This is a genomic window from Pseudomonas sp. R38(2017) (genome assembly GCF_002112395.1).
Lineage (GTDB): Bacteria > Pseudomonadota > Gammaproteobacteria > Pseudomonadales > Pseudomonadaceae > Aquipseudomonas.
Genome location: NZ_NEHN01000003.1, coordinates 460,824 through 518,026, shown reverse-complemented (window position 1 = coordinate 518,026; position 57,203 = coordinate 460,824). Strand labels below are relative to the sequence as shown.

Here is a 57,203-nt window from a genome sequence, read left to right as displayed (position 1 = left end):
GGTTACGTCTCCAGAGAAAGTCATTTCCACGCGCCCGTCAGGGCCGGGGTGTTTCAGGTTGGGGTCGGCCGGATCGATCGCATCGACCCGCACGGTGACCCCGGTAAAGGACGACAAACCGTCCAGTTCGCGTTCGTGCCAACTCTCCGCAGGCTGACTTGGCAGATTGCGGCCCAGCTGGAACTCGGCAAAAAAACGCAGCCGGTAGAAAGCGCGGCTGCTGTCGATCGAGACCGTTTCGCCGCCGTCATAAACGATGGCGCTGTAGTCCGAACCGGGCTTGAAACCCACCAGCGCCCGCCACAGTTCGGCGCGCAGGTCGTGCAACAGATCCAGCGCTTTTGTGGCGTCCGTGGCGTCGAGCACCAGGATGATTTCGAAGCGGTCGCGGATCGGCTGGCTGGCGGAGTTCTGTGCGGTGCTGGCGCTGGCCAGGTCGGCCAGGGGTAAAACATGAGCCGACGGGGTCGGCAAATTCGGGTTGCCTTGCAGCAGCGCCAGGTCGACACCTGTCGCGATATGGCCGGCAAGGCTTGGGCATTGCGCACGCAGCTGCGTGAGGATCGGGGAGATCTTCATGGGGAGCGTTCCAGGTTTTGTGAGTGACCACAGAGGTGTGTGGCGGTGAGGCCGGATGGATCAGTCCTTGGCTTTTGCCTCGGGATCCCGGCCGGTCGCTTCGATCAGGCAGCGATAGCTTTCTTCGCGCTTGCCACTGGCGGTGATTTTTTCAATCGACCAGCGACCGCGCATGAAGTCCGGCCAGGTGTCATCGAGCACCAACAAGCCCTCGGCGACCAGCAGCGGATCACCCGGGCAGGTGATCTTCAGCTTGTATTTCTCGCGCAGCATCTTGCGCACTTCGGCTTCGCCGATGGCTTTGGCTTCTTCCACACTGGCCTGTTTCTGACGAACGACCTTGTAGGGTGCCGAGCCGGTTTTCACCTCCACCTGTTTGCCGGCGTTGGCGTCCCAACAGCAGACTTTGCAACCCTGATTCTGGGTGCGGGCGGTCTCCTCCAGCGTGGCGCTGATGAAGGCGTGATCGCCCGGCCGATTGTTGTGGGTCACCGACAGCCTCACGTCCGGTATCACCTGACCCGACAGGTTTTTGAGCTGCGCCGGTTTCGCCAGTACGTAGAGGTCGTTGAACGGTTTGGCCACCGCGTCGTACTTCTTCGCCAGTCGCGTGATGAAGCCCATGTCGGTTTCATTCGACTGGTCGACATGGGCAATCCTGATCAGCGCCAGTTCGGGATCGACGCGCGGCGAGAAACCGTGCGGCTCGACCAGTTTGCGAAACAGCCCGCCAAGCGTCGTGGGGCCATGACTGGCCGTGCGCCGTTCCTTGAATCCGGTTTCGTCCTTGCCGCTGAAAGGCGCGGCTGTCGCGACCAGCGTCAGGCGCAGCGGGAACAGCGTCGGTGTCAATCGAGTCACCCGGAACTGGCCTTTTTCGACCAGCCCGGTCTCCAGATACCCCACCCGCAGGCCGATGATGCCGCCCAGGGTCGGCAAGCCTTCAAGGCCTTCCAGGTCGAGCACCAGCGTCAGTTGATCGGACTCCATCCCGGCGGCATCGATGTGCTCCCAACTGATCAGGCGCTGGTTCAGCAGGTCCTTGTTGGCGCCGTAGATTTCGATCGCCGGCGTAAATCCCTGTGCCATGCAGCCTCCTTAATCCCAGGCCAGAACCGGTTTGATCGCGGCGGGTCTGCTATCGAGTTCCGGGAGTGTCACCCAGACACCTGCCGGCAGAATCGGGCCGTACTCGGCCAGGGTCGGGTTGAGTGTCCACAGGGCTTCCTCGGCGCTGTCATCGCTGCGACCGGTTTCGCGGTACAGCAGCAGATTCACCGAATCACCGGCCACGCTTCGTACCTTACGCATTGTTGAACTCCGTCAATACGATCACCCACTTGACCACCATCGCGGTGCCGTCATCGATGACCTCGCTCTGGTTTTCGTCGATGCTGGTGATCCGCCACAAACCCCAGTTGCGGCCAATGCCGTCAATCAACGGCAGCGGCGCTCTCAACGCTTGCAGCGCCCGCAGCTCATCGAGCCGGTCCATCGCCACGGCATACATCGAGGTGCCGCCGATGGTCAGGGTTTCGGGCTTCTGCCCTATCTGATGGGCTTTGGGCTTGCTGTTGAGGATCTGCAGCTCGGTCCAGCCGCCATCGGACTTTCGCGCCAGCGTGCTGTACGCAAAATCCCGGGACAGGCCGAAGATGAAACTGCCCAGTGCCATTTGTTGTTTCATGTACCGGCTCCGTCAGTCAGGGCGGCGTCGCGGCGCGTCCCGAGTGGGTTACCCGTCAGCATCGGCATGAATTGGCCGTGGAACTGGCCGGACAGCTGTTGCTCGATAATCGATTGAATCTGTTGGGCAGTGTCGGGTGCAGGACAAGAGACCTGGATGGTCGGAGCGAAGGAAACCTGCTGGTTCTGCGTCTGTGCACCAGAGAGGTCTTTGGCGACTTCGGCGGGAGGGGCGAGTTTGTCCGGCGCGGTGGACATGAGTTTCTCACCTAAAAAGCCTCCTCCTTCAGCGCCCAGCCATCCCCCAACCAGTCCACCGATCAGACCGCCAAGTGCAATACCTGGCGCCAACCCTACACTTCCAATGGCGGCGCCGATCGAGCTACCGGCGACTGCGCCGGCCCAGGCACCACCGGCTTCACCGAGCCCCTTGCCGATCTGCTGTTTGTCACCGCTGGCAATACCTGCGGCGACAGCCGAAGCACCCATCACCGCCTTCGCCTGCCAAGGCATCCAGCGCGAGGCCGGCTGCACCGATGCGAGCGCAGGCTCCAGCCGCGGAGCGCCAACCCTTGCAGTCTGTTCGAGTATTTTCAGACCGTTGCCAGCGCTGGCACTGCGACTGGCCAGAGCCAGGCCCTGAGTTTCAGCCACGGCCGTCGCAGAGGTTGCTGCAGACAAGCCGAGCTTTGAACGACCGGGAAGGTAACTGGCAGCTTTATCAACGATCCATTTGCCTCCCCGGTCTTTCAGCTCACCGACCACCGCATCGGTCACGGCGTCGAACACCGGTTTGATCCAGGCCGTCGCCGTCAGAACGGCACCCGTGGTTTTCGGGTAGGTTTCGGCCAGATCGCTCATCGTGTCTATCGAATGGCTCTCACCGTTTTTTTCGATATCCGGCGCCAGTGCATTACCTTTAGCGACCGACAAACGTTCCTCACGAGCATTCTTGATGTTCCACTGCCCCTGCTGAGTTTCGGCAAGTGCCAGTGCGGACTGCCTCACCGAGCTTTTATCACCCAGCTTCGATGTCGCATATTGGCTTTTGTCGCTCACGAGGTAAAAGGCTTCATTCACCTTGCCCAGGTCCTGGGACAGCGACAACGCGGCCTCTCCACTATCCGCGAACAAGGTCCGGGCCAATGTCGAGCGCTGTTCCACCGGTCTGGCATTCAGCGCCGCAAACACCGATAGCACGGCGCCTTGGGCATTCTGCTTGTCAGGATCACGCATGGCTTCGGCCACTGCCTTGGGATCCAGACCCAACTGCTTCCAGGCACCTTTTTCGGCCATGGATGCTTGATCGCCCTTGCCCAGCGCACTGGAAATGTTCTTCAGCGCATTGCCGGCATCGTCTTTTTTCGCGCCGCTGTTGAGCAACGCTGCCGTCAACGCTGCAGCCTGTTCAGGTTGCAAGCCTGCGCTGATTGCCGCTTCGCCCGACTGCTGCAAGACAGTACCGATATCCGCTGTCTGCACATCTCCGGGCATTTTGCCGAGATGGTTGGCCGCATCCGCCAGATCAAGGGCTTGATCGCGCGAGAGCTTCATCGAGGTGCGCCAGACCTTCAACATTTCGCCGGCTTCCAGCCCCGAAACCTTGAATGCCGATGCAGTGATGGCCGCATCGCTGGCAAAGGTCAGCAACTCGTGCTTCCTGCCTTCCTCGTTTACCGCTTCGCTGCCGATTCCCGCCTTGGCTGCCAGGGTTTCAATCCTGACCAGATCGACCCCGGTCGTACCTCCGGCAGCCACCAGGGTGGCACTGGCCATTTTCAGGCTCGTGAGCGCCATGTCTTTCCCGCCATCGCGGGAAAGCTGCGCCACACTGACAAGAGTGGCCGCCGCCGAATCCATGGCCATCGCGGCCTTGCGCATCTCGGGAAGCTCAGCTCCCCCGGAGGATTTTTCCGGTGCTTTCTGTCCGCCGGACGACTCACTCCTGGCTCCGGCACTCACTGCCTGCGGCAACGCACGCAAGGCGGACAGTGTCACGCTCAATGCATCGATTGCCGTCGTCAGCAGCTCGATTCTACCGCTGGCCGTCAGCAGTGCCTGGCGCAGGCCGCCGGTCTGTTCCACGGCAAACTGCCCGGTTCCTGCGTTCAGCGCGGCAGTGCTCAGGGTGATACTGCCGAATCCTGCGCTTGTGCTGTCACCGGCATTCATGAGCGTATTTTTGCTCTCTGCCATGCCGCTCTACTCCTTTTTCACGCCAAGGCGAGTGATCGCTATGTCGTAGCGGCGCAACGCCTTTTCGGCGTCCCACTCCAGAATTTCCGCCTCACTTACCGGGTAAATGAGCGGCACGATATCGAGGATTACTTCGATGTCGCGTTCTGAAAGAAGGCCGCCGGCTGGTTTAAAAAATCGTCGATGCGCACCTGCAATTGCGTCCAGTCCGGGACGGTCATCAGGGCCAGATCGGGGATCATCAGGCCGGTGCAATGGGCGGTGATGAACTCGGCGCGTTCCTTGGCCGTTTTCAGTTTCTTCATCACTTTGGTGGCCCGCAGCGCCGGCATTTCCAGGCTCAGCGAGGTCACGGTGCGGCCGGTGACGGCGAGCGGTTGCAGCAGTTGCACCTGGTCGGGATCGTCGGACTTTTCCGCGTCTTCGACCTGGTCGAGAAAGTACGACGCCGGACGGGTCGACATCTCGTGCACGTACTGCGCGATGCTCACGTAGTCCGGGCGCTTGAGCTGGTCGAGTTCCTTGACCGACAACCCGGTGGCCAGCAGCGCCAGTTCGAAGAACTGATCGTCTTCGTCATCACCGGCGCGCTCCAGCGCTTCTTTCTGGGCGGCGTAGAACAGGGGCTTGAGCTGGATCGATTCGATCTGCGAGCCGTCGTCACCGGTGATCGGCGACAACAGGTCATGCTTGGGTGGCATCCACGACATGAATGAATTCCTTGGTGATTCTTGAGGGGTGTTGCAGTCCCTTGTGGAGGCGGCGCACCGCCGCTCCCACAGGGTTTTGTGATTGCCCTTAGCCGAGGCTTACGGCATCAGCACCGCACGACGGGCATCACCGAGGATGTCGACGCCGTTGAGTACGAACTTCTGGGTACGTACATCGATGTCGATCACCGGAATGCCGTTTTCCAGGCGGTTGTAGGTGCGGCAGGAGAACTCAAGAGTCGTCAGGGCTTTGCTACCCATTTTGATTGCTTCTTCACCCAGGGTTTTGAGCTTGCCGCCGATGGTGTGATAGGTGAACCAGGTGTTGCCGTCCTGATCCTGACCGGCTTCACGCACGTTCAGCAGAATGTCGTCGCCCAGTTTCACGCCCATCGCCAGCAACACTTCAGCACCGGTGCCTTGCAGCTTGAGTGTGGCATTCAGCGCCTTCGCACTCTTGGCCATTTCCTCAACGATGAAGCGCCCGCCCGTCATGCTTTCCATGTCGAAGTCGATCTTCGGCGGAGTGAATTCCTCCACGGTCGCCGACAGCGGCAGGCCTTGCAGGGTGGCCGCGATGGCCTGTCTTACGCGGTTGGTAAACATTAGAGAACGTCCTCCAGGAACTGCTCGATGATTTCATCGCGGGCGTTGAGTTGATAAACCATGTGTTCGTTCGGCGCGTAGCGGCCGTAGTCGATGACCACGTACCAGGTGCCGTTCTTGTACTTCTCGACGCTGTTGAGTTCCGGGTGCAGATAAACGCTGCCGCCAGGAATGGTTTCGTCGGCGACCAGAGTCTGCAGCCAGTCGTTGATGCGTTTGACTTCCTGATCCATGAACGACTTGGTCAGGTTCTTGGCCATGGCTTTCTGGCCGGCCTTCACCAGCTTGCGGCTAATGGCATCTTCCAGACCGACGTAGCTGATGAACTTGCCGGTGATCGAGCGGTTGCCCAGCAGCGAGAAGCCGCCCAGCACGGTGCGGGCGTAGTAGCTGACACCGTAGCGATTGAGCAGATCGCCTTCGGTGGAGGTGTCGAGGATGTTGTATTCAACGACCCGGGACACGTCTTCGGCGTAGGTCACCTGGTTGCCCGGGCTTTCCCATTGCTTGACCTTGGCCAGCGCGGCGATTGCCAGACTGGATGGCGCGAGGAAGACGTTTTTCTTCGCCGCTTTCGAGTACACGGCGGGCATGTTGTGCACCACCAGGCAACGGTCGAAACCCAGATCCGCACCGCCCAGTTCCTGGCTGTACAGCACCTGATCGGCGACCGAGGCGTCCTTGCCGTCCAGCACCACACGGGCCTTGATGCGCTTGCCGAACGAGGCGAACTCGCTGGCCACAGCCTTGGTGCCGGTGAAGCCCGGCGCGCCGATGATGGTCAGGTCTTCCGGAACGCTGCCCAGTGCAGCCAGACCAAGCTTGCGGCCGGTCACCGGCTCAACGCCGCCGATCACCGCGTTGACGGTGTCGGCCGGGGTCGCGCCCGCCTCGACGATCACCACGTACACCGGCACCTTGACCACTTTGAGGATCTGGTAAACCGCGTGGTACAGGGTGCCCTCTTCCGAGCCGGTCGGATCGAGCAGCGCGTGGGTGGTGAAGCTGTTGATGCGAAACGGTGCGTTACGCGGAATCAGCGGATCGGCTTTCGGCGCGGTGCCGACCAGACCGATGACGTTGTCACCCAGGCCACCCATGGCCTCGGGGGATTCGGTGGCATTGACGGTAATGCCGTTGTGCTCGAAGTTCAGAACCTCAGCCATAGTCAGTCAGCCTTCTTGGCAGTGGCCTTCACGGCCTTGGTGGTAGGTGTTTTCAACTCCAGTCGACCGGCGCTGTGCAGGGCACTGGCCTCGACATCGAGCAGATCGAGTTCCTGGCCGACGCTCGACCAGTGCCCACCGCCGGTGGGGAATGGAACGAGCACGGTGTAGGTTTGGCGGGTTGCCATTTTTCGTTTCTCCATAAACGGGAAAGCCCCTCGTTGGGAGGGGCTTGGCGGGTGTTGAGTTTTTTAGGGGGGAAAGAAAACGCCCCGGGGTGCGGGGCGCTCAATGGGTCTGCAACGCAATCCAGTCAGGTTGTTTGGGGCGAGCCTGTTCGTCGGGAAAACGCTCTGACTGCGGCCAGTCGCGCAGGCTCTTTAGATAAGCCAGCAGCGCTTGATACTGATCGACGGTCAATGTCGTCTGGCTGGACATTTCGAGTTCATCGCGATGACGCTCGCGCAGCCATTTGACGCTGTCGATTTCGCCGTCGCGCCAAAGGCGCTCGCGGTTGGCCTTCGCTTCGGCATCCATCTCCGGCCGTTTGAGCACAGGGTTTCCGTCGGCATCCGCAACGATCACCTGTGACTGCGCTTGGCCGGCGAGCAGTTGCGAACGCATCGGCGCAGTGATCTTCACTGCGTCCTGCGGAATGACACCGTGAACGGTGTCATCGTAGAAACCGCCAGTGGAGGCGGCATAAAAAAGTGACATAACCTGTTCTCCTGATTACCAGCCTATCGAAATCCACGGGCCATTCGGCTGGCCACTGCTGCCGAGAGCTGAAACCGCGAATTTCGTTGCGCCTCCATACATGACGCAGAGGGTAGACGTGATACTGACAGAGCCGATCGAGCTGCTGTTGCCGACCAATGTCATGACAGAAACGTTCGGGAACGCAATCGGATAGGTCACTGTCATTTGGGCACCGGCCGCAATGGCTCCCGTGGTTCCCCATTGAATGACCAAACCGCCCAGCCAGCTCGGCAATATCAGATATCCGTTTGCCGCCTTGAGCGCCGAGAATCCCCACCGCAGTTTCTTCGGCGTGACGATCGTTTGATCGTCGTTGCCAGCGTCTGTCTGGGCCTGAGTGGCGGTCTTCGCAGTGCCCTGATTGAGTTCGGTGGCTTGCTGCGCCAGAACGGCCAACGCGGCAACGTCGATGTTTCCCTGATTGACCTGGGCGCCCCAGGCTTTGATGCACCACATGACAGCGATGTTGCGCGGACGCGCCTCTGAACCGCCCGCCGAGGAAGTAGTGACATTGGAACTCTGAAAGTCACGCCCTGGGCCAGCCGCCAAATGACCATACGAGTAAATCGTACCAGCGGCTGTATGTGTATGTGCCTTGTTGTCATCAGCCTGCCAACTGCCAATGCCACGCCCGGCATCCACCCCTCGCCCATGATCCCAACCGCGCAAAAATTCCCCACGCGCTTCCGGCAAACGGAAGTTACCGACGCCCTCATCACCCTTGTTGAACTTGCCACCCAGATAGGCGCTCAAGTCCGGGTAAGTCGCGCTGCTCTTGACGCTGTTGTCCAGTTCCAGAAAACCCGGCGGTGGCGAGTCAACCGGGAACGCGACAATCGACCCCACCGGCAATGCCGAGGCCTTGGCAATCAGTGCTTCGACTTCTGCCTTGGTGTAGGAGTCCTTGATGCCGAAGCCGGCCAGCGTGTCGGGATTCGAGCCGGCCGTTGCGCGGCCATATTCGTCTACGCTCAGACTTTTGTAGGTACCGGCAGCAATCCCGGTGCGACCTGCCAGCATCTTGAAGGTCAGCGCGGTAGTGCCGAGAGTGATCGGCGCGTTGGTGGTCAGGTGCCACAGCGAATCACCGTTGAGCGTGCCCTCTTCCACCATCACCGTCAGGCCCGGTGTGACCTTGGCGCTGACGTTGGCATCGTTGGCCCGAACCCAGTCACCGTTGGCGACAATCCACAGACCGTTGTCCTTGGCCAGGGTCTGGTTCGGCAGCAACACGCGGTCACCGGCGATCACCGCCACATCGTCGATCTGCTGCGCACCGTTCAACACCACGTTGGCGGTGGCGGCGACGCGCACCGATTGTTTGCCATCGAGTTTGCCGAGTTCTTCGGCGAGGTAACTCATGACCCACGCACGAGTGGCCTTGACCACGGTGTCGTCGATCAGCAGCGTCACCAGCGAGGCATTGCTGGTTTCGAAAATCGAGCGGATGTAGAACTCTTTGCCCGAGCCGGATGTGGCCAGCACCGGTTTGAACGACTCCGGGTATTTGACGATGGCGTAAAGAATGCCGGTGTCGGTCCACAGCCCGGCTTCACGCACGTACCAGCCGCCGACGTCCGGCGGAATGGTGACTTCGGCGAGCAGCCAGCTCGGATTTTTCTCGTCCTGGAACAGCGCGTTGAGCGGTCCGCGCCAGACTTCGCGTTTCAGCGCAGTAGCTGTCGCGGCCGGGTTGTAGACCGCGCCGCCGCCATCGCCGACGGAAATCTGCGTCAGCTTGATCGGCACGCCCGCTGCCTTGCAGGCGGTTTCGTAGGCAATCCCTGCGTTGGTGAGCAGGGTGTAATAGTCAGCCATTCAGGCCCCCTGAGGATAAATAGTGGATGTTTCGACGGTGTAGAGACCGGCCGCCATGAAGGCTTCACCGGAGGTTTCGAGGGCTTCGAGGAACACCGGATAGACCGTGGTCAGCTCGCCGCAAAAGGTCGCGGCGCCGATCACATGAGAGCCGAAGGCGCTAAGGCCGACCGACACCGACAGCACGTCCCGTTCACTCTTGGCATCGGCCAGGCGTCGGTCGAGACGGGCGTCGATTTCTTCGCTGTAGGGTTGTTCGGTGAAGGCTCGCACGGAGAAGCTGTAAGGCGCGCCCGGCGGAGTCTGTTCATACCAGGCGCGGACTTCCGGCCTCAGTTGCAAGCCCTTGGCGGCGTTTTCCAGAGCCTTGCGAGTGCCGGCCTGGCGCGCGGTGGGCCAGGCCAGTTCGACGGTCAGGCGTTTTTCCGCTTCCGGCGCATCGGTGCTCCATTCGGCCACGCCACGATCCGCGGCCAGATACGGCAGAAACGCGACGGGAGTTGAAGCCGGATTCATCAGTTCGGGAAACGGCGGCGCAATGCGGTCAAGCAAGGTGCCGAAGCCGATATCGAGTGCCCGTTCCAGCGCCGAGCTGTTGGCCGGCAGCAGGGTCGGACGAGGCGTCTGGTCCGTCATAGCGTCTGCACCTCGACTTCGACCGCCGTGCAGTACGGCGCTTGAAACGCGGTGCACACGATGGGTGTCAGCGGTTCAAGAATCTGCAATTGCACGGCACCGGCGCTGTGCAGCGTGTAGTCGATCCAGCTCGGATCGACCCGGCCTTCCAGACGATGGCAACTGTCGGCGTAGGCTTGCAGATGTTGCTCGGCGGCGACTTTGGTCAGGCCCGAATCCGGGCCGGAATTGATCTTCGCCACCACGCGGATCTTGTAGCGCTGAATCTCGGCGCCCCTGACCGTAACCTTGTCGGTTTCCGGGCAGACATCGGGCCGCGCAAAGTGTTGGCGCACGCCGTCGAGCAGTGTGGCGGACGGTGTGCCGTCGGCGTCGCGGGACAGCACAGTCACCTGCACTTCACCGGGGGCCGTGCGACGACCATTGCCATCCTTGACCTGCGCGGCGAGGCCGTCCGGGGCGAAGGTGTAGGTGACGTTCACCACACCGGCATCGGTGGATTCGACTTTCACCGCCGGCCGTTCGCCGAGGGTGAACACCTCGCGGCGGTATTGCATCCGCGAACCCGCCGCCGGCGCATGGGGCGCCAGGTAGTAGCGCAACCGGGCGTCATCGTCGCTTTCGTAAATCGCTGGCACCGGCGGGAATGCCGCCGGGTCGCCCGGGTCGAGCAGCTGTCGCTCCAGGCCCATGTCCGCCAGCCGCGCATCGAGGTTGCTGCCGGTCGCCCACCACGCCAGCATCTGCTTGATGCGGGCGTTGTATTTGCGTTCGTGGGTTTGCAAGCGAACGCAGAAAGCTTCCAGCGCCATGGTCAGCAGTTCGCTTTCGTTTTCCAGGCTGGTCTTGAGTTTTGCCGCGCTGTCCGGCGAACGGCTGCCGACGTACTCGAGGACGAAGGTCTTGAACTCGGCGAGCAGATCCTCGAAGGCCTCGACCTTGATCAGTGAAGGTTCGGCCAACTGGTTCTGGCCAGGGATCAACATGCTCATGTCACGACCTCGAAAGTCTGTTGGCGGTTTTTCCAGGTGCCGGCAAACCGCAGCAACAACCCGGCGCCCTGACGGCTGGCGACGATCACTTGCGGCTGGAAGTCGCCGATACCGTTCTGTGTGTTGTAGAACGCTTGCGCGGCGTGGCTTTGCGCCAGAAGCAGAACGTCGTCACCGAGGTTCTGTCCCAGCAACGTGGGGATCAGCGACCCGTACAAGGGCCGCTTCTGCCGTGTGCCCAACGGCGTGGTCAGGGCCCGGGTCGCGCGCTGCACGAATTGCAGCCAGTCGTCGACCGTGGCCCCGGTGTCTCTATCGATTCCGATCATGGGAGGCTCTTGATTCAGGGGCTGATGACGCGACCCTGGTGATCCACCAGCGGGCCGCTGAAGTGAACGCCCGAGGCGTCGATCGTCAGGCCGACGGCGCCCAGTTGCAGGTTGATCGCTTGCGGCGTCATCGCCAGCCGCGCAGGGCCGATGCTCAGTTCAAGCGCTTCGCGAGAGCCGCTGAAAGCTGCAGGACCGTTTTGCCAGTGCAGCGTGTGAGAGGCATCGTCGTAGCCACTTTCGCTGCCATCGACATGCACCCGCCGCGTCAACGTGGGGATGGTGGCGGCGGGTGGAAAGCGGTCACTGTTCAGACCGAACAACGCCACGCTTTGCGCACCGCTTTCGCCACTGCCGTAGTTGAACAGCAGACACTGTTCGCCCACGCTCGGAATCCGCGACTCGCTTTGCGCACCGGCACTCGGGTTGAAGAACTTGATGGCCGGGGTGAGCAGTCCACCGTGGCTGACCTTGCAGGTGTTGCTCGCCGCATCGACTTCCTGACAGATGCCAATGCGGCAATAGCTTTCAGCGCGTCGGTGCAGGTCTTCGATCTCCGCTTCCATTTCCGCCAGGCGCTCGATGATCGGACCCAGTTGCATTCGCAGTAATGCGTCGAACATCGGTCAGGCCTCCAGCGAGGTGTATTGGTCGGGGTCGTCGATATCGCTGACTTCCCAGGTGCGGGCGAATTTCGGTGTGCCGAGCGGGTCGTCGAGCAAGGTCGGACCCAGGTAGAGGGTCTGGTTGAATGTCAGGGTCCACGCCTTGTTGGGCTGATCGGCGCGAATCGCCAGCGACGGCAAGCCATCGATGTTCATCGGCAGATCGCATTGATCGCCTGGCAGGCCCCAGCGGTTGTCGGTGATCAGGTTTTTCAGGGCGGCGATCAGATCACACGCGGCAAACGCGGTGGCGGAAATGGCCGGAATAACCTGAAGGGACAGCGTCAATGCGTGGGCAATGCGCCCATTGGCGGCGCGCTCTCCCGGTGCATTTCGTTCGATGTCGATCAACACCCAGGCCTTGTCGCCGGGGGTCGTGAAGTCGTCGTGATTGCCGACTTGTACGTTCAGGTCGGCGTTATTGCGCAAGGCTGCCGCCATTGCCGTGAACAGCTGCGACGGCTGCAAAATCGGTGTGGGCATACATGACCTCCTTTTCGAATGTCCACGCGCAGTCCCGCCGCACGTGTGCAGCGAGACAGGAAAGTGAAAGGGTTATTGCGGGTCGCGTGGGGTAACGTCGCTGACGCCGATGCGCTTGGCGGCCCAGCGTTCGTACAGACCGATGGCCACGTCGGCGCCGGCCATTGCGGTAAGGCAGCCGAAGGCGCCGGCGGCCCAGATCGACATGCCGGCGGCGTACAGCAGCATGATCGCCGAAACGCCGCAGATCATGCAGGCGCCGGAGCGCAGGGCCAGGCGCCGCAGCAACGGCCAGCCGCGGGCGCCGTCCTTGTCGGCGCGCCACATTTCGCCGGACACCCCGCCTGCAACGGCAAGGAGGATGACCAGCCAGATTGGCATGTCTGCCAATGCTTGTTGCTCGGTTGTCATGTCACGCCTCCTGGTGTGATGGATGAATGGTGTGTGTTGGGTTCAAACGATTTCTCTTGAGGTAGGCATTCCAAAAATCCCGGCACGAGGTCGGGATTTTCAGCAATGCGCTCCTGACGATTCGAAGCGTTGGTTACGGAAGGTCTGGCCAGACAATGGTGGTGGGAAAGGCTGGCTGCTTGTTCACCTGGGTGAAGGCAACGCAGTACTGCTTGAAAGCCACCAGATAAGCCTGCTCTGCCGTTGTCGCCAGGCCCAGATCGACTTTGTTTTGTAGCCCCGCGGACACCACACGAGTGATTAGGTTGTCGAACCGACGCGTTTTTTCGTTACGCAGTTGTTCACCCAATACCGACTGGCTCCAAGGGAACTCAGGAGCGAAAGACCAAACGCCGTCGGTGTTGACCGCGTTGTGGCCGTAGTCAACCTGGCCAACTGCGGTGGCGGTGATGTCAACCCACACTTGCTCGATGGGAAACTCTTCGCTGATCGGATTAACCGTTTCGAAAATGTTGTCGACTTTGCCATTCACTACACGTGCATATTTTTTCAAATTCATTGCTCACTTCCTTATTCGCTCACCGGTATCCCGGCATACGTTGAATTGCCTGCATCGGGCAGGCATTCCAAAAAGCCCGGCAACTCGCCGGGCTTTTCAGTAATGCACTCCTTTGCCTTCCTTCAATCCTGTGTACGTGAAGGAAGCTGACTTTTCGGCGCTACTGGCGCGGTACGAGTCCATTCAAATTGTTTTTCCGACCGCGGTCCCTGCCCGCCGGATAACTGCTTCTGGTGCTTTACGCTGCACACCCGGGTCAGTTGCCAACCCTCTGAACCGTTGAGGCCGGTTCATCGCTGCCTGTTCTTGTGGAACTAAAGAGCTGTTGTTGCCAGCCGCTTTGTCGAGCGGCTTGGTGGTAAGAATATGCATGGATGCATATACAGTCAATGCATAAATGCATTTATTTATGCGCAGGAATTGCGCAGATGCATGGAAGCCCCGCCAAACAAGGGTTGCCCGGTTTTCTACAGGCGAAAAAAAACCCGCTGTGGGCAGGTTTTATCTGAGAGAGGGAGCGTTATCGGGCGTACATGCCCCACCAGAAGACGTGACCAAGGATGACAATCTGCTCCTCCTGGATTTCCTGAAAGCTGTAGTCCTCGTCCGGATGCTCATCGCGATTGAAGCTGCGCAGGCGGATACCGGTAGGCAGGCGATAGAGCTGCTTCACCCGCAATTGGCCATTGTGGTTGATCGCATATAGGTCGCCATCGACGATGTCGCCAATCCCGCACTTGCCCGCATTGACGCCGACAGTGGCGCCGTCGCGCAGCACCGGCAACATGCTGTTGCCCCGTACGGTCACGCATTTGGCCTGGTCGAACTGCACGCCGTTATGGCGCAGGCTGCGCTTGCCGAAGCGCAGGCTAGAGCGTTCGCTCTCTTCGATGACGAATCTTCCTGATCCAGCAGCCAATTCAACCTCGCGAAGAAAGGGCACCGACACCTCGTCGTCATCGACGGGCGTGTCATCGTCCCACAGGCTTATGTCCTTGAGTTCGGAATGCAACTCCTCGCGCCCGCCGCCGGCGACCGGCGCAACATCCGCGCGCCCGCGCAACTGATCGGTGCTCACGGCGAAGTACTCGGCAATCTTCGAGATGTGTTTATCCGAAGGATCGACGATCTTCCCGCTGAGAATCCGCGAGAGAGTGGATTGAGGCACGCCGGTGCGACGGTGGAGCTCCGTGGGGGAGATCCCGTGCTGATCGAGCAGTGCTCTTAAGACGGAGGATACGTTGCGTTTTTGCATAACGCGCATAGTGCTTGAAGTTTTTCGCGAAGACAAATGCTGATTTGCATAAATCGTGCATAGTCGACCTTTTTTGCGCCAGATAGATGTCACCCGGCCGCGATGCCTGCGTCCGACAGACCGCCCATGGTAACCTTGCGCCCATCGCGGAAAAGCCCGGCGACTGCCTCGCTTTTGCCCCACACCTTCCAACGAGTTACCTGACAATCCGATGAATAAAGCCGTCTCCGACCTGTCCTCCCACACCCCGATGATGCAGCAGTACTGGCGCCTGAAGAATCAGCACCCGGACCAGCTGATGTTCTACCGCATGGGCGACTTCTACGAGATCTTCTACGAAGACGCGAAGAAAGCGGCCAAATTGCTGGACATCACCCTGACCGCCCGCGGACAGTCGGCGGGGCAGGCGATTCCGATGTGCGGGATTCCTTACCACGCGGCGGAAGGCTACCTGGCGAAACTGGTCAAGCTTGGCGAGTCGGTGGTGATCTGCGAGCAGGTCGGCGACCCGGCCACCAGCAAAGGACCGGTGGAACGTCAGGTGGTGCGGATCATCACCCCGGGCACGGTCAGCGATGAAGCGCTGCTCGATGAGCGCCGCGACAACCTGATCGCGGCGGTGCTGGGTGACGAGCGTCTGTTCGGTCTGGCGGTGCTGGACATCACCAGCGGCAACTTCACGGTGCTTGAGATCAAGGGCTGGGAAAACCTGCTGGCGGAGCTGGAGCGAGTCAACCCGGTCGAGCTGTTGATCCCGGATGACTGGCCGAAGGATCTGCCGGCGGAAAAACGTCGTGGCGTTCGTCGCCGTGCGCCGTGGGATTTCGAGCGTGATTCGGCGCTTAAGAGTCTCTGCCAGCAATTCTCCACCCAAGATTTGAAAGGCTTTGGTTGCGAAACCCTGACCCTGGCCATCGGTGCCGCCGGTTGCCTGCTGGCGTATGCCAAGGAAACCCAACGCACCGCCCTGCCCCATCTGCGCAGCCTGCGCCATGAGCGGCTGGACGACACCGTGGTGCTGGACGGCGCCAGCCGTCGTAACCTCGAACTCGATACCAACCTGGCCGGTGGCCGCGACAACACCCTGCAATCGGTGGTCGACCGTTGCCAGACCGCCATGGGCAGCCGTTTGCTCACCCGCTGGCTCAATCGCCCGCTGCGCGACCTGACCGTGTTGCTGGCTCGCCAGAGCTCGATCACTTGCCTGCTCGACCGCTACCGCTTTGAAAACCTGCAACCGCAGCTCAAGGAAATCGGCGACATTGAGCGGATTCTGGCGCGGATCGGCCTGCGCAATGCCCGCCCTCGTGACCTCGCCCGTCTGCGTGACGCGCTCGGCGCACTGCCTGAACTGCAAGCGGCGATGACCGATCTTGAGGCGCCGCACCTGCAACGTCTGGCGACCACCACCAGCACTTACCCGGAACTGGCGGCGCTGCTGGAAAAAGCCATTATCGACAACCCGCCAGCCGTGATCCGTGACGGCGGCGTGCTGAAAACCGGTTACGACAGCGAGCTCGACGAACTGCAATCGCTGAGCGAAAACGCCGGTCAGTTCCTGATCGATCTGGAAGCCCGGGAAAAGGCCCGCACCGGCCTGGCCAACCTGAAAGTCGGCTACAACCGTATCCACGGCTACTTCATCGAGCTGCCGAGCAAGCAGGCGGAATCGGCACCGGCAGACTACATTCGCCGTCAGACCCTCAAGGGCGCCGAGCGCTTCATCACGCCAGAGCTGAAAGAGTTCGAAGACAAGGCACTGTCGGCCAAGAGCCGTGCCCTGGCTCGCGAGAAGATGCTTTACGAAGCGCTGCTGGAAGATCTGATCAGTCAGTTGCCGCCGCTGCAGGACACTGCTGGTGCACTGGCTGAACTGGATGTGCTGAGCAACCTTGCCGAGCGTGCATTGAATCTGGATCTGAACTGCCCGACTTTCGTCAGCGAACCGTGCATGCGCATCACCCGGGGCCGTCACCCGGTAGTCGAGCAGGTGCTGACCACGCCATTCGTGGCCAACGACCTGAGCCTGGACGACAACACGCGGATGCTGGTGATCACGGGCCCGAACATGGGCGGTAAATCCACCTATATGCGCCAGACTGCACTGATTGTGTTGCTGGCGCATATCGGCAGCTTCGTGCCGGCGGCCAGCTGCGAACTGTCGCTGGTAGACCGAATCTTCACCCGGATCGGGTCCAGCGACGACCTGGCCGGCGGGCGCTCGACCTTCATGGTGGAAATGAGCGAAACCGCCAATATCCTGCACAACGCCACCGAGCGCAGTCTGGTGCTGATGGACGAGGTCGGCCGCGGCACCAGCACCTTTGACGGTTTGTCCCTGGCCTGGGCGGCGGCTGAGCGACTGGCACATTTGCGTGCCTATACTTTATTTGCAACGCACTATTTCGAACTGACCGTGTTGCCGGAAGCCGAGCCTCTGGTAGCCAACGTGCATCTCAACGCTACCGAGCACAACGAACGCATCGTGTTCCTGCACCATGTGTTGCCGGGGCCGGCCAGTCAGAGCTATGGCCTGGCGGTAGCACAACTGGCCGGTGTACCGAGCGAAGTGATCGTGCGCGCACGCGAGCATTTGAGTCGCCTGGAGGACACCGCACTGCCCCATGAGGCGCCAAAGCCTGCCGCCAAAGGCAAACCGGCTACGCCGCAGCAAAGCGACATGTTTGCCAGCCTGCCGCACCCGGTACTGGACGAACTGGCCAAACTGGATCTCGATGAAGTGACGCCGCGCCGGGCGCTCGAAATGTTATATGCACTTAAGAACCGGATCTAAGCACCGAAGAACCGGATATAACGCAAACGGCTTCAAGCTGTTAGAATCTCGCGCGGTTCGGGATGCTGCTGGCTAATAGCCTGGCTGGCAGACATCGCTCCCGAACCTGGCGACCCCAACCGTGAAGGGGCAACGCTGCCGCCGCCTGAGGAGAAAATTAGAAATGACCTTCGTCGTCACCGACAACTGCATCAAGTGCAAGTACACCGACTGCGTAGAAGTCTGTCCGGTGGACTGCTTTTACGAAGGCCCGAACTTCCTGGTGATTCACCCGGATGAGTGCATCGACTGCGCCCTGTGCGAACCGGAATGCCCGGCCGTCGCCATTTTCTCCGAGGACGAAGTTCCGGAAGAAATGCAGGAGTTCATTCAACTGAACGTGGAACTGGCCGAGATCTGGCCAAACATCACCGAGAAGAAAGAATCGCTGCCGGACGCCGAAGAGTGGGATGGCGTCAAAGGCAAGATCAAAGACCTCGAACGCTGATCTGTCCCGCGTTTGAAGAAAAGGCCCCCTGCGGGCCTTTTTGTTTTTTCGAGTTCTGCTTTTCTTCGGGCAAAAAAAAAGGGGCGGTTTGACCCGCCCACATTTTTTCCCTATTCCCTGTGTTCCTTTTCATCGTCCTGATGAATCGCGTCCTGCGATGTCCATTCCCCTCTTCCATGAAGGGCGTGTCTGTCCGTCGACACAACCCAGATACTAAAGAGTTCCTTGTTTCGGGCAACCGCTCCGTTCCGGTAAAACTTCGTGTCATAAGCATTTAATATTTATAAATATTCATATAAATCAATATCTTATAAGAGGCCCTACAACCCAATGGATGTCTTCCGCAGTGTAAAAATAACGAACACTTACGAAAGAGTAAGCTAGGGCTTACACCGCGAAACTACAAACCCCGGAAACGACGACCGGTCGTCAGGTTCCAGACCGCTCGCCGAGCCAGACAACAAAAAGCCCCGAACCAGTCGGGGCTTTTTTCGGGCAGTCATGCAGGACGCTTACTGAAACAGCGATTCGCTCGACAAGCCGTTTTTCTCGAGGATCTCACGCAGGCGCTTGAGGCCTTCCACCTGGATCTGTCTCACCCGTTCCCGGGTCAGGCCGATCTCCAGGCCTACATCTTCCAGCGTGCTGCTCTCGTGACCGCGCAGGCCGAAGCGGCGGACCACCACCTCGCGTTGCTTGTCGGTCAGCTCCGAGAGCCATTGATCGATGCTCTGCGACAGATCGTCGTCCTGCAGCAGTTCGCATGGATCGGTCGGACGGTCATCCGTGAGGGTGTCCAGCAGGGTTTTATCCGAATCCGGACCCAGCGAGACGTCGACCGAAGAAACCCGCTCGTTCAGGCCCAGCATGCGCTTAACCTCGCCCACCGGTTTTTCCAGCAGGTTGGCGATTTCTTCGGGTGAAGGTTCGTGATCGAGCTTTTGCGTAAGCTCCCGTGCAGCCCGCAGGTACACGTTGAGCTCCTTGACCACATGGATCGGCAGCCGGATGGTCCGGGTCTGATTCATGATCGCGCGTTCGATGGTCTGACGAATCCACCAGGTCGCGTAGGTCGAGAAGCGGAAGCCGCGCTCGGGATCGAACTTTTCCACCGCGCGGATCAGTCCGAGGTTGCCCTCTTCGATCAGATCCAGCAGCGACAGCCCCCGATTGACGTAACGCCGGGCGATTTTGACCACCAGCCGCAGGTTACTTTCAATCATGCGCTTGCGCCCGGCAGGGTCGCCACTTTGCGACAAGCGCGCAAAATGAACTTCTTCTTCCGGGGAGAGCAGTGGGGAAAAGCCGATTTCGTTGAGGTACAGCTGCGTGGCATCGAGTGCCCGAGTGTAATCGATGTACTTGTGTTGTTTAAGTGAAGCGGAGTGTTTGGATTTGGCACGAACGGAAGGTGGAGCAGCCCCTTCATCATTCGACATCGAATCCGAATCGATGCCGGTCTCCATCAGGAGAACCTCATCGTCGATGTCAAACTCCGGCACTTCTTTACTGAGAGCCATTGTTATAGTCCTTTGGTGAGTTCGACCCCAAGCTCAAGCGGCGCCTTTATCCTTGGCAACGCTGGAGCCTGTCCCCTCTACGTGAAGGAACAGGCTGGTCTGCAAATCAACGTCTTGGCAGGAACTGCAGCGGATCCACAGGTTTACCTTGTCGGCGAATCTCAAAATGCAGTTTCACCCGGTCTGTACCCGTTGACCCCATTTCGGCAATTGTCTGTCCGACCTTGACCTGCTGCCCCTCCCGTACCAACAGCCGACGGTTGTGTCCGTAAGCACTGACGTAGGTTTCGCTGTGTTTGATGATGACCAATTCGCCGTAGCCCCTTAAGCCACTCCCGGCGTAAACCACCGTCCCATCAGACGCAGCTAAAACAGGCTGTCCCAAATCTCCGGCGATATCAATTCCTTTATTCAAACTACCGTTTGAAGAGAATTTACCAATCAGAATGCCATTAGATGGCCATCCCCAGCCGGTCGGGGCCGGGCCCGGTGGAGGCAATGGAGCCGGCGCCGGCTTGTTGGCGACGGACGGTACAACAGCCGCAGAAGCCGCCCCGGAACCGGTGGTTGTGGTGGTCGTCGTACCATTCGCCTGGCGCCGGATTATCGTGGTTTTGCTCGACGAAGACGGTGCAGATCCGCTGTTGCTCGCCTCGGCAGTCGACGTTGAACCAGGACGCCCGTCGAAGCGAATTGTCTGACCCGGGTGGATCGTATACGGCGTAGGAATATTGTTCCGGGCAGCGAGGGCTTTGTAGTCCCAACCGTAGCGAAACGCGATGGAAAACATCGTGTCGCCCGGACGGACTACATACTGCCCGGTCGTCACTGTAGGACGCTGGGCCACCGCATTGTTGCGATCGACGACCCGCACGTTGCTCGATTTGGTGCTGGAGCAACCGACCAGCAAGGTGCTCAAGACAAGGCCAGTCACCAGGCGCTGAAAGCTCGTGTTACCCATACGCTGCGCAATGACTGTGAGACTCACCCGCCGCTCCCTTTGTGGTGGCTGAAAAAATGTGGAATGCCGATTTCGGCACGTAGCTTCGCAAGTATAACGGGCGAAACAGGGTTTACCTTTAATGAAGCTATATCGCTCGACGCACACGTTTGCTCATCGACGATAAATCCTGTTGAAACAATCGGTGCCGCTGTAAGACAGGCGCTCTGGCAAGGAATTCAGCGTGAGCAAATAAATGCTCAGGCCAGCGGCCCGTTGAGCAATGGCACGAAACGAACAGCCCCGAGCACGTGTCGGGAGAAGCCGTTTTCTTCGCGCACGATCAGCATCAATTGCTGGACTTCACCCGAGCCGACCGGGATTACCATCCGCCCGCCCGGTGCCAGTTGATCAAGCAAAGCCTGAGGAACATCGGTCGCCACCGCAGTGACAATGATGCCGTTGTACGGCGCCAGCGCCGGCCAGCCTTCCCAGCCATCGCCCCAGCGGAACACCACGTTGCGCAAGTTGAGTTCGACCAGGCGTTCCTTGGCCCGATCCTGCAGTACCTTGATCCGCTCTACAGAGAACACGCGCTCGACCAGTTGCGACAACACCGCCGTCTGGTAACCGGAACCGGTGCCGATCTCCAGCACCTTGTCCAGCGGTCCCGCCTCGAGCAGCAGCTCGCTCATGCGCGCCACCATATAAGGCTGGGAAATGGTCTGGTTGTTGCCGATCGGCAGTGCGGTGTCCTCATAGGCACGGTGCGCCAGCGCTTCATCGACGAAAAGGTGTCGCGGGGTCCGACGGATCACTTCCAGCACGCTGGCGTTGGAAACACCCTCTTCGTATAGACGCTGGATCAGGCGCTCTCGGGTTCGCTGGGACGTCATCCCGATGCCGCTGCGCAGCCTGTCGTCTTGTTCACGAGCCATTAATTGAGCCCCTCCAGCCAGCGGTCGAGACTTCTGAAGGCATCATTGAAGGTGCGATCGAGCTGCAACGGAGTGATGGATACGTAACCCTGCATTACCGCATGGAAATCGGTACCCGGCCCGCCGTCTTCCGCGTCACCTGCCGCCGCAATCCAGTAACCGGCCTTGCCACGCGGGTCCACGACTTTCATCGGTGCCGCCGCACGGGCGCGATGGCCGAGACGGGTCAGTTGAATGCCGCGAATGCGATCGATCGGCAGATTAGGAATGTTCACGTTCAACACCGTGCGCGGTGGCAGATCGAGCCCGGCGTGGGCTTCGACCAGTTTGCGCGCAAAGTAGGCCGCCGTAGGCAGGTTGTCGACCAGCCGCGAAACCAGCGAGAAGGCAAACGACGGGCGCTCAAGAAAGCGGCCCTCGAGGGCGGCTGCCACCGTTCCGGAATACAGCACGTCATCACCCAGGTTGGCGCCGAGGTTGATGCCCGAAACCACCATGTCCGGCTCGCGTTCCAGCAAACCGTTGAGCCCCAGATGGACGCAGTCGGTCGGCGTGCCATTGAGGCTGATAAAACCGTTGTCCAGGTATTGCGGATGCAACGGACGGTCGAGTGTCAGCGAACTGCTGGCACCGCTCTTGTCCTGTTCCGGGGCGATAGCCACGCACTCGGTGTAATCCGCCAGCGCAGCATAAAGCGCGGCAAGACCGGGCGCAGTCACCCCATCGTCGTTAGAAATCAGAATACGCATGGGCTGTCCGTCTGCCCCACCGGTACCAGATCAACGAGTTCGCGCACCAATACGGTGGCGAAGCATCCGGCCGGGAGGACGAATTCCAGTTGCAGAATGTCAGGCTCGGGATAATGCCACGTCAACCCGTCAATGGGCAGCCGCAGGATACGACGTTCGTGGCTCATACCGGCATTAATCAACCAATCGCGCAGATCCGCCTCGCGTGCGGCAATTGCCTGCTCCAGATCATGGACAGCGCCGGCGGCCGGTGAGTCACCTTCGCCCCACTGCGGTCCTGTCGGGTGCAGATCGAGAATCGCCAGACGCGGGTCGCTGCACTCGGCAACACCTGCCGGAAAAAAGCTGCGGCTGTCGGTGAACGCCAGCAGATCGCCGACCTGGGCACGTTGCCAGGTGCCATCGGCCACCCGCGCCGCGAGTACCTGATTGAACAGAAAACTGCGCGCAGTCGACAGCAGGCGCGAACGCACATTGCGCTGCTCCGGCAGTGCCTTGCGCGCCGCCCACGAACGGGCATCGACGACGTTGCCGCCATCATGGCCGAAACGCTGGGCGCCGAAGTAGTTCGGGATACCTTGTTTGGCGATCAGCTGCAGACGCTCATCGATGGCGGCTTTATCGCCGTTGAACTGGGTCAGGCGCAAGGTGAAACCGTTGGCCGAATGCGCGCCGCGTTGCAGCTTGCGCTTGTGTCGAGTGGTCTTGAGGATTTTCAGCGTATCGTTTTCCGCCGCCGACAGATCCGGATCAGCCTTGCCCGGCAGTTGCACGCTGAACCACTGGCGGGTCAGCGCCTGACGATCCTTCAGGCCGGCATAGCTGACCGTGCGCAATGGCACGCCGGCAGCCTTGGCGATGCGTCGTGCCGCTTCTTCGGTGTTCAGACCGCGCTTTTCCACCCAGATCCACAGGTGCTCGCCGTCACCGCTGAACGGGATGTCGAGCACTTCATCGACCTGGAAATCTTCGGCGATGGCTTTCAGTACCGCGGTGCCGAGGGCGTCGCCATAGGCCCGCGGGCCGAGCAGTTGCACTTCGTTCATGCGCGCAGCAACAAGGCAACGGAATGAACGGCAATGCCCTCTTCGCGACCGACGAAACCGAGCTTCTCGGTGGTGGTGGCTTTCACGTTCACTTGATCCAGTTCTACTTGCAGATCCGCGGCAATCAGCGCGCGCATCGATTCGATATGGGGGGCCATTTTTGGCGCCTGAGCAACGATGGTGTTGTCGACGTTGCCGACCTTCCAGCCTTTGGCGTGGATCAGGCTGACCACATGACGCAGCAGCACACGACTGTCGGCGCCCTTGAATTGCGGGTCGGTGTCCGGGAAATGCTTGCCGATATCACCCAGCGCCGCCGCGCCGAGCAAGGCATCGCTCAAGGCATGCAGCAGGACGTCACCGTCGGAGTGAGCGAGCAGCCCGAAGCCGTGTGCGATTCGCACGCCGCCCAGAGTAATGAAATCGCCTTCAGCGAAACGGTGCACATCATAGCCGTGGCCAATACGCATAAAAAAACGCCCCGAATTTTGTCAGGGCGTGATTCTACCTGCATTAGCACTTTAGAGCGCGTGCGTGATGCTGCAAGTGGTCGTCAATGAAGCTGGCGATGAAGAAATAGCTGTGGTCGTAGCCCGGTTGCAGGCGCAACGTCAGCGGATGCCCCGCCTGTTTGGCCGCTTGCTGCAGCGCTTCCGGCTTGAGCTGGGTGGCCAGGAAGTCGTCGCGGTCACCCTGATCGACCAGCAACGGCAGTTTCTCGTCCGCCTCGGCAATCAGCGCACAGGCATCCCACTCGCGCCATTTCGAACGGTCTTCGCCCAGATAACGGGAGAATGCCTTCTGACCCCATGGACAATCCATCGGGTTGTTGATTGGCGAAAATGCTGACACCGATTGGTAACGTCCAGGATTGCGCAATGCACAGACCAATGCACCGTGACCGCCCATGGAGTGGCCGCTGATGCTGCGCTTATTCGACGCCGGGAAATGCGCTTCAACCAGTGAAGGCAATTCCTGCACGACGTAGTCATGCATCCGATAGTGCCGCGACCACGGTTCCTGCGTGGCATTCAGATAGAACCCGGCACCCAGGCCAAAATCCCACGCACCATCCGGATCACCCGGTACATCGGCGCCACGGGGACTGGTGTCCGGCGCCACGATGATTAACCCCAGTTCAGCCGCCATGCGCATGGCGCCGGCCTTCTGCATGAAGTTTTCATCCGTGCAGGTCAGGCCCGACAGCCAGTACAGCACCGGCAACTTGCCGCCCTGCTCTGCCTGCGGCGGCAGGTACACGGCGAACACCATGTCGCACCCCAGCACTTCGGAGCGATGGCGATAGCGCTTGTGCCAGCCGCCGAAACTCTTCTGACAGGAGATATTTTCCAGACTCATGTAGGACTCCTACGCAACCACGGTTGCACATTCGCAACCGTGGCATCGCGATTGATCAGAAATGAATGACGGTGCGGATGCTCTTGCCTTCGTGCATCAAGTCGAAGGCTTTGTTGATGTCTTCCAGACCCATGGTGTGGGTGATGAAAGTATCCAGCGGGATTTCGCCGCTTTGCGCCATGTCGACGTAGCTTGGCAACTCGGTACGGCCACGCACGCCACCGAACGCCGAACCACGCCAGACGCGACCGGTCACCAGCTGGAACGGACGGGTGGCGATTTCCTGGCCGGCACCGGCAACGCCGATAATAACCGACTCGCCCCAGCCTTTATGGCAGCACTCCAGAGCTGCGCGCATCAATTGCACGTTGCCGATGCATTCGAAGGAGAAGTCGACACCACCATCGGTCATGTCGACGATCACTTCCTGGATCGGACGATCGAAGTCTTTCGGATTCACGCAGTCAGTGGCACCCAGTTGTTTGGCGATTTCGAACTTGGCCGGATTGATGTCGATGGCGATGATGCGCGAGGCCTTGGCCTTTACCGCGCCAATCACGGCCGACAGACCGATGCCGCCGAGACCGAAGATGGCCACGGTGTCACCCGGTTTGACCTTGGCGGTGTTGATCACTGCACCGATACCGGTGGTCACGCCGCAACCGAGCAGGCAGACCTTTTCCAGCGGTGCATCCTTGGAGATCTTGGCCACGGAGATTTCCGGCAGCACGGTGTACTCGGAAAACGTCGAGGTACCCATGTAGTGGAAAATCGTTTGGCCCTTGTAGGAAAAGCGCGAGGTGCCATCCGGCATCAGGCCCTTGCCCTGGGTGGCGCGAATCGCCTGACACAGGTTGGTCTTGCCCGATTTGCAGAACTTGCACTGGCCGCATTCCGGGGTGTACAGCGGAATGACGTGGTCGCCGACGGCCACGGAAGTTACGCCTTCGCCGATCGCTTCAACGATGGCACCACCCTCGTGGCCGAGGATCGACGGGAAGATACCTTCCGGGTCAGCACCGGACAGGGTGTAGGCATCGGTGTGGCAAACCCCGGAAGCCACCACGCGCAGCAACACTTCACCGGCCTTGGGCATGGCGACATCGACTTCTACGATTTCCAGCGGCTTCTTGGCCTCGAAGGCAACGGCGGCGCGCGACTTGATCATGCTGACTCTCCAGTGAATCCATTGAATAAAAACCAGACAAGGAGTGTAGTCCAGCGCTGCTTGATGAATAATCCGGACAAAAGCAAAACATTATTGCCACACAGGGATAATCCCGATGTCCGAAAACCGCTGGGAAGGTATCGACGAGTTCGTTGCCGTTGCCGAATGCAGCCAGTTCACCGCTGCTGCCGAACGCCTGGGCGTTTCTTCCTCGCACATCAGTCGACAAATCGTACGACTGGAAGAACGTTTGCAGACGCGTCTGCTCTACCGCAGCACCCGGCGCGTCACCCTGACCGAAGCCGGCCAGACCTTCCTGCAACATTGTCAGCGGTTGCAGGACGGTCGCGAAGAGGCATTGCGTGCGGTCGGTGATCTGACCAGCGAACCCAAAGGCATGTTGCGCATGACCTGCGCCGTGGCCTACGGCGAGCGCTTTATCGTGCCGCTGGTGACCCGGTTCATGGGGCACTACCCACAACTGCGCATCGATATCGAACTGACCAACCGGCAACTTGATCTGGTGCATGAAGGCCTGGACCTGGCGATTCGCCTCGGGCGTCTTCAGGATTCTCGGTTGGTGGCGACCCGCCTGGCGCCACGGCGGATGTACCTCTGCGCGTCGCCGTCCTACCTCGAACGGTACGGTCGGCCACACAGTTTGTCGGAACTGAGCCGGCACAATTGCCTGATCGGCAGCTCGGATATCTGGCAGCTGGAACAGAACGGGCGGGAATTTTCCCAGCGAGTACAGGGAAACTGGCGCTGCAACAGTGGGCAAGCGGTGCTGGATGCGGCGCTACAAGGCGTTGGTTTGTGTCAGCTGCCGGACTATTACGTGCTTGAACATCTGCACAGCGGTGCGTTGATTTCTTTGCTGGAGGCGCATCAACCGCCGAATACAGCGGTATGGGCGTTGTACCCACAGCAAAGGCACCTTTCGCCGAAGGTGCGCAAACTGGTGGATTTTCTCAAGGAGGGCTTGGCCGAACGGCCGGAATACCGGATTTAACGACGGTTCGCCCAGCGCTGGCGCAACCATTCGAGGTCTTCCGGGCGGGTAACTTTCAGATTATCCGCACGGCCCTCGATCAGACGCGGCGCCATGCCGGCCCACTCCATCGCCGAGGCTTCGTCGGTAATCAGCGCATCGGCCACCAGACTGTCCGCCAGTGCGCGGTGCAATGCTCCGAGGCGGAACATCTGCGGGGTGTAGGCCTGCCAGATCACGCTGCGATCCACGGTTTCGATCACACGACCGTGCTTGTCGACCCGCTTGAGAGTATCGCGCGCCGGCACGGCCAGCAGACCGCCCACTGAGTCGTCGGCAAGTTCTGAAAGTAATTTATCGAGATCGTCACGGCTCAGATTGGGCCGTGCCGCATCGTGTACCAGCACCCAATCCTCATCGTCGGCACCTTGCGCGTGCAAATGCAGCAAGGCGTTGAGCACCGAACCGGAACGCTCGGCGCCACCATCGACCCGTTGAATTCGCGGATCGCTGGCGCTGGCCAGGTTCGGCCAATAAGGATCATCGACAGCAAGACTGACCACCAGCCCCTTGAGGCTCGGATGATCGAGGAAACAGCCGAGACTGTGTTCGAGAATTGTACGCCCGCCCAGTTGCAGATATTGCTTGGGACGGTCCGCGGCCATACGGGCACCGACGCCCGCGGCAGGGATCACGGCCCAGAAGGCCGGCAGGGAATCGATCATTGGGCCAACTGGTAAAGGGTTTCACCGTCCTTGACCATGCCCAGTTCGTGACGAGCCCGTTCTTCAACGGTCTCCATGCCTTTCTTCAACTCGCTGACTTCAGCGTCCATCACCCGGTTGCGCTCCAGCAGGGCTTCGTTCTCGGCGTGTTGATCAGCGATCTGCTGATTCAGTTCGGCAACCTGCGCCAGACTGCCATTACCCACCCACAGGCGGTACTGCAGACCGGCCAGCAGCAAGAGCAAGACGAGAAACAACCAGTAAGGACTGCGCATCGAATATCAGGTATCCAGTGAAAAAAGACAGCCACGCAAAAACTTGAAGCATCTGATAGCACGAAGCCTGGAATATCCAGGCTTGTGCATATAAGGCATCAGATTAGTGGCAAATCCATCGCTGTCACGACTTTTCCGACACAATCCGGTGTCTTTTTACCATCTACAACTTAACCGCGAAACTCGGAGCGACCGTTGTACTTGGCTTTGCCATTCAACTGCTCTTCGATACGCAGCAGTTGGTTGTACTTGGAAACGCGGTCGGAACGGCACAGCGAACCGGTCTTGATCTGGCCAGCCGAAGTACCCACGGCCAGGTCGGCAATAGTCGAATCTTCGGTTTCGCCCGAACGGTGCGAGATCACGGCAGTGTAACCGGCAGCCTTGGCCATCTGGATGGCTTCCAGGGTTTCGGTCAGGGTGCCGATCTGGTTGAACTTGATCAGGATCGAGTTGGCGATCTTTTTATCGATGCCTTCTTTCAGGATCTTGGTGTTGGTCACGAACAGGTCGTCACCAACCAGTTGGGTCTTGGCGCCGATCTTGTCGGTGAGGATCTTCCAGCCAGCCCAGTCGGACTCGTCCAGACCGTCTTCGATCGAGATGATCGGATAACGCTCGGTCAGGCCTTTGAGGTAGTCGGCGAAACCTTCAGCGGTGAACACCTGGCCTTCGCCAGACAGGTTGTACTTGCCGTCTTCGAAGAACTCGCTGGCCGCGCAGTCCAGAGCCAGAGTCACGTCGGTGCCCAGCTTGTAACCAGCGTTGGCAACGGCTTCGGAGATCACTTTCAGCGCGTCTTCGTTGGAAGCCAGGTTCGGCGCGAAACCGCCTTCGTCACCGACAGCAGTGCTCAGGCCACGGGCCTTCAGCACAGCTTTCAGGTGATGGAAAATCTCGGTGCCCATGCGCAGACCTTCCGAGAAAGACTTGGCGCCAACCGGCTGCACCATGAATTCCTGGATGTCGACGTTGTTGTCGGCATGCTCGCCACCGTTGATGATGTTCATCATCGGAACCGGCATCGAGTAGACACCCGGGGTGCCGTTCAGGTTGGCGATGTGTGCGTACAGCGGCAGGTCCTGATCCTGTGCTGCAGCCTTGGCCGCAGCCAGGGAGACGGCGAGAATGGCGTTGGCGCCCAGGGTCGCTTTGTTTTCAGTACCGTCCAGCTTGATCATCGCGTGATCCAGAGCTTTCTGGTCGCTTGGGTCGGTGCCCAGCAGCAGATCGCGGATCGGACCGTTGATGTTGGCTACCGCCTTGAGCACGCCCTTGCCCAGGTAACGGCTCTTGTCGCCATCACGCAGCTCGAGCGCTTCACGCGAGCCAGTGGATGCACCGGACGGCGCGCAAGCGCTGCCGATGATGCCGTTGTCGAGAAGCACGTCCGCTTCCACGGTGGGATTGCCACGGGAGTCGAGAACTTCACGACCTTTGATGTCGACGATTTTTGCCATTGTTGTAAACACTCCAAAGTTGACGAAAACGACGCAGCTAGAGGAAATCTTTTTACCGTCGGCAAGTGTTGTGCAACGGGCAGCTTGCAGACGACAACGCTCATACCCGAGGGCATGAGCGACAAATCGTGCGGTACTTTACCGGAGAATTGAGGTTTACGCGGTTTCTACCGTCGGAAAACTCTTCACCAGTTCGTCCAGGGCTTTGAGCTGGGCCAGGAATGGCTCCAGTTTGTCCAGACGCAAGGCACAAGGGCCGTCGCATTTGGCGTTGTCCGGATCCGGGTGGGCTTCGAGGAACAGGCCCGCCAGCGACTGGCTCATGCCAGCCTTGGCCAGGTCGGTGACCTGGGCGCGGCGACCGCCGGCGGAGTCGGAACGACCGCCAGGCATTTGCAGCGAATGGGTCACATCGAAGAATACCGGGTACTCGAACTGCTTCATGATGCCGAAGCCGAGCATGTCGACCACGAGGTTGTTGTAGCCGAAGCTCGAACCGCGCTCGCAGAGGATCAATTGATCGTTACCCGCTTCCACGCACTTGTTCAGGATGTGTTTCATTTCCTGAGGCGCGAGGAACTGGGCTTTTTTGATATTGATGACGGCATTGGTCTTGGCCATAGCGACCACGAGGTCGGTCTGGCGCGACAGGAAGGCCGGCAACTGGATGATGTCGCAGACCTCAGCGACGACCGCGGCCTGTTCAGGCTCGTGGACGTCGGTGATGATCGGTACGCCGAAGGCTTGTTTGATGTCCTGGAAGATGCGCATACCCTCTTCCAGGCCAGGACCGCGATAGGAGGTCACAGAAGAACGGTTGGCCTTGTCGAAGCTGGCCTTGAACACGTAAGGGATACCGAGTTTTTCGGTGACCCTCACATACTCTTCGCAAACCTGCATGGCCATGTCACGGCTTTCCAGCACGTTCATGCCACCGAACAGCACCATGGGTTTGTCGTTGGCAATCTCGATGTCGCCGACGCGGATGATCTTCTGTGCCATCGGGGTTACGCCTTCTTCTGGTGTTGAGCCAATGCTGCTTTGACGAAGCCGCTGAACAGCGGATGGCCATCGCGTGGCGTCGAGGTGAACTCTGGGTGGAACTGGCAAGCGACGAACCAAGGATGATCCGGTGCTTCGACCACTTCAACCAGCGCGGCATCGGAAGAGCGACCGGAGATCTTCAGGCCGGCCTCGATGATCTGCGGCAGCAGGTTGTTGTTCACTTCGTAACGGTGACGGTGACGCTCGACAATCACGTCCTTGCCGTAGCAATCGTGCACCTTGGAGCCGGCTTCGAGCAGGCACTCCTGAGCGCCGAGGCGCATGGTGCCGCCCAAATCGGACGCTTCGGTACGCACTTCAACGGCGCCGGTGGCGTCTTCCCACTCGGTGATCAGACCAACAACCGGATGGCCGCTGGCACGATCGAACTCGGTGGAGTTGGCGTCTTTCCAGCCCAGCACGTTACGGGCGAACTCGATGACCGCCACTTGCATGCCCAGGCAGATACCCAGGTACGGAACCTTGTTTTCGCGAGCGTATTGAACGGCAGTGATCTTGCCTTCCACGCCACGCAGACCGAAGCCGCCCGGTACGAGGATCGCGTCAACGCCTTCCAGCAGCGCGGTGCCCTGGTTCTCGATATCTTCGGAATCGATATAGCGCAGGTTGACCTTGGTACGGTTGGTGATGCCGGCGTGACTCATCGCTTCGATCAGCGACTTGTAGGCGTCCAGCAGCTCCATGTACTTGCCGACCATCGCGATGGTGACTTCGTGCTCTGGATTGAGCTTGGCATCGACGACCTTTTCCCACTCGGACAGGTCGGCGCCATTGCATTGCAGGCCGAAACGCTCTACGACGAAATCGTCCAGACCCTGGGCGTGCAGCACGGCCGGGATCTTGTAGATGGTGTCGACGTCTTCCAGGGAAATCACCGCACGCTCTTCAACGTTGGTGAACAGCGCGATCTTGCGACGCGACGACACATCCACTGGATGGTCGGAGCGGCAGATCAGCACGTCTGGTTGCAGACCAATCGAACGCAGCTCTTTTACGGAGTGCTGGGTTGGCTTGGTCTTGGTCTCGCCGGCGGTGGCGATGTACGGAACCAGGGTCAGGTGCATCAGCATCGCGCGCTTGGAACCGACTTCCACACGCAACTGGCGGATGGCTTCGAGGAACGGTTGCGATTCGATGTCGCCAACGGTACCGCCGATTTCCACCAGGGCCACGTCGGCATCGCCGGCGCCCTTGATGATGCGACGCTTGATTTCGTCGGTGATGTGCGGAATCACCTGGATGGTTGCACCCAGGTAGTCACCACGGCGCTCTTTGCGCAGCACGTGCTCGTAGACACGGCCAGTGGTGAAGTTGTTGTTCTGGGTCATGGTCGTGCGGATGAACCGCTCGTAGTGGCCCAGATCCAGGTCGGTCTCGGCGCCGTCGTGGGTGACGAACACTTCACCGTGCTGGAACGGGCTCATGGTGCCCGGGTCGACGTTGATGTACGGATCCAGCTTCAGCATGGTGACCTTAAGCCCCCGCGCCTCCAGGATGGCCGCCAATGAAGCCGATGCAATGCCTTTCCCCAAAGAAGAAACAACACCGCCCGTGACGAATATGTAGCGCGTCATGAAAAACCCTAGAAGTCTGCGTTAAAGCGGTCCGAGCCGCCGGGGAAAGCGAAGGAAGGCCGAAGCCCCCGATCACCTGCATTAATCACAGTGCACCTTTCAAAAAAACCGCCGCGTTGGGACAGACCGGAAGTGAAAACACCGGTACGTTGCTCGCTACACATTTTTTGGAATCGCCCAGCAAAGACTGCTTGGTAATCGGCAACTCCTGCAATTCAGGCGAATCCACAGAAGTTGTATCAAGAAGGGAGCGTAGTCTACCGGAATGCCCCCTTCATCTCAAACCTTGATCTTCGTCAGAAGGCTGCCAATGCAAACGCCAGCCTTCCAACGCATTGCCATCAAGCCCCGGCAGGTTCGCCACGGCGAGCAATTCCTCACCGCGAAACAGCAGCGGCAATCTGCCACGCACGAAGCCCGGCACCGCGCGTTCATTGAGCAAGCGCTTGAGATCACGATGACCGCGATCCGCCAGATGCATCACCTCGCCGCCCTGTCGATAGCGAATCCGCAGCGGCCCTGCGGGAGTCTGACCGCTGAACATGACACGCCCGTTATCGGGCAAGCGTAGTGCCAGCGACGGCTCATGCCAGTCGCCGCTGACCACTGGCGTGCGCAGCCAATGGCCGCTGAGCCACCACAGGCGACCGGCGCTGCGGTGCAACTCGCCATCCGCCAGACGCCAGACCGGAGCGGCATCGTTACCGGCATCGCGCAGATCGATCCAACCCGACCAATGGTCGGTATCCGGCAGTCGGGTCAGCGGTTCGAGCCAGTGACTGAGTGCATTGCGCTGGCGCGCATCGGACAACCCGGCGATTGCCGCAAACGCCAGTGATGGCAAACCCAGCCACTCGAAATCATCTGACAAGGTCGCTTGAGCCAGATCAATCTGCGCCAGCTCATCGAGCAAACCTTGCGCCTCACGCAAATGCGCCGCGCTGCGGGCCATGCTGGCGTGAGCCTGCGGCCAGCGCCGGGTCAGCAGCGGCATAACCTGATGGCGCAGGTAATTGCGCGAAAACTGTCGATCCTGATTCGACGGATCCTCTACCCAGCGCAGACCATGGTCCTGCGCATAGGCTTCCAGCTCGGCACGCGTGACATCGAGCAAGGGCCTGACCAGACTGCCCTGCCCCAGCGCGCGCAGGGCCGGCATGCCTGACAGACCACGCACACCAGCGCCGCGCAACAGACGAAACAGCAGCGTTTCGGCCTGGTCGTCACGGTGTTGCCCGGTCAATAAGACGTCGTTGACCTGAGTCGCCGCACTGAACGCTGCATAGCGAGCATCCCGCGCCGCCCGCTCCAGGCTCGCCCCCGGTTGCACCTGCACACGCACCACTTGTAACTGCACCGCCAGCTCATCGCATACAGCCTGGCAATGCGCCGGCCACGCGTCGGCCGCAGCCTGAAGGCCGTGATGGACATGGATGGCGCTTAGCGCCGGAAGGGATTCGGTTTTGGCGAGACTGGCCAGAAGGTGCAGCAGAACGGTGGAGTCGAGCCCACCCGAGAAGGCGATGCGCCAATGGGCCGCATTGAGCCAGGGCTTGAGATTGCGCAGAAGCCTGTAAGGCAAATCAATCGAGGGCTGACCCATTTTTCTACCTTTTCACAAACCAAATGTGGGAGCGGGCTTGCTCGCGAAAGCGGTGAAACAGCCAACACAGTCGTTGAATGTTACATCGCAATCGCGGGCAAGCCCGCTCCCACAGTGTTTTGCCGTCAGCCAAAACGGCGTTCGATCAGAGGCCGTAGCTCATCAGACGATCGTAACGACGCTTGAGCAGCGCTTCGTTGTCAAACTTCTTCAGCATCGCCAGTTGCGAACTCAGCTCGGCGCGGATCAAGGCCGCGGCAGCCGCCGGATCGCGGTGGGCGCCGCCCAGAGGCTCGCCAATCACTTTGTCGACGATGCCCAGGCCTTTCAGACGCTCGGCAGTGATGCCCATGGCTTCAGCAGCATCCGGCGCCTTTTCTGCGGTTTTCCACAGAATCGAAGCGCAGCCTTCCGGCGAGATCACTGCGTAGGTCGAGTACTGCAGCATGTTCAGTTGGTCGCAGACACCGATTGCCAGTGCACCGCCGGAACCACCTTCACCGATCACGGTGGCGATGATCGGGGTTTTCAGACGAGCCATGACGCGCAGGTTCCAGGCGATCGCTTCGCTCTGGTTACGCTCTTCAGCATCGATGCCTGGGTAAGCGCCCGGGGTATCGATGAAGGTCAGGATCGGCATCTTGAAACGTTCGGCCATTTCCATCAGGCGGCAGGCCTTGCGGTAGCCTTCCGGACGCGGCATGCCGAAGTTGCGGCGTACCTTTTCGCGCACTTCACGGCCCTTCTGGTGACCGATCACCATCACTGGCTGGTCTTCCAGACGTGCCACGCCGCCCACAATGGCCGCGTCGTCGGAGAAGTGACGATCACCGTGCAGCTCGTCGAACTCGGTGAAGATGTGTTCGATGTAGTCCAGGGTGTATGGACGTTTCGGGTGACGCGCCAGACGTGCGATCTGCCAACTGGTCAGCTTGCCGAAAATGTCTTCGGTGAGCGTTTTGCTCTTGTCCTGCAGGCGGGAGATCTCATCGCCGATATTCAGCGAATTGTCATTACCGACCAAGCGCAACTCTTCGATCTTGGCTTGCAGGTCGGCGATCGGCTGTTCGAAATCTAGAAAATTCGGGTTCATAGGCGTCCGTCTTGGGTCGTGTCCCAAATGAGCTTGGGCCGGCCGGTTGTCTATTCGCGCCCTACCTTAAGGGAGAGGCGCGCTGAGGTCGAGATTAAAAATTCAGGTTGTGGGCAGGCGCTTTGATGGCACCTGCCGGTCAACGGTATTGGAGGAAGACGTTGTCTCGCCCGAACTGGTCACGCAGGGCTTGAATCAAGGCATCCGCCGGGTCGATCCGCCAGGTCTCGCCAAACTGCAGCAAGGTCTTCGCATCGGGACTGGTGTATTCCATGGTGATCGGACACGCCCCGCGATGACGCTTGAGCAAATCACCCAACCAGCGTAGCTGATCGCCTTTCAGGTCCTGGGTCTGCAGCTTCAAGCGCAGGCTCTCGGCGAGGTTGGTGCGCGCATCTTCCATACTCATCACCCGCTTGACCCGCAGCCGCAGACCACCGGAGAAGTCATCGTTGCTGACCTCACCTTCGACCACCACCATCGCATCGGTCTGCAGTAGCGATTGCGCGGAGTGGAACGCATCGGCGAACAGCGACGCCTCGATCCGCCCGGAGCGGTCGTCGAGGGTGATGAAGCCCATCTTGTCGCCCTTTTTGTTCTTCATCACCCGCAGGGCGATGATCATCCCCGCCACGGTCTGGGTGTCGCGGGCCGGTTTCAGGTCAATGATGCGCTGGCGGGCGAAACGGCGGATTTCACCTTCGTATTCATCGATCGGGTGACCGGTCAGGTACAGGCCGAGAGTGTCTTTTTCACCCTTCAAGCGTTCCTTGAGGGTCAGCTCCTTGGCCTTGCGATGCAGCGCGTAAACGTCTGCGTCTTCCTCGACGAACAACCCGCCGAACAGGTCGGCGTGACCGCTGTCGCGGGTACGCGCAGTCTGTTCGGCAGACTTGATCGCCTCTTCCATCGCCGCCAGCAAGACCGCGCGGTTGCGGTCGATGTTGGCCTGATACGCCTTTTGCTCGTCATGGAAATACGGGCCAAGGCGATCCAGTGCGCCGCTGCGGATCAGGCCGTCCAGCGTGCGCTTGTTGATGCGTTTGAGGTCGACCCGGGCGCAGAAGTCGAACAGATCCTTGAACGGACCGGCCTGACGGGCCTCGGTGATCGCTTCCACCGGACCTTCGCCGACGCCTTTGATCGCGCCCAGGCCGTACACGATGCGGCCCTCGTCGTTCACCGTGAACTTGAACTCCGACGTGTTCACGTCCGGCGCATCAAGACGCAGCTTCATCGTGCGCACTTCCTCGATCAAGGTCACGACCTTGTCGGTGTTGTGCATATCCGCCGATAGCACCGCGGCCATGAACGGCGCCGGGTAGTGAGCCTTCAGCCAGGCAGTCTGGTACGACACCAGGCCGTAGGCGGCGGAGTGGGATTTGTTGAAGCCGTAACCGGCGAATTTCTCCACCAGGTCGAAAATGTTACCGGCAAGATCCGCATCGATATTGTTCGACGCACAACCTTCAATGAAACCGCCGCGCTGTTTGGCCATTTCCTCGGGTTTCTTCTTACCCATCGCCCGGCGCAGCATGTCCGCACCACCGAGGGTGTAACCGGCCATGACCTGAGCGATCTGCATCACCTGTTCCTGATACAGAATGATGCCGTACGTCGGTGCCAGCACCGGCTGCAAGCCTTCGTACTGGTAATCCGGGTGCGGATACGCAAGCTCCGCGCGACCGTGCTTGCGGTTGATGAAGTCATCCACCATGCCGGACTGCAGCGGGCCCGGACGGAACAGGGCCACCAGTGCGATAAGGTCTTCGAGGCAGTCGGGCTTGAGCTTTTTGATCAGCTCTTTCATGCCGCGGGATTCAAGCTGGAACACCGCGGTGGTTTCAGCTTTTTGCAGCAGCTGATAGGTCGGCTTGTCATCCAGCGGGATGAACGCGATGTCCAGCGGCGGCTCGTTGACCTTGGCGCGGTCGCGATTGATGGTTTTCAGCGCCCAGTCGATGATCGTCAGGGTCCGCAGGCCGAGGAAGTCGAACTTCACCAGACCGGCCGCCTCCACGTCGTCCTTGTCGAACTGGGTCACCAGACCATCGCCGGCCTCGTCGCAATAGATCGGCGAGAAGTCGGTCAGTTTGGTCGGTGCGATCACCACACCACCGGCGTGTTTACCGACGTTACGCACCACGCCCTCGAGCTTGCGCGCCATCTCCCAGATTTCTGCCGCTTCTTCATCGACCTTGATGAAGTCGCGCAGGATTTCTTCCTGCTCGTAGGCTTTTTCCAGGGTCATGCCGACTTCGAACGGAATCATCTTCGACAGGCGATCCGCCAGGCCGAACGACTTGCCCTGGGCCCGCGCCACGTCGCGGACCACAGCCTTCGCCGCCATGGAACCGAAAGTGATGATCTGGCTTACGGCGTTGCGGCCGTATTTTTCGGCCACGTAATCGATCACCCGATCGCGACCATCCATGCAGAAGTCGACGTCGAAGTCGGGCATGGATACCCGTTCCGGGTTGAGGAAACGTTCGAACAGCAGGTCATATTCCAGCGGGTCAAGGTCGGTGATCTTCTGCACATAGGCCACCAGCGATCCGGCACCCGACCCCCGGCCCGGGCCCACCGGCACGCCGTTGTTCTTGGCCCACTGGATAAAGTCCATCACGATCAGGAAGTAACCGGGGAATCCCATCTGAATGATGATATCCAGCTCGAAATTCAGCCGGTCGACATAGACCTGACGCTTGGCCTCGTAATCTTCGGTGGTGTCCTTGGGCAGCAGCACGCTGAGTCGCTCTTCCAGACCATCGAACGACACCTTGCGGAAATACTCGTCGATGGTCATGCCATCGGGAATCGGGTAGTCCGGAAGGAAGTGCTTGCCCAGTTTCACGTCGATGTTGCAGCGTTTGGCGATCTCGACGGTGTTTTCCACCGCATCCGGCAGGTCGCTGAACAGCTCGGCCATTTCCTCGGCGCTTTTCAGGTACTGCTGATCGCTGTAGTTCTTCGAACGACGCGGGTCGTCGAGGGCCCGGCCTTCGCCGATGCAGACGCGGGTTTCGTGAGCCTCGAAATCCTCCTGTTTGATGAAGCGCACATCGTTGGTGGCGACCAGCGGAGCACCAAGCTTGTCGGCCAGAGCGACGGCGCCGTGCAGCTGTTCTTCATCGTTCGGACGGTTGGTGCGCTGGACTTCCAGATAAAAACGATCCGGGAACACTGCCATCCATTCGCGCGTCAGGGTTTCGGCCTCGGCGGGATTGCCGCCGATCATGGCCATGCCGATCTCGCCCTCTTTGGCGGCGGACAGCATGATCAGGCCTTCGTTGGCCTCGGCGACCCACTCGCGCTCAATGATGACCATGCCGTTGCGCTGACCGTCGATGAAGCCACGGGAAATCAGCTCGGTCAGGTTGCGATAGCCCTGGGCATTCATGACCAGCAGGCTGATGCGGCTCAGCGGACCATCGGGGTCCTTGTTCGACAGCCACAGGTCGGCGCCGCAGATCGGCTTGATCCCGGCGCCCATGGTGTTTTTATAGAACTTGACCAGCGAACACATGTTGTTCTGGTCGGTAACCGCAACGGCCGGCATGCCCATGCCGGTCAAGGCCTTAACCAGCGGCTTGATCCGCACCAGCCCGTCGACCAGGGAGTATTCAGTGTGCAGGCGTAGATGAACGAATGAAGCCGGCATAGTGATCCTGTCCAGTTACATAGAGACAACAAGGCCCGGATTGTACCGGGCCCCGAATAAAACATCAGCCTCGCCGCTAAACCGGCGTCAGGCCTTCCAGCGCTTCATAAGCCTGCCGAACCGGGGCAAAAGAACGCCGATGAATCGGCGTCGGCCCCAAACGCACGAGCGCTTCCAGATGAACGGGCGTCGGGTAGCCTTTATGACCGCCGATGCCGTAACCCGGGTAGATCAATTCGAACGCTGCCATTTCGCGGTCGCGGCTGACCTTGGCCAGAATCGACGCGGCGGCGATGGCCGGGACCTTGCTATCGCCCTTGACCACTGCTTCGGAACGCATCGGCAGTTTCGGGCAGCGGTTGCCGTCGATCATCGCCAGTTTCGGCTGGATATGCAGACCCGCGACGGCGCGCTGCATGGCCAGCATGGTAGCGTGAAGGATGTTCAGCTCGTCGATTTCTTCGACTTCGGCGCGGGCGATGCACCAGCTCAAAGCCTTTTCGCAGATTTCGTCGTAGAGCTTTTCACGCTTGGCTTCGGTCAGCTTTTTCGAGTCGTTGAGACCAAGAATCGGCCGGTTCGGATCGAGGATGACTGCCGCCGTGACAACCGCGCCGCACAAAGGGCCGCGACCGACTTCATCAACGCCGGCCACCAATTCTTCGACTTCGGCGACCAAAGTGAAATCCAGACCCATCTGCATGCTTGTCTTGCTCATCGTGTTTGACCGATCAGGTTCAGAACGGCGTCAGCCGCCTGATTGGAGGCATCCAGGCGCAGGGTACGGTGGATTTCGTCGAAGCCACGAGTCTGTTCTTCACCGCCGTCGATCAACGGCAACAAGGTCTGCGCGAGCGCCTCGACCGTCGCATCATCCTGCAACAATTCCGGCACCAGCAGTCGCTGGGCCAGCAGGTTAGGCAGAGAGACGTACGGGCTCTTGACCATGCGTTTGAGAATCCAGAACGTCAGCGGTGCCAGACGATAGGCTACGACCATTGGTCGCTTGTACAACAGCGCCTCGAGGGTCGCAGTGCCTGACGCGATCAGGACTGCGTTGCACGCTGCCAAAGCCAAGTGGGATTTGCCGTCGAGCAAGGCCACCGGCAGGTCACGACCGGCCAGCAGTTCTTCAAGCTGCGCCCGACGCTCGGGATTGGCGCACGGTATGACGAAACGCAAACCCGGGCGCATGGCGCGCAGACGCTCGGCGGTATCGAGGAACAGTGCACCCAGACGACTGACTTCACCACCACGACTACCGGGCATCAACGCCACCAGCGGACCGTCCGGTAGACCCAGTTCGGCGCGCGCAGCGCTGCGATCGGCCTCCAGTGGAATGGTATCGGCCAGCGTATGGCCGACGAATCGCACCGGTACACCTTTCTCTTCGTAAAATCTGGCTTCGAACGGCAGCAGCGTGAGCATCAGGTCACAGCCTTCGCGAATCTTCAGCACCCGCTTCTGCCGCCACGCCCATACCGAGGGGCTGACGTAGTGCACGGTCTTGATTCCGGCCTGACGCAGCTTGAGTTCGATATTGAGGTTGAAATCAGGGGCGTCGATGCCGATGAACACATCCGGCTTTTCAGCGATCAGCATGGCGATCAGGTCCTTGCGGCGCTTGAGCAGTTCACGCAATCGCCCGAGGACCTCCACCAGCCCCATGACCGACAACCGCTCCATGGGGAAGTAGGAGCTCAGGCTTTCGGCCTGCATCAACGGGCCGCCGACGCCGATGAACTCGACCGCAGGATGCTGTGCCTTGAGGGCACGCATCAGACCGGCACCCAGGATGTCACCGGAAGCCTCACCCGCCACCAGCGCAATACGCAGATTGGCCATGATCAGCGGGTGATGCCGCGAGACGACGACTGGATGGAGTCACGGAACACCGCAACTTCCGGGAACTGGGCGGCAGGCTCAGCCAGTTCGGCCAGGGCTTGCTCGACTGTCAATCCCTGGCGGTAGACGGTTTTGTAGGCGCGGCGCAAGGCATGAATGGCATCCTCGCTGAACCCACGACGGCGCATGCCTTCGAAGTTCATGCTACGCGCTTCCGCCGGGTTGCCGAACACCGTGACGAACGCCGGAACGTCCTTGCCGATGGCCGTTCCCATGCCGGAAAAGCTGTGGGCGCCAATGTGGCAATACTGGTGCACCAGCGTGAAGCCGGACAGGATCGCCCAGTCCTCGACATGCACGTGGCCGGCCAGTGCCGTGTTGTTGACCAGGATGCAATGGTTGCCGATGACACTGTCGTGACCGATGTGGGCGTAAGCCATGATCAGGTTGTGATCACCCAGGGTGGTCTCGGAACGATCCTGAACCGTACCACGGTGAATCGTCACGCCTTCACGGATAACGTTATGGTCACCGATCACCAGACGGGTTTCTTCACCCTTGTACTTGAGATCCGGCGTGTCTTCGCCTACCGAGGAAAACTGGTAGATGCGGTTGTGCTTGCCGATTCGGGTCGGACCTTTGAGGATCACGTGAGGCCCGATCACTGTTCCCTCGCCGACTTCCACACCTGCGCCGATGATCGACCACGGGCCGACCTCGACACCTTCGGCCAGTACGGCCGAAGGATCGATGATTGCGCGAGGGTCAATCAAACTCATAGCTTGCGTTCCGCACAGATGATTTCAGCGGAGCAGACTGGCTTGCCATCGACCGAAGCCTGACATTCGAACTTCCAGATCTGACGCTTGCAGCTGATGAACTTGGCTTCGAGGATCAACTGGTCACCCGGCAGCACTGGCTGACGGAAACGCAGTTTGTCGGAACCGACGAAATAGTAGAGGGTGCCATCGGCCGGTTTCACATCGAGCATCTTGAAACCGAGGATCCCGGCAGCCTGAGCCATCGCTTCAATGATCAACACGCCCGGCATGATCGGGTGGGCAGGGAAGTGGCCATTGAAGAACGGTTCGTTGATGCTGACATTCTTGTAGGCGCGAATGCGCTTGCCTTCAGTATCCAGTTCCACCACCCGGTCCACCAGCAGGAACGGGTAGCGGTGAGGCAGGTATTCGCGAATCTCGTTGATGTCCATCATTTCGGGGGGAAGCCTATGTAAAGATTGGGAGCGCGACTGACGCGCACTCCTCTAGCAAATCAAGGAGGCAGTCCAGAGGCTGTGCACACTTGATATGGAAATGGTATCAGCCTTCAGATGAAGCATTACCGCCAGGGGTCACTTCCCCTGCCCGCTTTTCCAGCTGTTTCAACCGTCGCGCGATGTCATCGAGCTGACGGATGCGTGCCGCGCTTTTGCGCCACTCGGCAGCCGGCTGCATGGCCGTACCGGAAGAATAGGCGCCCGGCTCGGTAATCGAGTGAGTCACCATGGTCATCCCGGTCAGGAATACGTTGTCGCAAATATCGATGTGCCCTACCAGGCCGACACCACCGGCGAGCATGCAGTGCTTGCCGATTTTGGTACTGCCGGAAATCCCCACGCACGCTGCCATGGCAGTGTGATCACCGACCTGAACGTTGTGGGCGATCTGAATCTGGTTGTCGAGCTTGACGCCGTTACCGATCACGGTGTCGGCCAACGCGCCGCGGTCGATGGCGGTATTCACGCCAATCTCCACATCGTCGCCGATGGTGACGCCACCAATCTGAGCGATTTTCTGCCAGATGCCTTTTTCATTGGCAAAGCCGAAGCCTTCACCGCCAAGTACGGCACCGGACTGGATCACCACACGCTTGCCGATTCGCACGTCGTGATACAGCGTGACCCGCGGAGCAAGCCAGCCGCCTTCGCCGATTTCACTGCGGGCGCCGACAACGCAATGCGCGCCAAGCGTTACGCCGGCACCGACCCGCGCACCTGCCTCGATCACCACAAAGGGACCGATGCTGGCAGTCGGATCGACCACGGCGTCCGGAGCGATCACTGCGGACGGATGGATACCGGCTGCGGATTTCGGTTTCGGATCGAAGAGGTGGGAAATGCGTGCGTAAGCCAGATAAGGATCCGGCACCACCAACGCATTACCGGCATAACCTTCTGCATCAGCGGCCTTGAGCAACAATGCTGCCGCCTGCGAGCCAGCCAGGTATTTGCGGTATTGGGGGTTTGCCAGAAAGCTCAACTGAGCTGGGCCAGCCTCCTGCAAGGTGGCTAGCCCAGTAATTTGCTTCTCGGGATCGCCACTCAGGGTGGCACCGAGGAACTCGGCCAACTGGCCGAGTTTGATAGTCACGGTCATGGGTTACTTCAGCTGATTCATGCGCTCGATAACCTGGCGCGTGATGTCGTATTGAGGCTTGACATCGATCACTGCGCCACGCTCGAACACCAGGTCAAAACCACCTTTCTTGATGACTTCTTCCACTGCGCTATCCAGCTTCGGCTTGAGCTGCTTGAGCATTTCACGGTCAGCAACAGCTTTGGCTTCGTTCAGTTCCTTGGACTGGAACTGGAAGTCACGGGCCTTTTGCTTGAATTCCAGCTCCAGACGCTCACGCTCGCCCTGCTGCATCTTGTCGCCGCCAGCCATCAGACGATCCTGGATACCCTTGGCGCTGCTTTCCAGCGTCTTCAGTTTGGTCAGTTGAGGACCGAACTTCTTCTCGGCATCCACAGCGTACTTCTTGGCCGCATCGGACTCCAGCAGAGCCATCTGATAGTTCAGAACAGCGATTTTCATGTCGGCAAATGCCGGGCCTGCCACCAGTACAGAGGCCAGGAGAACCAATTGAGTCAACTTACGCACGATGCACTCCTACAAAATCCATTGTCGTTATCTTGGGTCAGACGCTTAGAACGTCTGGCCGAGGGAGAATTGGAACACTTGAGTTTCAGCGTTATCCGGCTTCTTGATCGGTGTGGCCAACGCGAAGCTCAAAGGACCCAGTGCGGTAACCCAGGTCACGCCGACACCGACAGAGCTGGCCATGTTGCTGAAGCTGACGTCGTTGCACTGCGTCTTGGACTTGGTGATGCCGTCAGTGTTGAGTGTCTGCTGGCACTTGGAGTCGAAAACGTTACCCACATCCCAGAACACGGAAGTACGCAGCGAACGCTGATCCTTGACGAACGGCATCGGGAACAGGACTTCCATACCACCCTGGATCAGGACGTTGCCACCGAATGGCAGCGGATCCTGGTCCGGATCTGCGATTGTGCCGACGTTACCGGTCTTATCTTTACCCCGGCTAGGTGTACTGCGTGGCCCCAAGGTGCTGTCCTTGAAACCGCGAACCGAGTTGAAACCACCAGCATAGTAGTTTTCATAGAACGGCAAGCCATCGGTCGAACCGTAACCATCACCATACCCCAGCTCGGTGTGCAGACGCAGGGTGTAGTTCTCGGTGATCGGCTGGAACAGCTGGCCACGGTAATCGAGTTTGTAGAACGACAGGTCGCTGCCCGGAATGGTGGTTTCCAGGGTCAGGCTCTGGGAGCGACCACGGGTCGGCAGCACGCCTTTGTTCAGGGTCGACTCGGACCAGCCGGCCGAAGCCTTGAAGTTCAGGTACTGATCGCCTTCACGGTTCACGAAGTCGAAGATCTCGTCGACGGTGTACTGACCGGTCTTGATCTTGTCCTGCTGAGCGGACAGACCGAAGGTCAGACGCGAAGTCTCGCTGATCGGGTAGCCAACGTTCACACCAGCGCCCAGGCTGTCTACGGCATAGCTTGCTACGTCGACGTCGAGGTCTTTGTAGTCGGTGGTGCGATAGAACGCGTTGTAACCCAGGCTCACGCCATCGGCGGTCCAGTAGGGGTCAACGTAACCGAAGTTGTAACGGCTCTGGTATTCACTGCGGGTCAGGCCGACGCTGACGCGGTTACCGGTACCCAGGAAGTTGTTCTGGGTGATCGAACCACCGAGGATCAGACCGGCGCTCTGGGCGAAACCAACGCTGGCGGTGATCGAACCGGAAGCCTGCTCTTCAACTGCATAGTTAACGTCAACCTGGTCGTCGACGCCCGGAACAGCAGGAGTCTCGACGTTCACTTCCTTGAAGAAGCCCAGACGCTCAAGACGGGTCTTGGACTGGTCGATCAGGTAAGTCGAAGCCCAGCCACCTTCCATCTGACGCATTTCGCGGCGCAGCACTTCGTCTTCGGACTTGGTGTTGCCACGGAAGTTGATGCGGTTGACGTAGGCACGCTTGCCCGGATCGACAGCGAACAGGATGTCCACGGTGTGGTCATCATCGTGCGGCTGCGGAACGCCATTGACGTTGGCGAAGGTGTAACCCTCGTTACCCAGACGACGAGTGATCAGTTCCGAAGTGGTGGTCATCAGCTTGCGCGAGAACACCTGGCCCTTTTGCACCAGCAGCAGCGACTTGACCTGGTCTTCAGGGACTTTCAGGTCACCGCTGAGCTTGACGTCACGAACGGTGTACTTCTCGCCTTCAGTCACGTTGACGGTGATATAGACGTGTTTCTTGTCCGGGGTGATGGACACCTGGGTCGAAGCGATATCCATGTTGATATAGCCGCGGTCCAGGTAGTAGGAACGCAGACGCTCCAGGTCACCGGAAAGCTTTTCACGAGCGTACTTGTCATCGTTCTTGAAGAACGACAACCAGTTGGTGGTCTTCAGTTCGAACAGGTCGGTCAGGTCTTCTTCAGGGAAAACCGTGTTGCCCACCACGTTGATGTGCTGAATGGCAGCGACGGTGCCTTCGTTGATCTTCACTTTCAGGCCGACACGGTTACGCGGCTGCGATACCACTTCGGTATCGACGGTAGCCGAGTAACGACCTTGCGCAACGTACTGGCGTTGCAGTTCGTTACGCACGCCTTCGAGGGTCGCACGCTGGAAGATCTCGCCTTCGGCCAGACCGGATTGCTTGAGGCCCTTCATCAGGTCTTCGGTGGAGATCGCCTTGTTGCCTTCGATCTCGATGCTCGCGACCGATGGACGTTCGACGACGGTGATCACCAGAACGTTGCCTTCGCGGCCCAGCTGGATATCTTGAAAGAAACCGGTTTTGAACAACGCACGAGTGGATTCCACCAGGCGACGATCATCCGCCTGCTCGCCGACGTTCAACGGCAAGGCACCAAAGACGCTACCCGCGGAGACCCGCTGGAGGCCATTGACGCGAATATCAGAGATAGTGAAGGACTCGGCGTGAACTTCGGCGATCATCAATACGGTGAGAACCGCAGTTAGCAGCAGACGTTTCATGAAGTCCTTTCTTATTCCAACTGGCAATAAACAAACTGCCGCAAAATGCGGCAGATTCGCAATTCAGCGAAGCGTTACAGTCGACCCAGATCGTTGACCAGAGCAAGCAACATCACCCCGACCACCAAACTGATACCGATCTGTATCCCCCAACCTTGCACCCGATCCGACAAGGGACGACCACGCGCCCACTCGATCAGATAAAACAACAAATGCCCCCCATCCAGTACAGGAATGGGCAGCAAATTCAGAACCCCCAGGCTAATACTCAGATAAGCAAGGAAATTCAGGAAATCAGCGACACCCGACTGGGCAGAAGCGCCCGCCACTTTAGCAATGGTTATCGGTCCACTCAAGTTTTTTACCGAGAGCTCGCCGAACAGCATTTTCTTCAGTGAATCCAGCGTCAGGACGCTCATGGTCCAGGTACGACGCGCACCCTCGCCAATCGCGGCCAAAGGACCGTAGCTGACCTCGCGGATCATCTCCGGCGGCCAGTCGACAGCTTTCACTCCCGCCCCAAGATAACCACTTGGCGACTTGCTCTCGCCGCGTGCGGCCAACGTCACGGGGACGTCGATTTGAGCACCGTCGCGCTCGACGTGCAGCATGATTTTGGTATCAGGACGCGTACGAACGGTGTCGACCACTTGTTGCCAGTCATCCAGCGCCTTGCCATCCAGCGCCAGTAGACGATCACCGGTCTTCAACCCGGCTGCCTGGGCCGGACCTTTCGGATCGAGTTCAGCGAGAATCGGCGGCAAAGCAGGACGCCATGGGCGGATACCCAGGGAGCGAATCGGATCCGGCTCGTCAGCCCCCTTGAGCCAGTGATCCAGTGCAAGCTCTCGCGGCGAATCGGCCGTAGAGCCCTGCTCACGCACCAGCACCTGCAGGGAGCCGCTTTCCCCCAGGCGACGTACCAGCTGCAGATTGACAGCCGCCCAGCCCGAAGTCGGTTCACCGTCGATGGCGACGATTTCCTGACCTGCATTAAGGCCGGCTTTCGCTGCAATGCTGCCGGACTCGACTGCTCCGATGACCGGACGGACCTGTTCACTGCCGAGCATGGCCAGCACCCAGAAGAACACCATGGCCAGCAGGAAGTTGGCGACCGGACCAGCCGCCACGATAGCAATACGCTGGCGAACGGACTTGCGATTGAAAGACAAATGAAGCTGATCAGCGGGCACTTCACCTTCACGCTCATCGAGCATCTTGACGTAGCCACCCAGCGGAATGGCTGCGACGACAAACTCGGTCCCCTGCTTGTCATGCCAGCGCAGCAACGGCATGCCGAAGCCCACGGAAAAGCGCAGAACCTTGACGCCACAGCGACGCGCGACCCAGAAGTGGCCGAATTCGTGAAAGGTGACCAGCACACCCAGGGCGATCAGGGTGCCGGCAATCATATAGAGCGCGCTCATCTACTTTCTCCGCAATCCTGTTCTATGCCGCATGAAGCCATGTACCGCTGGGCCTATCGACCGTGACGAGCCAGCCATTGCCCGGCGAGCGTACGTGCTGCCGCGTCCGCCGTGAACACCGCATCGAGATCATTCAGCGCAACCACCGGCTCGAGATTCAACACCTCCTCGATGATACTCGCGATTTCGAGATAGCGAACCCGCCCGTCGAGAAACGCCGCCACCGCGACTTCATTCGCGGCATTGAGCATGGCAGGTGCACTGTTGCCGGCCTCGGCTGCCTGACGGGCAAGCCGCAGGCACGGGAAGCGTTCCTCATCGGGCGCCTCGAAGTCCAGGCGTGCGATGGCAAACAGGTCCAGTGGCGCCACGCCAGAATCAATGCGTTCAGGCCAGGCCAGCGCATTGGCGATCGGCGTACGCATGTCGGGATTACCCAACTGCGCCAGTACCGAGCCATCTACGTAGTCGACCAGAGAGTGAATCACGCTCTGTGGATGGATCACCACTTCGACTTGCGACGGCCGGGCATCGAACAGCCAGCAGGCTTCGATCAGCTCGAGGCCCTTGTTCATCATGCTGGCCGAATCCACGGAAATCTTGCGACCCATGGACCAGTTAGGATGAGCACAGGCCTGATCGGGAGAAACATGCGCCAGTTCAGCCATCGGCGTCTGCCGGAAAGGACCACCAGAGGCTGTCAGCAAAATCCGACGCACGCCGACATTGCTCAATCCACGAGCGAAATCCTGCGGCATGCACTGAAAAATCGCGTTGTGCTCACTGTCGATGGGCAGCAAGACCGAACCGCTCTTGCGCACCGCCTCCATGAACAAGGCGCCGGACATCACCAGCGCCTCCTTGTTGGCCAGGAGAATCTTCTTGCCCGCCTCGACGGCCGCAAGGGTCGGGCGCAGACCAGCGGCGCCGACGATCGCCGCCATCACGGCATCCACCTCAGGGGCTGCCGCGACCTGACAGAGACCTTCCTCACCTACCAGCACCCGGGTCGACAGGCCGGCAGCACGCAAATCGTCTTGCAAACCACGGGCTGCCGCGACTTCCGGCACCACAGCGAACTGCGGCACATGGCGCACGCACAGGACAAACAGCTCACTAAGACGTGTAAAGCCGCTGAGCGCAAAAACCTGATAACGCTCTGGGTGACGAGCAATGACATCCAGAGTGCTCAGGCCAATCGAGCCGGTTGCCCCCAAGACGGTAATCTGCTGCGGGCGGCTCACGGTGCAGCCATCCACAGCAACACCGCAAATACCGGGATCGCCGCAGTCAGGCTGTCAATTCGATCCAGCACACCGCCATGACCAGGCAGCAAATTGCTGCTGTCCTTGATACCGGACTGACGCTTGAACATGCTTTCAGTCAGATCGCCCACCACCGAGATGAACACGATCAATGCGGCACCGATCAGCCCCTTGAACAGTTGCGCCACCGTCCAGTCACGAAACAGGGCTACCAGTGTCGTGATCACGAGACTCAGTGCCAGACCGCCATACACGCCTTCCCAGCTTTTTCCAGGGCTGACTTGCGGGGCAAGCTTGCGCTTGCCGAAAGCACGGCCGGAGAAATAGGCACCGATATCAGCGCCCCAGACCAGCACCATCACCGCCATGATCAGCCAGTTGCCGAGCGGGTATTGCTTGATCTGGATCAGACCTTGCCAGGCAGGCAGAAGAATCAACAAACCGATCACCAGCTTGCTGGCGGCACTGGCCCAGCGCTCACTGGAGCGCGGATACGTCAGCACCAGCCACGTCGCTACCGCCCACCAGATCACCGAGGCACCCAGCACCCAAGGTGCCAGCCCCGGCAAGATGTACATGATGAACAGCATCAGCGCGACTACCGTCGCATAGCCGACACGAAACGGTTGCGCGGTAAAACCGGCCAGACGCGCCCATTCCCAGGCACCAAGCGTCACGACCAGCCCGATAAACAGCGCAAAACCGGAGCCCTCAAGCAGAAAAAAACCGCCCAGAGCGATCGGCAGCAGGATCAGCGCAGTGATGATTCGTTGTTTAAGCATTAAACCCGGGCTCCAGCTTCGATCTGCTCGCTCGTTTTACCGAAGCGACGCTGACGCGAAGCGAAATCGGCCAGCGCAGTACGCATGGCATCGTGTTTGAAGTCCGGCCAGAACAGGTCGGAGAAGTACAACTCGGCATAAGCCAGTTGCCACAGCAGGAAGTTGCTGATGCGGTGCTCGCCGCCAGTGCGGATGCACAGATCCGGCAGCGGCAGGTCACCGGTCGCCAGACAGGTTTGCAGCAGATCCGGCGTGATGTCTTCCGGACGCAGATGCCCGGCCTGAACCTCGCGAGCCAGACGCTGCGCAGCTTGCGCGATATCCCACTGACCGCCGTAGTTGGCGGCGATCTGCAGAATGAAGCGATTGCTGCCTGCAGTCATGGCCTCAGCCTCGCGCATGGCAGCCTGAAGCTCTGGATGAAAACGCGAGCGGTCGCCAATGATGCGCAAACTGATGTTGTTGTCGTTGAGGCGCTTGGCCTCACGACGCAACGCCTTGAAGAACAGATCCATCAAGGCACTGACCTCATCAGCCGGACGCTGCCAGTTTTCACTGGAGAAGGCGAACAGGGTCAGCACCTCGACCCCGGCCTCGGCACACACCTCGATCACCGCCCGAACAGCGTCCACGCCCGCTTTATGCCCGGCGACACCCGGCATAAAGCGTTTTTTCGCCCAGCGATTGTTACCATCCATGATGATCGCGACATGGCGCGGCACCGCGGACGGCGCAGTCTGCTTGGTCTTGTCCATTAAAACTCGACCCTTAAACGGCCATCAGATCCGCTTCTTTTTCCTTGGTAGCCGCGTCGATATCCGCTTCAGCCTTATCGGTCAGTTTCTGGATATCAGCCGCTGCACGGCGCTCTTCGTCTTCGCTGATTTCCTTGTCCTTGACCAGTTTCTTCAAATCGCCCAGCGCATCGCGACGAATGTTGCGTACCGCGACACGAGCGTCTTCAGCGGCAGCACGGGCCTGCTTGGTGAAGCCCTTTCGGGTTTCTTCAGTCAGAGCCGGCATGGAAACCAGCAGCAACTCACCCAGGTTGGTCGGGTTCAGGTTCAGGCCGGCGTTCATGATTGCCTTGTCGACTGCCGTGAGCATGTTGCGCTCGAAAGGCACGACTTGCAGGGTACGGGAGTCTTTCACCGTGACGTTGGCAACACCGCTCAAAGGGGTATCAGCACCGTAGTAAGGAACCATCACGCTACCCAGAATACTCGGGTGAGCCTTGCCGGTACGAATCTGGCCGAATGCATGGCTCAGCGACTCGATCGACTTTTTCATGCGCTCTTGAGCGTCTTTCTTGATTTCGTTGATCATTGTTGACCTTCCTCGATCAGGGTGCCTTCAGCGCCGCCATGAACGATGTTCAGCAGGGCACCAGGCTTGTTCATGTTGAATACGCGCAGCGGCATCTTGTGGTCGCGGCACAGGCAAATAGCCGTCAGATCCATTACACCCAGCTTGCGATCCAGTACTTCATCATAAGTCAGATGATCGAACTTCTCGGCATGCGGGTCTTTGAACGGGTCAGCGGTGTAGACGCCATCGACCTTGGTCGCTTTGAGCACGACGTCCGCATCGATCTCGATGGCACGCAGGCAGGCCGCCGAATCCGTGGTAAAGAACGGATTGCCGGTACCGGCCGCGAAAATCACCACGTCCTTGGAGTTCAGGTGGCGCATGGCCTTGCGACGATCATAGTGATCGGTTACCCCCACCATGGAAATGGCCGACATCACGATGGCCGAGATATTGGCACGTTCCAGCGCATCGCGCATGGCCAGGGCGTTCATCACAGTGGCCAGCATGCCCATGTGGTCGCCGGTGACCCGATCCATGCCGGCCTTGCTCAGCGCTTCACCGCGGAACAGGTTGCCGCCGCCGATCACCAGTCCAACCTGAACGCCGATGCCGACCAGTTGGCCGACTTCCAGCGCCATGCGGTCCAGTACTTTCGGATCGATCCCGAACTCTTCCGAGCCCATCAGGGCCTCGCCGCTAAGCTTGAGTAGAATGCGTTTATAGCGAGCCTGATAACCACTGCCCTGCTGAGCCATTGCGAATCTCTCCTGCGGCGTATTTAAAAATTCTTTGCGAGCTGTTTGCAGCTGCGTTCACTCTAGCGTGGCGCTGCTTCAGCGCCATCGGAACATGGCTTTGTAAGTCAGTTCCAAGGGGAAACCAATTAAAAATTGGTAACCCTATCTGAAAAGAGGCTGCGCGCGTGAGCGGGCAGCCTCTTTCGGGCGACAGTTGAAAAACCGTCTTATTGCTTGGCGGCAGCCACTTGAGCGGCAACTTCGGCAGCGAAGTCATCAACTGGCTTCTCGATGCCTTCGCCCACTTTGAAGTAGGTGAAGGAAACGATTTCGGCACCGGCTTTCTTGGCCAGCTCGCCAACCTTGACTTCAGGATTCATGACGAAGGCTTGCTCTTTCAGCGAGGCTTCGGCTTTGAACTTGGTGATACGACCGTTGATCATGTTCTCAACGATGTTTTCCGGCTTGCCGGCGATCTTGTCGGCATTCAGCTGCAGGAATACGTTCTTCTCGCGCTCGATGGCCTCGGGGGAGATTTCCGACGCGTCCAGAAACTCTGGGTTCGAAGCTGCAACGTGCATAGCGATGTTCTTGGCCAGGTCGACGTCGCCGCCTTTCAGAACAACCACTGCACCAATCTTGTTGCCGTGCAGGTAAGCGCCTACAACGTCACCTTCAACACGCGCCAGACGACGGATGTTGACGTTTTCGCCACACTTGGCAACCAGGGCTTCACGAGCTGCTTCACGCGAAGCGATCAGCGGAGCCGCGTCGGTCAGCTTCTGAGCGAAGGCTTCTTCGAGGCTTTCGCTGACGAAGTTCTTGAAGTCGTCCTGCAGGGCCAGGAAGTCGGTCTGCGAGTTCACTTCCAGCAGAACAGCGGACTTGCCGTCAGCCTTGACAGCGATAGCGCCTTCAGCGGCAACGTTGCCAGCCTTCTTGGCAGCCTTGATGGCGCCCGAAGCACGCATGTCATCAATGGCTTTTTCGATGTCGCCGCCAGCCTTTTCCAGGGCCTTCTTGCAATCCATCATGCCTTCGCCGGTACGCTCGCGCAGTTCTTTGACCAACGCTGCAGTAATTGCTGCCATTTTCAAATTCCTCTTGGATAGGTTTTCAACCATTCCACCCGATCGAACGGGCGATCAATTCTTCCCGAACCTGTTTGTAGCCGCTGCACGTTACAGATGCTGTAGCTGCGCTGCCGACAGATGGTTTTCGAGGTGGCAAAAAGGGGGCCAAGCCCCCTTTTTGCTTACTGAGTCAACGCCAGGGCGTCAATTACTCAGCTGCAGCCTGAGTTTCTTCAGCTGCGAACTCAACAGTGCCGCCAGCAACATTGTTGCGACCACGGATCACAGCGTCAGCCATCGAACCCATGTACAGCTGGATAGCGCGGATTGCGTCATCGTTGCCCGGGATGATGTAGTCAACGCCTTCCGGGCTGCTGTTGGTATCGACAACGCCGATGACCGGGATGCCCAGCTTGTTGGCTTCGGTGATCGCGATGCGCTCGTGGTCAACGTCGATCACGAACAGTGCGTCTGGCAGACCGCCCATGTCCTTGATGCCGCCCAGGGAGCGATCCAGCTTCTCAAGATCACGGGAGCGCATCAGCGCTTCTTTCTTGGTCAGCTTGGCGAAAGTACCGTCTTCGGCTTGTACTTCAAGGTCACGCAGACGCTTGATGGAAGCACGGATGGTCTTGAAGTTGGTCAGCATGCCGCCCAACCAGCGGTGATCGACGTACGGCGAACCGCAACGTGCTGCTTCTTCAGCAACGATCTTGCCAGCGGAACGCTTGGTGCCGACGAACAGAATCTTGTTTTTGCCCTGGGCCAGACGCTCTACGAAAGTCAGAGCTTCGTTGAACATTGGCAGGGTTTTTTCAAGGTTGATGATGTGAATCTTGTTACGCGCGCCGAAAATGTACTTACCCATTTTCGGATTCCAGTAACGGGTTTGGTGACCGAAGTGCACACCGGCCTTCAGCATATCGCGCATGTTGACTTGGGACATGATAGTTCCTTGATAAGTCGGGTTGGGCCTCCACGTATCCCAATGACCAACCCCTGATCCGAGGATCGAAGGCACCCAGGTCATCGTGTCGACACGTGTGTGGGTTAATGCTCTCGAGGCTATCCCCGGAAAGCGGCGCATTTTATATCACAGGAAGGGCGCAAACGGAACCCGGAATCTGTAATAGCGTCAGGGACATGGGCGCCAGCCCCTTGGAATCGGGACAATGCACCGCATTGTATAGAGAGAAGCGATGCACGCAGGCGCGGATTTGCGCCTTTGGTCTGTTAGAATCGCGTTTTTCGGGGCCGCCAAATCAACAGCCGCGCCCCTGTTCGTATCAGCAAGCGCCGCCGAGCGCAGAGAGAACCTGTATGACCGTCACCCTCAAAACCCCCGAGGACATCGCTGGCATGCGTGTCGCCGGCAAACTGGCCGCCGACGTGCTGGAAATGATTGCCGAACACGTCAAGCCGGGCGTGACCACCGATGAGCTGAACCAGATCTGCCACGATTACATCGTCGACGTACAGAAGGCCATCCCTGCCCCGCTCAACTACAAGGGCTACCCGAAGTCGATCTGCACCTCGATCAACCACGTGGTCTGCCACGGCATCCCGAACGACAAGCCGCTGAAAAACGGCGACACCCTGAACATCGATGTCACTGTGATCAAGGACGGCTACCACGGCGACACCAGCCGCATGTTCCACGTCGGCACCGTGCCGGTCTGGGCCGAGCGCCTGTCCCAGGTTACCCAGGAATGCATGTACAAGGCGATCGAGATCGTCAAACCCGGCTGCCGTCTCGGTGACATCGGCGAGATCATCCAGAAGCACGCTGAAAAGAACGGTTTCTCCGTGGTGCGTGAGTTCTGCGGCCACGGTATCGGCAAGGTGTTCCACGAAGAGCCGCAGATCCTGCACTACGGCCGCGCCGGCACCGGCATGGAACTGAAAGCCGGCATGACCTTCACCATCGAACCGATGATCAACCAGGGCAAGGCCGATACCAAGGTGCTGGGCGACGGCTGGACCGCGATCACCAAGGACCGCAAGCTGTCGGCACAGTGGGAACACACTTTGCTTGTCACTGACACCGGTTACGAAATCTTCACCCTGCGCAGCGACGACACGATACCGCGCGTATCGGCCTGATCCGGAACTGCTCCCAGCCTATAGAAGGAATGCCAATCGATGCCGCAGGTGGATCCCGAACTCTTCGACCGCGGCCAGTTCCAGGCTGAACTGGCCCTGAAAGCGAGCCCTATCGCCGCCTTCAAGAAGGCGATCCGCCAGGCCCGCGAAGTGCTCGATGCACGCTTTCGAAGCGGCCGCGACATCCGGCGACTGATCGAGGATCGCGCCTGGTTCGTCGACAACATCCTGCAAAAGGCCTGGGACCAGTTCAACTGGAGCGAAGACGCCGACATCGCGCTGGTCGCGGTCGGCGGCTACGGTCGCGGTGAGTTGCACCCCTATTCCGATATCGACCTGCTGATCCTGCTGGACAGCGCCGATCACGAAATCTTCCGCGATTCCATCGAGCGTTTTCTCACACTGTTGTGGGACATCGGCCTGGAAGTCGGTCAGAGCGTTCGTTCGGTTGACGAATGCGCCGAAGAGGCCCGTGCCGACCTGACGGTGGTCACCAACCTGATGGAAAGCCGCACCATCTGCGGCCCCGAACGCCTTCGCCAGCGCATGCTGGACGTTACCAGCACCGCTCACATGTGGCCGAGCAAGGAGTTCTTCCTGGCCAAGCGCGCCGAACAGAAGGCCCGCCACCACAAGTACAACGATACCGAATACAACCTGGAACCCAACGTCAAAGGCTCACCCGGCGGACTACGGGATATTCAGACGATTCTGTGGGTCGCCCGGCGCCAGTACGGCACCCTGAACCTGCGCGCTTTGGCAGGCGAGGGCTTCCTGGTCGAGAGTGAAAACGCCCTGCTGGCGTCGTCTCAGGAATTCCTGTGGAAAGTGCGCTACGCCCTGCACATGCTGGCCGGCCGCTCCGAAGATCGCCTGCTGTTCGATCACCAGCGCACCATTGCCGGGTTGCTGGGGTTTGAAGGTGACGACGCCAAGCAGGCCGTCGAAAACTTCATGCAGCAGTATTTCCGCGTCGTGATGAGCATCGCCCAGCTCAGCGACCTGATCATCCAGCACTTCGAGGAAGTCATCCTCGCCCCGGAAGACGAAGCGCCGCCGCAGCCGATCAACTCGCGTTTCCAGCTACACGACGGTTACATCGAGGCACGCAACGACAACGTGTTCCGCCGCACGCCGTTCGCCATGCTCGAGATCTTCGTATTGATGGCCCAGCAGCCGGAAATCAAAGGCGTACGCGCCGACACCATTCGTCTGCTGCGGGAAAACCGTCACCTGATCGACGACAACTTCCGCAACGACATCCGCAATACCAGCCTGTTCATCGAACTGTTCAAGTGCAAGATCGGCATCCACCGCAACCTGCGGCGGATGAACCGCTACGGCATTCTCGGACGCTACCTGCCTGAATTCGGTTTCATTGTCGGGCAGATGCAGCACGACCTGTTCCACATCTATACGGTCGATGCCCACACGCTGAATCTGATCAAACACCTGCGCAAATTGCAGTACTCACAGGTGTCGGAAAAATTCCCGCTGGCCGCCAAGCTCATGGCCAAGCTGCCGAAACCCGAACTGATCTATATGGCGGGCCTGTATCACGACATCGGCAAGGGCCGGCACGGCGACCACTCGGATATCGGCGCAGTGGATGCCGAGGCGTTCTGCCAGCGCCATCAACTGCCGGTGTGGGACAGTCGCCTGATCGTCTGGCTGGTACAGAACCATCTGGTGATGTCGACCACCGCCCAGCGCAAGGACTTGTCCGACCCGCAGGTGATCCATGACTTCGCCCAGATCGTCGGCGACGAAACCCGCCTCGACTACCTGTACGTGCTGACCGTGGCAGACATCAACGCGACCAACCCGACCCTGTGGAACTCCTGGCGCGCAAGCCTGTTGCGCCAGCTCTACACCGAGACCAAGCGCGCCCTGCGCCGCGGCCTGGAAAACCCGGTAGATCGCGAAGAACAGATCCGCCAGACCCAGAGCGCAGCGCTGGACATTCTGGTGCGCGGCGGCACCGACCCGGACGATGTCGAGCAGTTGTGGGCGCAACTGGGCGATGACTATTTCCTGCGTCACACTGCCGGCGACGTGGCCTGGCACAGTGATGCGATTCTCCAGCAGCCGGCCGACGGCGGACCGCTGGTGCTGATCAAGGAAACCACCCAGCGTGAATTCGAGGGCGGTACGCAGATCTTCATTTATGCCCCGGACCAGCATGACTTCTTTGCTGTGACCGTGGCCGCGATGGATCAGCTCAACCTGAACATTCACGACGCCCGGGTCATCACCTCCAGCAGCCAGTTCACCCTCGACACCTACATCGTGCTCGACACCGAAGGCGAATCCATTGGCGACAATCCGACCCGGGTCAAACAGATCCGCGACGGCCTGACCGAAGCCCTGCGCAACCCGGACGACTACCCGACCATCATCCAGCGTCGGGTGCCGCGTCAGCTCAAGCACTTTGCGTTCGCACCACAAGTGACGATCCACAACGACGCCCAGCGTCCGGTGACGGTGCTGGAACTGACCGCACCCGACCGTCCGGGCCTGTTGGCACGGATCGGCGGGATTTTCCTGGAGTTCGATCTGTCGCTGCAGAATGCCAAGATCGCCACCCTGGGCGAGCGGGTGGAAGACGTGTTCTTCATCACCGACGCCCACAATCAGCCGCTGTCCGACCCGCTGCTGTGCAGCCGTTTGCAGGATGCCATCGTCGAGCAGCTCAGCGTCAATCAGGAACCCGATATCAAATTGTCGCGCATCAGCATTTGACTGAGCGCCCGGATTCAACCGCTTTGCACGAGACCCAGCACCGATGAACAACGCTCTGTCCCAGCTCCAGCCCTACCCGTTCGAAAAGCTCCGCGCCCTGCTCGGCAGCGTCACGCCAAACCCGGACAAGCGCCCGATCGCGCTGTCCATCGGCGAGCCGAAACACCGTTCGCCAAGCTTTGTCGCCGAGGCGCTGGCCAACAATCTGGATCAGATGGCGGTGTACCCGACCACCCTCGGCATCCCGGCCCTGCGTGAAGCCATCGCCGCCTGGTGCGAGCGTCGCTTCAACGTGCCAA

At 59.6% G+C, this 57,203-nt stretch carries 56 protein-coding genes (2 of these 56 cut by a window edge); 6 read left to right on the top strand and 50 right to left on the bottom strand.

Going from position 1 to position 57,203, the window contains the following annotated elements; all coding sequences use genetic code 11:
* The 19 genes from CAF87_RS09175 to CAF87_RS09085 all read right to left on the bottom strand — a co-directional run.
* Window positions 1–579, bottom strand: partial view of a hypothetical protein gene (locus CAF87_RS09175; protein WP_085729844.1) — the 5' portion only. The gene continues 6 nt to the left of window position 1, outside the view; 579 of the gene's 585 nt are visible here — the first part of the coding sequence; its start codon is at window positions 577–579; its stop codon lies beyond the left edge, outside the window.
* Window positions 580–639: 60 nt separating this feature from the next.
* Entirely contained in the window at window positions 640–1,668 is a 1,029-nt protein-coding gene (locus CAF87_RS09170; protein ID WP_085729843.1) for a phage tail protein, read from the bottom strand.
* 9 nt (window positions 1,669–1,677) lie between these two features.
* On the bottom strand, window positions 1,678–1,890 hold the full coding sequence (locus tag CAF87_RS09165; RefSeq protein WP_085729842.1) for a tail protein X: 213 nt from the start codon (window positions 1,888–1,890) through the stop codon (window positions 1,678–1,680).
* On the bottom strand, window positions 1,883–2,266 hold the full coding sequence (locus CAF87_RS09160) for a phage tail protein (protein ID WP_085729841.1): 384 nt from the start codon (window positions 2,264–2,266) through the stop codon (window positions 1,883–1,885). The genes CAF87_RS09165 and CAF87_RS09160 overlap by 8 nt, the downstream gene beginning before the upstream one ends.
* Window positions 2,263–4,461 carry a phage tail tape measure protein gene (locus tag CAF87_RS09155; protein ID WP_085729840.1) on the bottom strand — a complete coding sequence of 733 codons (2,199 nt, stop codon included), beginning with the start codon at window positions 4,459–4,461 and terminating at the stop codon, window positions 2,263–2,265. The genes CAF87_RS09160 and CAF87_RS09155 overlap by 4 nt, the downstream gene beginning before the upstream one ends.
* A gap of 128 nt (window positions 4,462–4,589) precedes the next feature.
* Window positions 4,590–5,171 carry a phage tail assembly protein gene (locus tag CAF87_RS09150; protein WP_085729839.1) on the bottom strand — a complete coding sequence of 194 codons (582 nt, stop codon included), beginning with the start codon at window positions 5,169–5,171 and terminating at the stop codon, window positions 4,590–4,592.
* 99 nt (window positions 5,172–5,270) lie between these two features.
* Window positions 5,271–5,777, bottom strand: a complete 507-nt coding sequence (locus tag CAF87_RS09145) for a phage major tail tube protein (RefSeq protein WP_085729838.1) — start codon at window positions 5,775–5,777, stop codon at window positions 5,271–5,273.
* Window positions 5,777–6,943, bottom strand: coding sequence for a phage tail protein (locus CAF87_RS09140; RefSeq protein ID WP_085729837.1), 1,167 nt, complete (start codon window positions 6,941–6,943; stop codon window positions 5,777–5,779). The genes CAF87_RS09145 and CAF87_RS09140 overlap by 1 nt, the downstream gene beginning before the upstream one ends.
* Before the next feature lie 2 nt (window positions 6,944–6,945).
* On the bottom strand, window positions 6,946–7,131 hold the full coding sequence (locus CAF87_RS09135) for a hypothetical protein (RefSeq protein WP_085729836.1): 186 nt from the start codon (window positions 7,129–7,131) through the stop codon (window positions 6,946–6,948).
* Between the two features lie 100 nt (window positions 7,132–7,231).
* The gene (locus tag CAF87_RS09130) at window positions 7,232–7,660 is read right to left on the bottom strand and encodes a phage tail assembly chaperone (RefSeq protein ID WP_085729835.1); all 429 of its coding nucleotides are present in this window, start codon (window positions 7,658–7,660) and stop codon (window positions 7,232–7,234) included.
* Window positions 7,661–7,675: 15 nt separating this feature from the next.
* Window positions 7,676–9,520, bottom strand: a complete 1,845-nt coding sequence (locus tag CAF87_RS09125; protein ID WP_085729834.1) for a phage tail protein — start codon at window positions 9,518–9,520, stop codon at window positions 7,676–7,678.
* Window positions 9,521–10,156, bottom strand: coding sequence for a phage tail protein I (locus tag CAF87_RS09120; protein ID WP_085729833.1), 636 nt, complete (start codon window positions 10,154–10,156; stop codon window positions 9,521–9,523).
* Complete coding sequence (locus CAF87_RS09115) at window positions 10,153–11,148, bottom strand: baseplate J/gp47 family protein (protein ID WP_085729832.1); 996 nt, start codon at window positions 11,146–11,148, stop codon at window positions 10,153–10,155. The genes CAF87_RS09120 and CAF87_RS09115 overlap by 4 nt, the downstream gene beginning before the upstream one ends.
* On the bottom strand, window positions 11,145–11,477 hold the full coding sequence (locus tag CAF87_RS09110; protein WP_085729831.1) for a phage baseplate protein: 333 nt from the start codon (window positions 11,475–11,477) through the stop codon (window positions 11,145–11,147). The genes CAF87_RS09115 and CAF87_RS09110 overlap by 4 nt, the downstream gene beginning before the upstream one ends.
* Window positions 11,478–11,491: 14 nt before the next feature.
* Window positions 11,492–12,100 carry a phage baseplate assembly protein V gene (locus CAF87_RS09105; protein ID WP_085729830.1) on the bottom strand — a complete coding sequence of 203 codons (609 nt, stop codon included), beginning with the start codon at window positions 12,098–12,100 and terminating at the stop codon, window positions 11,492–11,494.
* Window positions 12,101–12,103: 3 nt separating this feature from the next.
* Complete coding sequence (locus CAF87_RS09100; RefSeq protein ID WP_085729829.1) at window positions 12,104–12,625, bottom strand: hypothetical protein; 522 nt, start codon at window positions 12,623–12,625, stop codon at window positions 12,104–12,106.
* A 72-nt stretch (window positions 12,626–12,697) separates the two neighbouring features.
* Entirely contained in the window at window positions 12,698–13,036 is a 339-nt protein-coding gene (locus CAF87_RS09095; RefSeq protein WP_085729828.1) for a phage holin family protein, read from the bottom strand.
* Window positions 13,037–13,169: 133 nt separating this feature from the next.
* Window positions 13,170–13,595 (bottom strand): tail fiber assembly protein, encoded by a 426-nt coding sequence (locus CAF87_RS09090; RefSeq protein ID WP_256575877.1) that lies wholly within the window; start codon window positions 13,593–13,595, stop codon window positions 13,170–13,172.
* 520 nt (window positions 13,596–14,115) lie between these two features.
* Window positions 14,116–14,850 (bottom strand): XRE family transcriptional regulator, encoded by a 735-nt coding sequence (locus CAF87_RS09085; RefSeq protein WP_085729827.1) that lies wholly within the window; start codon window positions 14,848–14,850, stop codon window positions 14,116–14,118.
* Between the two features lie 211 nt (window positions 14,851–15,061).
* On the opposite strand from CAF87_RS09085, the gene mutS reads away from it, so the two are divergent.
* Window positions 15,062–17,644: a DNA mismatch repair protein MutS gene (gene mutS / locus CAF87_RS09080; protein WP_085729826.1), complete on the top strand. Its 2,583-nt coding sequence runs from the start codon at window positions 15,062–15,064 to the stop codon at window positions 17,642–17,644.
* 163 nt (window positions 17,645–17,807) lie between these two features.
* The gene (gene fdxA, locus CAF87_RS09075) at window positions 17,808–18,131 is read left to right on the top strand and encodes a ferredoxin FdxA (RefSeq protein WP_007908827.1); all 324 of its coding nucleotides are present in this window, start codon (window positions 17,808–17,810) and stop codon (window positions 18,129–18,131) included.
* 512 nt (window positions 18,132–18,643) lie between these two features.
* On the opposite strand, the gene rpoS is transcribed toward fdxA, so the two are convergent.
* The 8 genes from rpoS to CAF87_RS09030 all read right to left on the bottom strand — a co-directional run bounded on the left by rpoS (window position 18,644) and on the right by CAF87_RS09030 (window position 25,851).
* Window positions 18,644–19,651: an RNA polymerase sigma factor RpoS gene (gene rpoS / locus CAF87_RS09065; RefSeq protein WP_007954831.1), complete on the bottom strand. Its 1,008-nt coding sequence runs from the start codon at window positions 19,649–19,651 to the stop codon at window positions 18,644–18,646.
* Between the two features lie 106 nt (window positions 19,652–19,757).
* Complete coding sequence (locus CAF87_RS09060; protein WP_085729824.1) at window positions 19,758–20,639, bottom strand: peptidoglycan DD-metalloendopeptidase family protein; 882 nt, start codon at window positions 20,637–20,639, stop codon at window positions 19,758–19,760.
* A gap of 212 nt (window positions 20,640–20,851) precedes the next feature.
* Window positions 20,852–21,487, bottom strand: a complete 636-nt coding sequence (locus CAF87_RS09055) for a protein-L-isoaspartate(D-aspartate) O-methyltransferase (RefSeq protein WP_170844894.1) — start codon at window positions 21,485–21,487, stop codon at window positions 20,852–20,854.
* A gap of 41 nt (window positions 21,488–21,528) precedes the next feature.
* Window positions 21,529–22,278, bottom strand: coding sequence for a 5'/3'-nucleotidase SurE (surE, locus tag CAF87_RS09050; RefSeq protein WP_085729823.1), 750 nt, complete (start codon window positions 22,276–22,278; stop codon window positions 21,529–21,531).
* Complete coding sequence (gene truD, locus CAF87_RS09045) at window positions 22,266–23,324, bottom strand: tRNA pseudouridine(13) synthase TruD (protein WP_085729822.1); 1,059 nt, start codon at window positions 23,322–23,324, stop codon at window positions 22,266–22,268. Before truD ends, surE begins: the two co-directional genes overlap by 13 nt.
* The gene (gene ispF / locus CAF87_RS09040) at window positions 23,321–23,794 is read right to left on the bottom strand and encodes a 2-C-methyl-D-erythritol 2,4-cyclodiphosphate synthase (protein ID WP_007954821.1); all 474 of its coding nucleotides are present in this window, start codon (window positions 23,792–23,794) and stop codon (window positions 23,321–23,323) included. The genes truD and ispF overlap by 4 nt, the downstream gene beginning before the upstream one ends.
* A 43-nt stretch (window positions 23,795–23,837) precedes the next feature.
* Window positions 23,838–24,683, bottom strand: a complete 846-nt coding sequence (gene fghA / locus CAF87_RS09035; protein ID WP_085729821.1) for an S-formylglutathione hydrolase — start codon at window positions 24,681–24,683, stop codon at window positions 23,838–23,840.
* A 55-nt stretch (window positions 24,684–24,738) separates the two neighbouring features.
* A complete protein-coding gene (locus CAF87_RS09030; RefSeq protein WP_007954819.1) occupies window positions 24,739–25,851 on the bottom strand; it encodes an S-(hydroxymethyl)glutathione dehydrogenase/class III alcohol dehydrogenase in 1,113 nt (370 codons plus the stop codon).
* Between the two features lie 115 nt (window positions 25,852–25,966).
* On the opposite strand from CAF87_RS09030, the gene CAF87_RS09025 reads away from it, so the two are divergent.
* Window positions 25,967–26,863 (top strand): LysR substrate-binding domain-containing protein, encoded by an 897-nt coding sequence (locus CAF87_RS09025; RefSeq protein ID WP_085712852.1) that lies wholly within the window; start codon window positions 25,967–25,969, stop codon window positions 26,861–26,863.
* Here the strand turns inward: CAF87_RS09025 and ispD are convergent.
* From ispD to rpsB, 23 genes are all read right to left on the bottom strand, one after another.
* On the bottom strand, window positions 26,860–27,567 hold the full coding sequence (gene ispD, locus CAF87_RS09020) for a 2-C-methyl-D-erythritol 4-phosphate cytidylyltransferase (protein ID WP_085729820.1): 708 nt from the start codon (window positions 27,565–27,567) through the stop codon (window positions 26,860–26,862). The two genes, CAF87_RS09025 and ispD, sit on opposite strands and share 4 nt — an antisense overlap.
* Window positions 27,564–27,842, bottom strand: coding sequence for a cell division protein FtsB (ftsB, locus tag CAF87_RS09015; protein WP_003222158.1), 279 nt, complete (start codon window positions 27,840–27,842; stop codon window positions 27,564–27,566). Before ftsB ends, ispD begins: the two co-directional genes overlap by 4 nt.
* 170 nt (window positions 27,843–28,012) lie before the next feature.
* A complete protein-coding gene (gene eno / locus CAF87_RS09010) occupies window positions 28,013–29,302 on the bottom strand; it encodes a phosphopyruvate hydratase (protein WP_085697340.1) in 1,290 nt (429 codons plus the stop codon).
* A gap of 156 nt (window positions 29,303–29,458) precedes the next feature.
* A complete protein-coding gene (kdsA, locus tag CAF87_RS09005) occupies window positions 29,459–30,304 on the bottom strand; it encodes a 3-deoxy-8-phosphooctulonate synthase (RefSeq protein WP_085729819.1) in 846 nt (281 codons plus the stop codon).
* 5 nt (window positions 30,305–30,309) lie between these two features.
* Complete coding sequence (locus tag CAF87_RS09000; protein ID WP_011332696.1) at window positions 30,310–31,941, bottom strand: CTP synthase; 1,632 nt, start codon at window positions 31,939–31,941, stop codon at window positions 30,310–30,312.
* A gap of 274 nt (window positions 31,942–32,215) precedes the next feature.
* Window positions 32,216–33,544 carry a tRNA lysidine(34) synthetase TilS gene (gene tilS / locus CAF87_RS08995; protein WP_085729818.1) on the bottom strand — a complete coding sequence of 443 codons (1,329 nt, stop codon included), beginning with the start codon at window positions 33,542–33,544 and terminating at the stop codon, window positions 32,216–32,218.
* Window positions 33,545–33,689: 145 nt separating this feature from the next.
* Window positions 33,690–34,637, bottom strand: a complete 948-nt coding sequence (locus CAF87_RS08990) for an acetyl-CoA carboxylase carboxyltransferase subunit alpha (RefSeq protein ID WP_085729817.1) — start codon at window positions 34,635–34,637, stop codon at window positions 33,690–33,692.
* A gap of 139 nt (window positions 34,638–34,776) precedes the next feature.
* Window positions 34,777–38,298: a DNA polymerase III subunit alpha gene (gene dnaE, locus CAF87_RS08985; protein ID WP_085729816.1), complete on the bottom strand. Its 3,522-nt coding sequence runs from the start codon at window positions 38,296–38,298 to the stop codon at window positions 34,777–34,779.
* Window positions 38,299–38,374: 76 nt separating this feature from the next.
* On the bottom strand, window positions 38,375–39,001 hold the full coding sequence (rnhB, locus tag CAF87_RS08980) for a ribonuclease HII (RefSeq protein ID WP_085729815.1): 627 nt from the start codon (window positions 38,999–39,001) through the stop codon (window positions 38,375–38,377).
* 11 nt (window positions 39,002–39,012) lie between these two features.
* Complete coding sequence (gene lpxB / locus CAF87_RS08975) at window positions 39,013–40,143, bottom strand: lipid-A-disaccharide synthase (RefSeq protein ID WP_085729814.1); 1,131 nt, start codon at window positions 40,141–40,143, stop codon at window positions 39,013–39,015.
* Between the two features lie 2 nt (window positions 40,144–40,145).
* The gene (lpxA, locus tag CAF87_RS08970; protein ID WP_085729813.1) at window positions 40,146–40,922 is read right to left on the bottom strand and encodes an acyl-ACP--UDP-N-acetylglucosamine O-acyltransferase; all 777 of its coding nucleotides are present in this window, start codon (window positions 40,920–40,922) and stop codon (window positions 40,146–40,148) included.
* The gene (gene fabZ / locus CAF87_RS08965; protein ID WP_003222142.1) at window positions 40,919–41,359 is read right to left on the bottom strand and encodes a 3-hydroxyacyl-ACP dehydratase FabZ; all 441 of its coding nucleotides are present in this window, start codon (window positions 41,357–41,359) and stop codon (window positions 40,919–40,921) included. The genes lpxA and fabZ overlap by 4 nt, the downstream gene beginning before the upstream one ends.
* A 106-nt stretch (window positions 41,360–41,465) precedes the next feature.
* Window positions 41,466–42,521 (bottom strand): UDP-3-O-(3-hydroxymyristoyl)glucosamine N-acyltransferase, encoded by a 1,056-nt coding sequence (lpxD, locus tag CAF87_RS08960; protein ID WP_085729812.1) that lies wholly within the window; start codon window positions 42,519–42,521, stop codon window positions 41,466–41,468.
* Window positions 42,522–42,524: 3 nt separating this feature from the next.
* Window positions 42,525–43,028 carry an OmpH family outer membrane protein gene (locus CAF87_RS08955; protein ID WP_003222140.1) on the bottom strand — a complete coding sequence of 168 codons (504 nt, stop codon included), beginning with the start codon at window positions 43,026–43,028 and terminating at the stop codon, window positions 42,525–42,527.
* 45 nt (window positions 43,029–43,073) lie between these two features.
* Entirely contained in the window at window positions 43,074–45,464 is a 2,391-nt protein-coding gene (gene bamA, locus CAF87_RS08950; protein WP_085729811.1) for an outer membrane protein assembly factor BamA, read from the bottom strand.
* A 74-nt stretch (window positions 45,465–45,538) separates the two neighbouring features.
* Window positions 45,539–46,891, bottom strand: a complete 1,353-nt coding sequence (gene rseP, locus CAF87_RS08945) for a sigma E protease regulator RseP (protein ID WP_085729810.1) — start codon at window positions 46,889–46,891, stop codon at window positions 45,539–45,541.
* 53 nt (window positions 46,892–46,944) lie between these two features.
* A complete protein-coding gene (gene ispC / locus CAF87_RS08940; protein WP_085729809.1) occupies window positions 46,945–48,135 on the bottom strand; it encodes a 1-deoxy-D-xylulose-5-phosphate reductoisomerase in 1,191 nt (396 codons plus the stop codon).
* On the bottom strand, window positions 48,132–48,938 hold the full coding sequence (locus tag CAF87_RS08935) for a phosphatidate cytidylyltransferase (RefSeq protein WP_085729808.1): 807 nt from the start codon (window positions 48,936–48,938) through the stop codon (window positions 48,132–48,134). The genes ispC and CAF87_RS08935 overlap by 4 nt, the downstream gene beginning before the upstream one ends.
* On the bottom strand, window positions 48,938–49,693 hold the full coding sequence (gene uppS, locus CAF87_RS08930; protein WP_085729807.1) for a polyprenyl diphosphate synthase: 756 nt from the start codon (window positions 49,691–49,693) through the stop codon (window positions 48,938–48,940). Before uppS ends, CAF87_RS08935 begins: the two co-directional genes overlap by 1 nt.
* A 13-nt stretch (window positions 49,694–49,706) precedes the next feature.
* Entirely contained in the window at window positions 49,707–50,264 is a 558-nt protein-coding gene (gene frr / locus CAF87_RS08925; RefSeq protein ID WP_085688727.1) for a ribosome recycling factor, read from the bottom strand.
* Entirely contained in the window at window positions 50,261–51,004 is a 744-nt protein-coding gene (gene pyrH, locus CAF87_RS08920; protein WP_003222124.1) for a UMP kinase, read from the bottom strand. Before pyrH ends, frr begins: the two co-directional genes overlap by 4 nt.
* A 209-nt stretch (window positions 51,005–51,213) precedes the next feature.
* Window positions 51,214–52,077 (bottom strand): translation elongation factor Ts, encoded by an 864-nt coding sequence (tsf, locus tag CAF87_RS08915; RefSeq protein ID WP_085729806.1) that lies wholly within the window; start codon window positions 52,075–52,077, stop codon window positions 51,214–51,216.
* A 190-nt stretch (window positions 52,078–52,267) separates the two neighbouring features.
* Complete coding sequence (rpsB, locus tag CAF87_RS08910; protein ID WP_003222119.1) at window positions 52,268–53,005, bottom strand: 30S ribosomal protein S2; 738 nt, start codon at window positions 53,003–53,005, stop codon at window positions 52,268–52,270.
* 374 nt (window positions 53,006–53,379) lie between these two features.
* On the opposite strand from rpsB, the gene map reads away from it, so the two are divergent.
* The 3 genes in view from map to dapC are tightly spaced (at most 43 nt apart) and all read left to right on the top strand, a layout consistent with a single transcriptional unit that may run on beyond the window.
* Window positions 53,380–54,162: a type I methionyl aminopeptidase gene (map, locus tag CAF87_RS08905; RefSeq protein WP_085729805.1), complete on the top strand. Its 783-nt coding sequence runs from the start codon at window positions 53,380–53,382 to the stop codon at window positions 54,160–54,162.
* 39 nt (window positions 54,163–54,201) lie between these two features.
* Window positions 54,202–56,904 carry a [protein-PII] uridylyltransferase gene (locus CAF87_RS08900; protein WP_085729804.1) on the top strand — a complete coding sequence of 901 codons (2,703 nt, stop codon included), beginning with the start codon at window positions 54,202–54,204 and terminating at the stop codon, window positions 56,902–56,904.
* A gap of 43 nt (window positions 56,905–56,947) precedes the next feature.
* A protein-coding gene (dapC, locus tag CAF87_RS08895; RefSeq protein ID WP_085729803.1) for a succinyldiaminopimelate transaminase crosses the window boundary here: on the top strand, window positions 56,948–57,203 show its beginning. The gene runs 944 nt beyond the window's last position; the window shows 256 of its 1,200 coding nt (coding positions 1–256); its start codon is at window positions 56,948–56,950; its stop codon lies beyond the right edge, outside the window.

Bases quoted from the DNA above. Each gene is read 5' to 3' on its own strand.
- surE (WP_085729823.1), bottom strand. From the start codon at position 22,278: ATGCGTATTCTGATTTCTAACGACGATGGGGTGACTGCGCCCGGTCTT.
- CAF87_RS09140 (WP_085729837.1), bottom strand. From the start codon at position 6,943: ATGGCTGAGGTTCTGAACTTCGAGCACAACGGCATTACCGTCAATGCC.
- CAF87_RS09150 (WP_085729839.1), bottom strand. From the start codon at position 5,171: ATGTCGTGGATGCCACCCAAGCATGACCTGTTGTCGCCGATCACCGGT.
- ispF (WP_007954821.1), bottom strand. From the start codon at position 23,794: ATGCGTATTGGCCACGGCTATGATGTGCACCGTTTCGCTGAAGGCGAT.
- CAF87_RS08935 (WP_085729808.1), bottom strand. From the start codon at position 48,938: ATGCTTAAACAACGAATCATCACTGCGCTGATCCTGCTGCCGATCGCT.
- rnhB (WP_085729815.1), bottom strand. From the start codon at position 39,001: ATGCAGATGGGTCTGGATTTCACTTTGGTCGCCGAAGTCGAAGAATTG.
- CAF87_RS09025 (WP_085712852.1), top strand. From the start codon at position 25,967: ATGTCCGAAAACCGCTGGGAAGGTATCGACGAGTTCGTTGCCGTTGCC.
- CAF87_RS09170 (WP_085729843.1), bottom strand. From the start codon at position 1,668: ATGGCACAGGGATTTACGCCGGCGATCGAAATCTACGGCGCCAACAAG.
- fdxA (WP_007908827.1), top strand. From the start codon at position 17,808: ATGACCTTCGTCGTCACCGACAACTGCATCAAGTGCAAGTACACCGAC.
- CAF87_RS09115 (WP_085729832.1), bottom strand. From the start codon at position 11,148: ATGAGCATGTTGATCCCTGGCCAGAACCAGTTGGCCGAACCTTCACTG.
- lpxB (WP_085729814.1), bottom strand. From the start codon at position 40,143: ATGGCCAATCTGCGTATTGCGCTGGTGGCGGGTGAGGCTTCCGGTGAC.
- tilS (WP_085729818.1), bottom strand. From the start codon at position 33,544: ATGGGTCAGCCCTCGATTGATTTGCCTTACAGGCTTCTGCGCAATCTC.
- CAF87_RS08900 (WP_085729804.1), top strand. From the start codon at position 54,202: ATGCCGCAGGTGGATCCCGAACTCTTCGACCGCGGCCAGTTCCAGGCT.
- truD (WP_085729822.1), bottom strand. From the start codon at position 23,324: ATGAACGAAGTGCAACTGCTCGGCCCGCGGGCCTATGGCGACGCCCTC.
- ispD (WP_085729820.1), bottom strand. From the start codon at position 27,567: ATGATCGATTCCCTGCCGGCCTTCTGGGCCGTGATCCCTGCCGCGGGC.
- mutS (WP_085729826.1), top strand. From the start codon at position 15,062: ATGAATAAAGCCGTCTCCGACCTGTCCTCCCACACCCCGATGATGCAG.
- CAF87_RS08990 (WP_085729817.1), bottom strand. From the start codon at position 34,637: ATGAACCCGAATTTTCTAGATTTCGAACAGCCGATCGCCGACCTGCAA.
- lpxA (WP_085729813.1), bottom strand. From the start codon at position 40,922: ATGAGTTTGATTGACCCTCGCGCAATCATCGATCCTTCGGCCGTACTG.
- uppS (WP_085729807.1), bottom strand. From the start codon at position 49,693: ATGGACAAGACCAAGCAGACTGCGCCGTCCGCGGTGCCGCGCCATGTC.
- CAF87_RS09105 (WP_085729830.1), bottom strand. From the start codon at position 12,100: ATGTTCGACGCATTACTGCGAATGCAACTGGGTCCGATCATCGAGCGC.
- frr (WP_085688727.1), bottom strand. From the start codon at position 50,264: ATGATCAACGAAATCAAGAAAGACGCTCAAGAGCGCATGAAAAAGTCG.
- CAF87_RS09165 (WP_085729842.1), bottom strand. From the start codon at position 1,890: ATGCGTAAGGTACGAAGCGTGGCCGGTGATTCGGTGAATCTGCTGCTG.
- map (WP_085729805.1), top strand. From the start codon at position 53,380: ATGACCGTCACCCTCAAAACCCCCGAGGACATCGCTGGCATGCGTGTC.
- fabZ (WP_003222142.1), bottom strand. From the start codon at position 41,359: ATGATGGACATCAACGAGATTCGCGAATACCTGCCTCACCGCTACCCG.
- lpxD (WP_085729812.1), bottom strand. From the start codon at position 42,521: ATGACCGTGACTATCAAACTCGGCCAGTTGGCCGAGTTCCTCGGTGCC.
- CAF87_RS09160 (WP_085729841.1), bottom strand. From the start codon at position 2,266: ATGAAACAACAAATGGCACTGGGCAGTTTCATCTTCGGCCTGTCCCGG.
- CAF87_RS09145 (WP_085729838.1), bottom strand. From the start codon at position 5,777: ATGTTTACCAACCGCGTAAGACAGGCCATCGCGGCCACCCTGCAAGGC.
- pyrH (WP_003222124.1), bottom strand. From the start codon at position 51,004: ATGGCTCAGCAGGGCAGTGGTTATCAGGCTCGCTATAAACGCATTCTA.
- CAF87_RS09085 (WP_085729827.1), bottom strand. From the start codon at position 14,850: ATGCAAAAACGCAACGTATCCTCCGTCTTAAGAGCACTGCTCGATCAG.
- tsf (WP_085729806.1), bottom strand. From the start codon at position 52,077: ATGGCAGCAATTACTGCAGCGTTGGTCAAAGAACTGCGCGAGCGTACC.
- CAF87_RS09090 (WP_256575877.1), bottom strand. From the start codon at position 13,595: ATGAATTTGAAAAAATATGCACGTGTAGTGAATGGCAAAGTCGACAAC.
- CAF87_RS09125 (WP_085729834.1), bottom strand. From the start codon at position 9,520: ATGGCTGACTATTACACCCTGCTCACCAACGCAGGGATTGCCTACGAA.
- bamA (WP_085729811.1), bottom strand. From the start codon at position 45,464: ATGAAACGTCTGCTGCTAACTGCGGTTCTCACCGTATTGATGATCGCC.
- CAF87_RS09030 (WP_007954819.1), bottom strand. From the start codon at position 25,851: ATGATCAAGTCGCGCGCCGCCGTTGCCTTCGAGGCCAAGAAGCCGCTG.
- dnaE (WP_085729816.1), bottom strand. From the start codon at position 38,298: ATGCCGGCTTCATTCGTTCATCTACGCCTGCACACTGAATACTCCCTG.
- rpoS (WP_007954831.1), bottom strand. From the start codon at position 19,651: ATGGCTCTCAGTAAAGAAGTGCCGGAGTTTGACATCGACGATGAGGTT.
- CAF87_RS09120 (WP_085729833.1), bottom strand. From the start codon at position 10,156: ATGACGGACCAGACGCCTCGTCCGACCCTGCTGCCGGCCAACAGCTCG.
- eno (WP_085697340.1), bottom strand. From the start codon at position 29,302: ATGGCAAAAATCGTCGACATCAAAGGTCGTGAAGTTCTCGACTCCCGT.
- ftsB (WP_003222158.1), bottom strand. From the start codon at position 27,842: ATGCGCAGTCCTTACTGGTTGTTTCTCGTCTTGCTCTTGCTGCTGGCC.
- CAF87_RS09110 (WP_085729831.1), bottom strand. From the start codon at position 11,477: ATGATCGGAATCGATAGAGACACCGGGGCCACGGTCGACGACTGGCTG.
- CAF87_RS09155 (WP_085729840.1), bottom strand. From the start codon at position 4,461: ATGGCAGAGAGCAAAAATACGCTCATGAATGCCGGTGACAGCACAAGC.
- rseP (WP_085729810.1), bottom strand. From the start codon at position 46,891: ATGAGCGCGCTCTATATGATTGCCGGCACCCTGATCGCCCTGGGTGTG.
- CAF87_RS09135 (WP_085729836.1), bottom strand. From the start codon at position 7,131: ATGGCAACCCGCCAAACCTACACCGTGCTCGTTCCATTCCCCACCGGC.
- rpsB (WP_003222119.1), bottom strand. From the start codon at position 53,005: ATGTCCCAAGTCAACATGCGCGATATGCTGAAGGCCGGTGTGCACTTC.
- CAF87_RS09055 (WP_170844894.1), bottom strand. From the start codon at position 21,487: ATGACGTCCCAGCGAACCCGAGAGCGCCTGATCCAGCGTCTATACGAA.
- CAF87_RS09100 (WP_085729829.1), bottom strand. From the start codon at position 12,625: ATGCCCACACCGATTTTGCAGCCGTCGCAGCTGTTCACGGCAATGGCG.
- CAF87_RS09095 (WP_085729828.1), bottom strand. From the start codon at position 13,036: ATGACAACCGAGCAACAAGCATTGGCAGACATGCCAATCTGGCTGGTC.
- CAF87_RS09130 (WP_085729835.1), bottom strand. From the start codon at position 7,660: ATGTCACTTTTTTATGCCGCCTCCACTGGCGGTTTCTACGATGACACC.
- kdsA (WP_085729819.1), bottom strand. From the start codon at position 30,304: ATGGCACAGAAGATCATCCGCGTCGGCGACATCGAGATTGCCAACGAC.
- fghA (WP_085729821.1), bottom strand. From the start codon at position 24,683: ATGAGTCTGGAAAATATCTCCTGTCAGAAGAGTTTCGGCGGCTGGCAC.
- CAF87_RS09000 (WP_011332696.1), bottom strand. From the start codon at position 31,941: ATGACGCGCTACATATTCGTCACGGGCGGTGTTGTTTCTTCTTTGGGG.